General features: G+C 51.1%; 57 protein-coding genes (2 of these 57 running past the window's edge). 20 read left to right on the forward strand and 37 right to left on the reverse strand.

Annotation, left to right across the window (positions count from 1 at the left end; translation table 11 throughout):
- Positions 1–243, forward strand: the end of a protein-coding gene (locus GZZ87_RS04540; protein WP_162026218.1) for a DNA polymerase. The gene continues 996 nt to the left of window position 1, outside the view; 243 of the gene's 1239 nt are visible here — the last part of the coding sequence; its start codon lies beyond the left edge, outside the window; the stop codon is at positions 241–243.
- Between the two features lie 65 nt (positions 244–308).
- Positions 309–1460 carry an AAA family ATPase gene (locus GZZ87_RS04545; protein WP_162026217.1) on the forward strand — a complete coding sequence of 384 codons (1152 nt, stop codon included), beginning with the start codon at positions 309–311 and terminating at the stop codon, positions 1458–1460.
- A 1-nt stretch (position 1461) separates the two neighbouring features.
- Here GZZ87_RS04545 and GZZ87_RS04550 read toward each other — a convergent pair whose 3' ends face one another.
- Positions 1462–1881, reverse strand: coding sequence for a hypothetical protein (locus GZZ87_RS04550; RefSeq protein WP_162026216.1), 420 nt, complete (start codon positions 1879–1881; stop codon positions 1462–1464).
- 16 nt (positions 1882–1897) lie between these two features.
- The gene (locus GZZ87_RS04555; protein WP_162026215.1) at positions 1898–4477 is read right to left on the reverse strand and encodes a DNA translocase FtsK; all 2580 of its coding nucleotides are present in this window, start codon (positions 4475–4477) and stop codon (positions 1898–1900) included.
- A 362-nt stretch (positions 4478–4839) separates the two neighbouring features.
- Here GZZ87_RS04555 and GZZ87_RS04560 point away from each other — a divergent pair, with 362 nt between their 5' ends.
- From GZZ87_RS04560 to purN, 3 genes are read left to right on the forward strand one after another with little or no spacing between them, the layout of a single operon-like run.
- Entirely contained in the window at positions 4840–5415 is a 576-nt protein-coding gene (locus tag GZZ87_RS04560) for a nucleotide exchange factor GrpE (RefSeq protein WP_162026214.1), read from the forward strand.
- Positions 5416–5432: 17 nt separating this feature from the next.
- Complete coding sequence (gene dnaJ / locus GZZ87_RS04565) at positions 5433–6581, forward strand: molecular chaperone DnaJ (RefSeq protein WP_162026213.1); 1149 nt, start codon at positions 5433–5435, stop codon at positions 6579–6581.
- 42 nt (positions 6582–6623) lie between these two features.
- Positions 6624–7217 carry a phosphoribosylglycinamide formyltransferase gene (gene purN / locus GZZ87_RS04570; RefSeq protein ID WP_162026212.1) on the forward strand — a complete coding sequence of 198 codons (594 nt, stop codon included), beginning with the start codon at positions 6624–6626 and terminating at the stop codon, positions 7215–7217.
- Positions 7218–7226: 9 nt separating this feature from the next.
- On the opposite strand, the gene GZZ87_RS04575 is transcribed toward purN, so the two are convergent.
- From GZZ87_RS04575 to GZZ87_RS04585, 3 genes are all read right to left on the reverse strand, one after another.
- Positions 7227–7646, reverse strand: coding sequence for a hypothetical protein (locus GZZ87_RS04575; protein WP_162026211.1), 420 nt, complete (start codon positions 7644–7646; stop codon positions 7227–7229).
- A 160-nt stretch (positions 7647–7806) separates the two neighbouring features.
- Positions 7807–8256 carry a hypothetical protein gene (locus GZZ87_RS04580; RefSeq protein ID WP_162026210.1) on the reverse strand — a complete coding sequence of 150 codons (450 nt, stop codon included), beginning with the start codon at positions 8254–8256 and terminating at the stop codon, positions 7807–7809.
- Between the two features lie 89 nt (positions 8257–8345).
- Positions 8346–9347 (reverse strand): NAD(P)-dependent alcohol dehydrogenase, encoded by a 1002-nt coding sequence (locus GZZ87_RS04585; RefSeq protein ID WP_162026209.1) that lies wholly within the window; start codon positions 9345–9347, stop codon positions 8346–8348.
- A 116-nt stretch (positions 9348–9463) separates the two neighbouring features.
- Here GZZ87_RS04585 and GZZ87_RS04590 point away from each other — a divergent pair, with 116 nt between their 5' ends.
- Positions 9464–10360 (forward strand): 50S ribosomal protein L11 methyltransferase, encoded by an 897-nt coding sequence (locus GZZ87_RS04590; protein ID WP_162026208.1) that lies wholly within the window; start codon positions 9464–9466, stop codon positions 10358–10360.
- Between the two features lie 109 nt (positions 10361–10469).
- The gene (locus tag GZZ87_RS04595; RefSeq protein ID WP_162026207.1) at positions 10470–11300 is read left to right on the forward strand and encodes a helix-turn-helix domain-containing protein; all 831 of its coding nucleotides are present in this window, start codon (positions 10470–10472) and stop codon (positions 11298–11300) included.
- Between the two features lie 249 nt (positions 11301–11549).
- Here the strand turns inward: GZZ87_RS04595 and GZZ87_RS04600 are convergent, their stop codons facing one another.
- The 7 genes from GZZ87_RS04600 to GZZ87_RS04630 form a co-directional block, all read right to left on the reverse strand.
- Positions 11550–12200 (reverse strand): hypothetical protein, encoded by a 651-nt coding sequence (locus GZZ87_RS04600; RefSeq protein ID WP_162026206.1) that lies wholly within the window; start codon positions 12198–12200, stop codon positions 11550–11552.
- A gap of 63 nt (positions 12201–12263) precedes the next feature.
- The gene (floA, locus tag GZZ87_RS04605) at positions 12264–13295 is read right to left on the reverse strand and encodes a flotillin-like protein FloA (protein WP_162026205.1); all 1032 of its coding nucleotides are present in this window, start codon (positions 13293–13295) and stop codon (positions 12264–12266) included.
- Positions 13292–13756, reverse strand: a complete 465-nt coding sequence (locus GZZ87_RS04610) for an NfeD family protein (RefSeq protein ID WP_162026204.1) — start codon at positions 13754–13756, stop codon at positions 13292–13294. Before GZZ87_RS04610 ends, floA begins: the two co-directional genes overlap by 4 nt.
- On the reverse strand, positions 13753–15186 hold the full coding sequence (locus GZZ87_RS04615) for an NfeD family protein (RefSeq protein WP_162026203.1): 1434 nt from the start codon (positions 15184–15186) through the stop codon (positions 13753–13755). Before GZZ87_RS04615 ends, GZZ87_RS04610 begins: the two co-directional genes overlap by 4 nt.
- A gap of 91 nt (positions 15187–15277) precedes the next feature.
- Positions 15278–16825 carry a hypothetical protein gene (locus GZZ87_RS04620; RefSeq protein ID WP_162026202.1) on the reverse strand — a complete coding sequence of 516 codons (1548 nt, stop codon included), beginning with the start codon at positions 16823–16825 and terminating at the stop codon, positions 15278–15280.
- 7 nt (positions 16826–16832) lie between these two features.
- Positions 16833–17393, reverse strand: a complete 561-nt coding sequence (locus GZZ87_RS04625) for a prepilin-type N-terminal cleavage/methylation domain-containing protein (protein WP_162026201.1) — start codon at positions 17391–17393, stop codon at positions 16833–16835.
- Positions 17383–17820 (reverse strand): prepilin-type N-terminal cleavage/methylation domain-containing protein, encoded by a 438-nt coding sequence (locus tag GZZ87_RS04630; RefSeq protein ID WP_162026200.1) that lies wholly within the window; start codon positions 17818–17820, stop codon positions 17383–17385. Before GZZ87_RS04630 ends, GZZ87_RS04625 begins: the two co-directional genes overlap by 11 nt.
- A gap of 652 nt (positions 17821–18472) precedes the next feature.
- On the opposite strand from GZZ87_RS04630, the gene GZZ87_RS04635 reads away from it, so the two are divergent.
- The 4 genes from GZZ87_RS04635 (at position 18473) to GZZ87_RS04650 (ending at position 23336) form a co-directional block, all read left to right on the forward strand.
- Positions 18473–19078 carry a hypothetical protein gene (locus GZZ87_RS04635; RefSeq protein ID WP_162026199.1) on the forward strand — a complete coding sequence of 202 codons (606 nt, stop codon included), beginning with the start codon at positions 18473–18475 and terminating at the stop codon, positions 19076–19078.
- Between the two features lie 66 nt (positions 19079–19144).
- Positions 19145–20065 carry an aldose epimerase gene (locus tag GZZ87_RS04640; RefSeq protein WP_162026198.1) on the forward strand — a complete coding sequence of 307 codons (921 nt, stop codon included), beginning with the start codon at positions 19145–19147 and terminating at the stop codon, positions 20063–20065.
- Between the two features lie 445 nt (positions 20066–20510).
- On the forward strand, positions 20511–21860 hold the full coding sequence (trkA, locus tag GZZ87_RS04645) for a Trk system potassium transporter TrkA (protein ID WP_162026197.1): 1350 nt from the start codon (positions 20511–20513) through the stop codon (positions 21858–21860).
- A 3-nt stretch (positions 21861–21863) separates the two neighbouring features.
- Complete coding sequence (locus GZZ87_RS04650; protein ID WP_162026196.1) at positions 21864–23336, forward strand: TrkH family potassium uptake protein; 1473 nt, start codon at positions 21864–21866, stop codon at positions 23334–23336.
- A 222-nt stretch (positions 23337–23558) separates the two neighbouring features.
- On the opposite strand, the gene GZZ87_RS04655 is transcribed toward GZZ87_RS04650, so the two are convergent.
- The gene (locus GZZ87_RS04655; protein ID WP_162026195.1) at positions 23559–23795 is read right to left on the reverse strand and encodes a ferredoxin; all 237 of its coding nucleotides are present in this window, start codon (positions 23793–23795) and stop codon (positions 23559–23561) included.
- 186 nt (positions 23796–23981) lie between these two features.
- On the opposite strand from GZZ87_RS04655, the gene GZZ87_RS04660 reads away from it, so the two are divergent.
- Together GZZ87_RS04660 and GZZ87_RS04665 are read left to right on the forward strand one after the other, a co-directional pair.
- Positions 23982–24893, forward strand: a complete 912-nt coding sequence (locus tag GZZ87_RS04660; protein WP_162026194.1) for a rhomboid family intramembrane serine protease — start codon at positions 23982–23984, stop codon at positions 24891–24893.
- Between the two features lie 149 nt (positions 24894–25042).
- On the forward strand, positions 25043–27448 hold the full coding sequence (locus GZZ87_RS04665; protein ID WP_162026193.1) for a carboxy terminal-processing peptidase: 2406 nt from the start codon (positions 25043–25045) through the stop codon (positions 27446–27448).
- Between the two features lie 75 nt (positions 27449–27523).
- Here GZZ87_RS04665 and GZZ87_RS04670 read toward each other — a convergent pair whose 3' ends face one another.
- The 5 genes from GZZ87_RS04670 to GZZ87_RS04690 all read right to left on the reverse strand — a co-directional run bounded on the left by GZZ87_RS04670 (position 27524) and on the right by GZZ87_RS04690 (position 31641).
- Positions 27524–27940 carry a hypothetical protein gene (locus tag GZZ87_RS04670; RefSeq protein WP_162026192.1) on the reverse strand — a complete coding sequence of 139 codons (417 nt, stop codon included), beginning with the start codon at positions 27938–27940 and terminating at the stop codon, positions 27524–27526.
- A gap of 72 nt (positions 27941–28012) precedes the next feature.
- Positions 28013–28723 (reverse strand): endonuclease/exonuclease/phosphatase family protein, encoded by a 711-nt coding sequence (locus GZZ87_RS04675; RefSeq protein WP_162026191.1) that lies wholly within the window; start codon positions 28721–28723, stop codon positions 28013–28015.
- Positions 28724–28747: 24 nt separating this feature from the next.
- Entirely contained in the window at positions 28748–30901 is a 2154-nt protein-coding gene (locus GZZ87_RS04680) for a VTT domain-containing protein (protein ID WP_162026190.1), read from the reverse strand.
- A gap of 129 nt (positions 30902–31030) precedes the next feature.
- Positions 31031–31471: a type II toxin-antitoxin system VapC family toxin gene (locus tag GZZ87_RS04685; protein WP_162026189.1), complete on the reverse strand. Its 441-nt coding sequence runs from the start codon at positions 31469–31471 to the stop codon at positions 31031–31033.
- Positions 31468–31641 (reverse strand): hypothetical protein, encoded by a 174-nt coding sequence (locus tag GZZ87_RS04690; RefSeq protein WP_244648135.1) that lies wholly within the window; start codon positions 31639–31641, stop codon positions 31468–31470. The genes GZZ87_RS04685 and GZZ87_RS04690 overlap by 4 nt, the downstream gene beginning before the upstream one ends.
- A 619-nt stretch (positions 31642–32260) precedes the next feature.
- On the opposite strand from GZZ87_RS04690, the gene GZZ87_RS19885 reads away from it, so the two are divergent.
- Entirely contained in the window at positions 32261–32386 is a 126-nt protein-coding gene (locus tag GZZ87_RS19885) for a hypothetical protein (RefSeq protein ID WP_280178273.1), read from the forward strand.
- Between the two features lie 493 nt (positions 32387–32879).
- Here the strand turns inward: GZZ87_RS19885 and atpC are convergent, their stop codons facing one another.
- The 8 genes from atpC to atpB form a co-directional block, all read right to left on the reverse strand.
- The gene (gene atpC, locus GZZ87_RS04695; protein ID WP_162026187.1) at positions 32880–33290 is read right to left on the reverse strand and encodes an ATP synthase F1 subunit epsilon; all 411 of its coding nucleotides are present in this window, start codon (positions 33288–33290) and stop codon (positions 32880–32882) included.
- 95 nt (positions 33291–33385) lie between these two features.
- Positions 33386–34807: a F0F1 ATP synthase subunit beta gene (gene atpD / locus GZZ87_RS04700; protein WP_162026186.1), complete on the reverse strand. Its 1422-nt coding sequence runs from the start codon at positions 34805–34807 to the stop codon at positions 33386–33388.
- A 44-nt stretch (positions 34808–34851) separates the two neighbouring features.
- A complete protein-coding gene (gene atpG / locus GZZ87_RS04705; protein WP_162026185.1) occupies positions 34852–35748 on the reverse strand; it encodes an ATP synthase F1 subunit gamma in 897 nt (298 codons plus the stop codon).
- 40 nt (positions 35749–35788) lie between these two features.
- Entirely contained in the window at positions 35789–37333 is a 1545-nt protein-coding gene (gene atpA / locus GZZ87_RS04710) for a F0F1 ATP synthase subunit alpha (protein WP_162026184.1), read from the reverse strand.
- A gap of 49 nt (positions 37334–37382) precedes the next feature.
- Positions 37383–37778: a F0F1 ATP synthase subunit delta gene (locus GZZ87_RS04715; protein ID WP_162026183.1), complete on the reverse strand. Its 396-nt coding sequence runs from the start codon at positions 37776–37778 to the stop codon at positions 37383–37385.
- Between the two features lie 25 nt (positions 37779–37803).
- Complete coding sequence (atpF, locus tag GZZ87_RS04720; protein WP_162026182.1) at positions 37804–38514, reverse strand: F0F1 ATP synthase subunit B; 711 nt, start codon at positions 38512–38514, stop codon at positions 37804–37806.
- Positions 38515–38593: 79 nt separating this feature from the next.
- Complete coding sequence (locus tag GZZ87_RS04725; protein WP_162026181.1) at positions 38594–38800, reverse strand: ATP synthase F0 subunit C; 207 nt, start codon at positions 38798–38800, stop codon at positions 38594–38596.
- An 88-nt stretch (positions 38801–38888) separates the two neighbouring features.
- Positions 38889–39734 carry a F0F1 ATP synthase subunit A gene (gene atpB / locus GZZ87_RS04730; RefSeq protein ID WP_244648136.1) on the reverse strand — a complete coding sequence of 282 codons (846 nt, stop codon included), beginning with the start codon at positions 39732–39734 and terminating at the stop codon, positions 38889–38891.
- 210 nt (positions 39735–39944) lie between these two features.
- Here atpB and GZZ87_RS04735 point away from each other — a divergent pair, with 210 nt between their 5' ends.
- Positions 39945–40172, forward strand: coding sequence for a hypothetical protein (locus GZZ87_RS04735; RefSeq protein ID WP_162026180.1), 228 nt, complete (start codon positions 39945–39947; stop codon positions 40170–40172).
- A 632-nt stretch (positions 40173–40804) separates the two neighbouring features.
- On the opposite strand, the gene GZZ87_RS04740 is transcribed toward GZZ87_RS04735, so the two are convergent.
- From GZZ87_RS04740 to recA, 7 genes are all read right to left on the reverse strand, one after another.
- Complete coding sequence (locus tag GZZ87_RS04740) at positions 40805–41401, reverse strand: methyltransferase domain-containing protein (protein WP_162026179.1); 597 nt, start codon at positions 41399–41401, stop codon at positions 40805–40807.
- 120 nt (positions 41402–41521) lie between these two features.
- Entirely contained in the window at positions 41522–42805 is a 1284-nt protein-coding gene (locus GZZ87_RS04745; RefSeq protein WP_162051275.1) for an ATP-binding protein, read from the reverse strand.
- Positions 42805–43506, reverse strand: a complete 702-nt coding sequence (locus GZZ87_RS04750) for a response regulator transcription factor (RefSeq protein WP_162026177.1) — start codon at positions 43504–43506, stop codon at positions 42805–42807. Before GZZ87_RS04750 ends, GZZ87_RS04745 begins: the two co-directional genes overlap by 1 nt.
- A gap of 209 nt (positions 43507–43715) precedes the next feature.
- On the reverse strand, positions 43716–45608 hold the full coding sequence (gene mnmG / locus GZZ87_RS04755; protein ID WP_162026321.1) for a tRNA uridine-5-carboxymethylaminomethyl(34) synthesis enzyme MnmG: 1893 nt from the start codon (positions 45606–45608) through the stop codon (positions 43716–43718).
- Positions 45605–46966 (reverse strand): tRNA uridine-5-carboxymethylaminomethyl(34) synthesis GTPase MnmE, encoded by a 1362-nt coding sequence (mnmE, locus tag GZZ87_RS04760; RefSeq protein ID WP_162026176.1) that lies wholly within the window; start codon positions 46964–46966, stop codon positions 45605–45607. Before mnmE ends, mnmG begins: the two co-directional genes overlap by 4 nt.
- 368 nt (positions 46967–47334) lie before the next feature.
- On the reverse strand, positions 47335–48030 hold the full coding sequence (locus tag GZZ87_RS04765; protein ID WP_162026175.1) for a DUF2490 domain-containing protein: 696 nt from the start codon (positions 48028–48030) through the stop codon (positions 47335–47337).
- Positions 48031–48302: 272 nt separating this feature from the next.
- The gene (recA, locus tag GZZ87_RS04770; protein WP_162026174.1) at positions 48303–49373 is read right to left on the reverse strand and encodes a recombinase RecA; all 1071 of its coding nucleotides are present in this window, start codon (positions 49371–49373) and stop codon (positions 48303–48305) included.
- 60 nt (positions 49374–49433) lie between these two features.
- Here recA and GZZ87_RS04775 point away from each other — a divergent pair, with 60 nt between their 5' ends.
- From GZZ87_RS04775 to GZZ87_RS04790, 4 genes are all read left to right on the forward strand, one after another.
- Entirely contained in the window at positions 49434–49973 is a 540-nt protein-coding gene (locus GZZ87_RS04775) for an MGMT family protein (protein WP_162026173.1), read from the forward strand.
- Between the two features lie 3 nt (positions 49974–49976).
- On the forward strand, positions 49977–50390 hold the full coding sequence (locus tag GZZ87_RS04780; protein ID WP_162026172.1) for a hypothetical protein: 414 nt from the start codon (positions 49977–49979) through the stop codon (positions 50388–50390).
- 1 nt (position 50391) lies between these two features.
- Positions 50392–51045, forward strand: a complete 654-nt coding sequence (locus GZZ87_RS04785; protein WP_162026171.1) for an HAD hydrolase-like protein — start codon at positions 50392–50394, stop codon at positions 51043–51045.
- A gap of 209 nt (positions 51046–51254) precedes the next feature.
- Positions 51255–52898, forward strand: a complete 1644-nt coding sequence (locus GZZ87_RS04790; RefSeq protein ID WP_162026170.1) for an SDR family NAD(P)-dependent oxidoreductase — start codon at positions 51255–51257, stop codon at positions 52896–52898.
- A gap of 371 nt (positions 52899–53269) precedes the next feature.
- Here GZZ87_RS04790 and GZZ87_RS04795 read toward each other — a convergent pair whose 3' ends face one another.
- A complete protein-coding gene (locus GZZ87_RS04795; protein WP_162026169.1) occupies positions 53270–53677 on the reverse strand; it encodes a gamma-glutamylcyclotransferase family protein in 408 nt (135 codons plus the stop codon).
- 32 nt (positions 53678–53709) lie between these two features.
- Positions 53710–54273, reverse strand: a complete 564-nt coding sequence (locus GZZ87_RS04800) for a TetR/AcrR family transcriptional regulator (protein WP_162026168.1) — start codon at positions 54271–54273, stop codon at positions 53710–53712.
- A gap of 145 nt (positions 54274–54418) precedes the next feature.
- Between GZZ87_RS04800 and miaB the strand changes: the two genes are divergently transcribed.
- Positions 54419–55813 carry a tRNA (N6-isopentenyl adenosine(37)-C2)-methylthiotransferase MiaB gene (gene miaB, locus GZZ87_RS04805; RefSeq protein WP_162026167.1) on the forward strand — a complete coding sequence of 465 codons (1395 nt, stop codon included), beginning with the start codon at positions 54419–54421 and terminating at the stop codon, positions 55811–55813.
- Here miaB and hspQ read toward each other — a convergent pair.
- The gene (hspQ, locus tag GZZ87_RS04810) at positions 55810–56172 is read right to left on the reverse strand and encodes a heat shock protein HspQ (protein ID WP_162026166.1); all 363 of its coding nucleotides are present in this window, start codon (positions 56170–56172) and stop codon (positions 55810–55812) included. The genes miaB and hspQ overlap by 4 nt on opposite strands.
- A gap of 30 nt (positions 56173–56202) precedes the next feature.
- A protein-coding gene (gene ispH, locus GZZ87_RS04815; RefSeq protein WP_244652051.1) for a 4-hydroxy-3-methylbut-2-enyl diphosphate reductase crosses the window boundary here: on the reverse strand, positions 56203–57671 show its 3' portion. Its footprint extends 19 nt past the window's final position; 1469 of the gene's 1488 nt are visible here — the last part of the coding sequence; its start codon lies beyond the right edge, outside the window — the gene reads right to left on this strand; the stop codon is at positions 56203–56205.

The raw sequence follows: 57671 nt of genomic DNA on the forward strand, positions 1-57671 counted from the left end.
ACCAAGGTAGGCATCACATTGACACACCTCGTGCACGCCAACAGCCACACCCCCTCGCTCTTTCGAGAGGACAACCACCCACGCCGCATGCAACTCCAGCACGCGATGGACAAAATCACCAAGGAACACGGCGGCCGCAGTCTCTACTACGCCGACGCTCACCAGGCTCAGCGCTCCAGCGAAGCGGCGCCCATGCGTATTTCCTTCACTCACATCCCCGACTTGGAGCTCGAAAATGAGTAGTGTTTATAGAATCAAAAACGCAAACAGACTTTACAAATAAGCGCTTATTTGTAAAGTCTACTTGCATGATCAGCCGTCCCTTTTGGATTCAACGTATAGAAGATGCCTGGAAGCGCGCCCCCGTCGTCTGGTTAACAGGCGTGCGGCGCGTGGGTAAAACCACGTTATCAAAGCACTGGAAAGATGCAGCGTTCTTCAATTGCGACCTTCCCCGCAACCGCGACCTGCTCAATGACGCTGAATCGGTTTTTAAACAAATCAAGCAAGGCGTCATCATCCTCGATGAAATCCATCAAACAGAAAACCCCAGCGAAATCCTAAAAATTGCAGCCGACGAATTCCCACACTTACGTATTCTAGCCACTGGTTCATCGACCCTAGCAGCCACCAAGAAATTCAAAGATAGCCTAACAGGTCGAAAGCGTGTGGTGCACCTCCCACCAGTGCTCGCGACAGAATTAGACGCCTTTGACATTCACTCTCTCGAACAACGCCTACTACTGGGCGGACTGCCTAACCGACTCATCGACCAAAGCGCTGATCCTGAATTCTACAGCGAATGGCTCGACTCCTATTTCGCTCGCGACATACAAGAGTTATTTCAAGTCGGGAAACGCAAAGAGTTCCTGACACTCTGTGAGCTATTACTGCGACAAAGCGGCGAGCTCTGCTCCATCACCAACATGGCGAAACACTCTGGCGTCTCTAGGCCAACGATTATGAGTTATCTAGAGATATTGGAAACGACGCACTTCATCCATCAGCTGCGCCCCTTTCATGACGGAGGGCGTCGAGAGATCTTAGCTCAGCCCAAAATATACGCCTTCGATACCGGCTTCATTTGCCACTTCCGAGGCTGGGAAACACTTCGCCCCGAAGATTGTGGAAGCTTACTTGAACACCTGACACTCGACCTGCTCAAAGCTCACAATGCCGGGCAACCGATCCATTTTTGGCGAGACAGGCAACAACGTGAAATTGATTTTGTGCTCCCTCAGGTAAATGGAGCGATCACAGCAATCGAATGCAAATGGTCACGCCAACGCAACAGCACACGCAATCTGGATGCCTTTCGAGAACACTACCCCAAAGGCGACAACATCATAGTGACCGCAGATCCCAGTATACCCTACGAATCCAAATTAGGAGCTCACACCGTTCGCACCTGCTCAATGACCGACCTGCCCGAATTGCTCGAAAAAGTCGGAGCCACTTGATTTACGCCCGCCCGTAGAGCGCCTTCACCGAAGGGCGTGAGAGCACGATAATGGTAAACACACCGAGAATCGTGCCAAACGGGAACGCCACACAGGCCAAGCAGGCAAATACAAAGGAGAACATGTAGTTTTTGCGCTGCTTCAGGAATCGCCCCGAAACGATCACCGAGATCGAAAGCGCCTGCCCCAAGGCAAAGAACAACAAGCCTATTCCGATAAACAACCAGCCGAACCACTGAGGTGGCGGCCCGCCATTCGGCTGATTCGCCATCTCCTGTGAGAACTCCCCCACGCCAAAGACAAATATCGCCCCCATCGCCACATGCATCAGCGGGAGACAAGCGAACAGCGCCATCAAGCCGCCGAGCACATAATGCGCAATTGCGAGACTATCGAGATGAGAGTCGTCTGGGTTAATCATCCCTGCGAAATCGCGCCTACATCACATCCAGATCGACGAGGATCTCGCGAGGGCTGGAGCCGTTTTCGGGGCCGACGATACCGCGGTCTTCGAGCACTTCCATGAGGCGAGCCGCACGGTTGTAGCCGATACGCAAGCGACGTTGCAGCATCGAAGTAGAGGCGCGCTTGGTGCTGCGAAGCACGTCAATCGCATCAGGCAGAAGCTCATCAGCCTCTTCGCCACCCGCATCCAGTCCGCCACCTTCGTCGCCACCAGCATCGATTTGCTGCTGCACTTCTTGCGCAATCTCTGGCGGATCGTTGTTTTCCTTGAGGAATTCGACAATGGCCTCGATCTCTTCATCAGAGACGAACGCACCCTGCGCACGCACAAGACTGGACGTGCCCGGAGGGATGAAGAGCATGTCGCCTCGACCGATCAGCGCTTCAGCACCACCGCCATCGAGAATCGTGCGACTATCAATCTTGGAAGCCACCTTGAAAGAAATACGGCTCGGCAAGTTAGCCTTAATCACACCTGTCACGACATTCACCGACGGACGCTGTGTTGCGAGCACCAAGTGAATACCAGCCGCACGCGCGAGCTGTGCGATACGAGCGATACAGGTCTCGATATCCGCAGGCGCCACCATCATCAGATCGGCGAGCTCATCGATCACGCAAACGATATATGGCAACTTCTTCTTGGGAATTTCAAAGGCATCGTCGTCACGCGGCACATCCATCTTACTAATGGCAGCACGCTCTTCCGGAGTCATATCGGCATCCATCGCCTCGGCCTTGGCTTGCTCTTCCTTGTCCTTCAGAATCTTCGCGTTGAAGCCTGCAATATTACGGACATTGGTCTTCGCAAAAATTTGGTAGCGATGCTCCATCTCAGCGATCAACCATTTCAATGCGCCCGGCACCTTCTTGGCCTCGGTCACGACGGGGATCAACATGTGTGGCAGCGCGTTATACATCTGCATTTCCACGACCTTCGGGTCGACCATGATAAAGCGCAGATCCTCTGGACCTGAGTGGTAGAGCAGGGACGCAATAATCGCGTTGATACAGACGGTCTTACCAGAACCAGTGGAACCGGCAATCAAGACGTGCGGCATCTTGGTCAAATCCATCACCATCGGCTTACCCGTCACATCCTTACCCAGCACCACTGGAATCTCGGCATCCGCCTCCGCCCACGCTCTGGACTCGACGATATCACGCATGCAAACCGCCTCAGACACCTTATTCGGCACCTCGATACCGACCGTGCCCTTGCCTGGAACTGGCGCGAGAATACGCACCGACATGGCCTGTAGGCCGAGCGCAATATTCTTATCAAGGTTCACGATCTTTTCAACACGCACACCTGGCGCGGGTTTGACTTCGTAGCGGGTGATCACGGGGCCTGTGTGAATTTCACCGGGGATGACTTTAACACCGAACTCATCGAGCGTGCGCACGAGCGCTTCCATGGTGCCAGCGTGATCTTCCTGATGCAACGCACCTGCCGCCTGCGGCTCTGAAAGTAACTTCAACGGAGGAAACACATAATCACCACGGCGCTCTGGAATCGAAGCCACGGCTTTTTCAGTCTTCTCCTCGGAGACAACCTTAATCATCGAAGGATCAAATTTCGGCTTCGGCGGCTCGACCTCCTGCACTGGCTCGATCGGCGGCTGCGGCTCTTCCATCAGCGGCTTCGGCTGCTTCAACGTCGGTTTCTTTCCTGCCTTCAGACCAGTCGGAGAACTCACCGAAGCAGGTAACAGAGATCCTGGCCGATCATCGTCCTCCTCATCGTCAGGCTCCGCTTCATCCTTCGCCGGTGCCTTGCTCTTATTCGCCGCTTTCTCAGCAGCACGCTCAGCCTTGGCTGCGGCACGGTCGGCCTTGACTTGTGCCTTTGCCGCGGCCGCCTCTTCCTTCTCAAGGCGCTTGGCCTCTGCACGCTCAGCTTTAAGAGTCTTGCGCTCTTCCTTAGAAGCAGCCTGACCTTCGAGGAAGGCTGCGTAGGCATTTTGAATATAATCGAAGAAGCGCCCAAGATTATCAGTGAATACAATCACCGAGCCAATAACGAAGCCCATCAATAGTATGAGGAATGAACCAAAGGGGCCGATGAACGGCTGTAGCACTACCGTCGCAAAAAACTCTCCAAACACGCCACCCACTCCTTGCGAGAGTTGATGCTCAAAAATACCGCCCTGCATCTGAGCCGTGCCGATCGCCTCCATCATTGACGCCAAACCGGACGCACAAATCAACGAAGCTAGCGTCGCCAGCGCACTGACCAGTCGGCGACGCGGACGCTGCTGGAGAATAAAACGAACCCCAGCCCAAAGCAGGTAAAGCGGCACTAACCAAGTCGCCACTCCAATAAAATGAAACGCCCAGAAGCTCATTTCCGCACCAAACACCCCGACGAGGTTCATCTCCGGCTCCGTGGTATGCTGGCGCGACTGCGCGATCTCGAAATCCCAAATCGCTACGAAACTACATACGGCGATAAAAAACGACAATAGTCCCCACACTGGACGAGAGCCGGCTTTACGCGGCTGTGAGACGACTTTCTTCCTCGCTACTTTCTTCTTTGGGTTTCTTGCCATGTAGAATGCTTTAAAAATACGTGTTAAAACTCAGAAACAGAATCCACCTGAGTATCACAATCCAAGGAAACTCCAGCATAGAAGAGAAAAATGCAACTCCTAGAATGCACACCTTTTTAGATCTAGCGCATTTGAACAGTCAAAGCTTCCAATCAGAGCGAAACTGCAGACTGCCAAAGCGCAAAATCTTTGAAAAACAGCAGCCCACTCCCTTAATGAGGCGTGCCACACTTGATTTCGACGCCGTTTTTTAGTCTAAAACTGCGTCCTTGAACTCTGCGAAGTAATCAACACACTTCCGCGCTCAATCTTGGAACAGACCCGCTACTTGCGAATCTACTAGATCTCAAATTTTCCGAAACATGACAGACAAAAACACAGATACACCCGAAGAAATCGACGAAAACACTGAAGCCGCAGCGGCCGAAGTCGTCGAAGAAACTGCAACCGAAGCTGAAACTCCAGTCGTCGAGGCGACGCCTCTAGAAAAAGCCGAGACAGAAGCAGCGGAAATGAAAGCACGCTGGTTACGCTCAGTCGCGGACATGGAGAACTACCGCAAGCGCATTGGCCGCGAGAAGCAGGACATCATCCGCAGCGCAGCCGCCAATGTCGTCGAATCGCTCTTGCCCGTGCTCGATAATATGAAGCTTGGCCTGCAAGCCGCAGAAAATCATCCTGAAGCAAAAGATGTCACCATCGGCTTCAAAATGGTCGACGATCAGCTCAAGCGCTCACTCAGCGAGCAAGGCCTCGAAGAGCTCATCCCTGATGGCGAAACCTTCGACCCGAATCTTCACGAGTGCATCTCGCACCAACCATCCGCTGACGTCGAAGAAGACAAAGTCATCCAGACCGTCCGCGCAGGTTACCGCCTCAACGAACGACTCATTCGCGCAGCGAGTGTGATCGTCTCCAGTGGCCCCGAAAAAGCATAACCCTTTCTTAGACCACTATGTCGCAAGCAGATTTATACGAAACCCTCGGCGTCTCACGTGATGCGACAGCCGACGAACTCAAGAAGGCCTACCGCAAACTCGCAGTGAAGTATCATCCGGACAAAAACCCGGGCGATGCCGCAGCAGAAGCGAAATTCAAGGAGATCTCTTCGGCCTACGACAATCTCAAAGACCCTGATAAGCGTGCTGCCTATGATCGCTACGGACACGCTGCCTTCCAAGGTGGCATGGGCGGCGGCGGTGGCGGCGGCGGCCACGATCCATTCGACATGTTCCGCGAAGCCTTCGGTGGCCGCGGCGGTGGCGGTGGTGGCGGCATCTTCGAAGAATTCTTCGGCGGTGGCGGCGGTGGACAGTCAGCTGGGGGCGCAGCACACGGCTCCGATCTGCGCTATGATCTAGAGATCACTTTAGAAGAAGCGGTTAAAGGCTGCGAAAAAGAAATCCGCTATCGACGCCCAGTTGAGTGTAAGAAATGCCACGGCGAAGGCGCAGAGCCCGGCTCCAAGAAAGTCACTTGCTCGACGTGCGGTGGCGCTGGCCAAGTCTCTTCGAATCGCGGCTTTATTAGTTTCCGTCAAGTCTGCCCAAGCTGCCAAGGCGCGGGGCAAACCATCGAAAAGCCCTGCACCAGCTGTCGCGGTGAAGGCCGTGAGATGGAAACCAGCACCGTCAAGGTGCGTATTCCAGGTGGCGTCTCCACTGGCTCGAAGCTCCGCTCTGCAGGTAAGGGCGAAGCCGGCCAAATGGGCGGCCAAGCAGGCGACCTCTACATTATCGTCCACGTCAAGGAGCACGAACTCTTCGAGCGCCACGACCACGACCTCTTCTGCGAAGTGCCGATTAAGTTCACACTCGCCTCACTCGGTGGCTCAATCAACGTGCCGACGCTCTTTGGCAAGGGCTCACTCAAGATCCCATCCGGCACACAGACAGGCACCACCTTCCGCCTCCGCGGGCAGGGCGTCCCACATCTTCGCGGCAACGGCAAGGGCGACCTGCTGATTCGTGTTCAAGTCGAAGTGCCAACCAAACTCTCCAGCGAACAAAAGAAGAAGCTCGAAGAATTTGCTGAAGCCTGTGGCGACCCTGCAAATCCAATGAGCGAATCCTTCGTCGAAAAAGCGAAGAAGTTCTTCCGCTAGAGTTATACTCTTAATTCCCAATTCCTAATTCTTAATTCGCTTGTGGCTTATCCTATCGTAATTCTCGGCTCTGGCCGCGGCTCCAACGCTGAAGCACTCTTAAAGGCAGAAGCCAGCAAGAAGCTCGGCGCGGCTAAAATCGCTGCGATCATTAGTGATCACGAAGATGTCGGCATCTTAGAACTAGGGCAAAAGTATCACGTGCCCGCGATCTACATCGATCCGAAGCGCAAAGGTGCCCGCCTGAGCGAGGAGGCTCAAGAGACCTACATCGAGCGCATTCAGTCGTTTTCACCGAAGCTAGTGGTGCTGGCGGGATTCATGCGGATTATTGAGCGACGCTTCATCGAAGCCTTTGATGGCAATGTCATCAACCTGCACCCTAGCCTCTTGCCCAGCTTCCCGGGCATGAACGGCATTGGCCAGGCATGGGATCATGGCGTAAAAATCACTGGCTGCACCGTGCACTGGGTCACACCAGCGCTCGATGCCGGCCCGATCATCGACCAGAAAGAGATCCGAGTTGAAGAAAAGGATACGCTCGATATGCTTGAGAAGAAGGTGCACATCGTGGAGCATCAACTCCTGCCCGACGTCGTCGCCCGCCTGAGCAAAGGTAAGATCAAGCGACCGTAGATGAGTTGTTTATTCTATTGATGCTTTTTGATCCTCCAAATCGCCTCGGTAAACCGAAGAAGGCTGCTTTAGAGTAAACCCTGCTATAGAACGCATTTCTAGCGCTTTTTTAAAATCATCTAAAGAAAGACCGATCAACACTGCGTCGGTCTCGAGATCAATGATGAAGTAACCAGGGCTAGCACCTAGATCTAGAGCCTCTCTAGGCCGAAGCACCTCTCCTACTATGAATCGACTATTGCTGTTCAACCCGACCACGTTGGGGCCCACCACGATGGACGGCGTCTGGCCGCGATGGTTGATCGTTACTTGATGGCTATTCGCGACCGAGATAAAGTAATCCTCATTAATCGAGAAGCTGCCACCGCCGACACCACAGGCGGAAAGAATAAAAGCGGGAAGAAATATAAGTGCTACAGGGATTCTCATTATATTAACTTTCTATTAGTTTTACATTTCCGCACTAGAGATGCTCACGGTCCAAGACCCGTCAATGCATAGACGATGCCTCTCTGTGAACAGTTACTCACCACTGAGCCTGTTAGAGAATTGATTCCTACTCATTAGAGACAGTCAGTGCTTTTGATGACTAGATAATATCACCGAGATCTTGCATGACCACAACGTCACCAGCCTCTATTTCAAGTTGAGAATTCAAAGCCTCATGGGCAACGAACATATGGATCTCCGTTTTCTTGAACACTTTTATGATAGTAGATGATTTCTTAAAGAATGAACCGAGGCTCTTCTCATTTTGAATTAAATAATTGTTCAAAAAATCAGATAAAACGGTGTCATCCTTTAATTTCTCAGAATTTAAACTGAATAGGCCAGGAGCAAACTTTGCCTTCAGCCGATCCGAATTAATTAAACGAGAAGAATCAATAAAGAAACGCTCTTCAGTCACTCCAGCAGTGACTTGAACACGGGATATGACAGCTTCCCTCAAATCAAACCTTATGCTTGATATGTCCAAAGGTTCGGCCGAAGTGAATGTTGATAGCAGAAAAAGAAGAAAATAAATTTTGTTGAGATTCATAATTTTATATTTCGGCTCATCGAGACAATCGCAGCGGTCGAAATGCCCCCAGTCTAAGCCCACTGAATACCATGGTCAGAATTCCCCAATCACCGACTCAGCACAATGCGGTAGCGTGCCTGACCGCTTTCCAGGCGTTCGATTGCCTCATTCACTTGATCGAAGCGGAAGTGCTCCGTCACAGGCTCAATCTGGTGCAATGCTGCGAACTCCAGCATCTTGGCAATCGTTGCGGGGCTGCCCACTGGCGAACCGGAGACATTGAGCTGCCCCATGATCAAGGACATCGCTCCGAGATCAAGGGGCTCCAAGGTGGCGCCCAGCATGTGCAGGCGCCCCTTCGGCTTCAAAGTGCCCAAGTAGCGATTCCAGTCCAACTTCACATTTACCGTCGAGAGAATCAGGTCAAAGCTGCCCGCCGCCGCGGCCAACTCATCGGCATCGCGAGAGTTCAAAGTATGATGCGCGCCCATTTGTAAGGCCTCCTCACGCTTGGAATCACTGGACGTAAAGGCAGTCACCTCGCAGCCCCATGCGTTGAGAAAGCCCAAGGCCATGTGCCCGAGCCCACCAATGCCGATGACAGCGACCTTAGAGGTCGGCTTAATATCAAACTGAATCAACGGGTTAAATACCGTGATGCCACCACAAAACAGCGGCCCCGCCTTCGCTGGATCGAGCCCATCGGGCAGCGCCACCACGCTGACCGCACTCGCACGCACTTGCTCGGCAAAGCCACCATGCCGCCCAACAATGGTGCCAGTCGCCGTTGGACACAGATTATGATCGCCCTCCAAGCAAGAACCACAGGTGCAGCAATAGTCCGCATGCCAACCTAGGCCCACGCGCTGCCCCACCTTCAAATGCGTCACTCCACTTCCGACCTCGCCGATGGTGCCCACCACTTCATGCCCAGGGACGAAGGGATACTGCGTCATACCCCACTCATTGTTGAGCATGCTCAAATCACTATGACAAATGCCGCAGTGCTCTACCTTGATCTCGACCTCGCTCGCTGCGAGCGGACCGGGATCATATTCAAAAGGTTCAAGTTTTCCTCCTGGAGCGGTTGCGGCGTAAGCTTTAATCATAGGTTCACGAGCCTACAATCGAATCTAGCTTTGTCAAAAAACCACAGTCATTCATCCAAAAGCTTGCGATTTAACAGCGGAACCCTCATCAGCAGTTCTTTTCAATACGCATTCCTATGAGCACACAATTCGAACTCCGCGCCCTCATTCCCGACGAAATGGCTGACATCCTCGACGGCTATTTCTACGAAACTGAATCTTCTCACTGGGGCGTCATGCAGAAAGAGATCGACGATCCCTATGAAGTGTTCGGCATCTTTCCCGATGCTGGAACTGCACACGCTGCCCTCGCAGAACTACGTGCTGAGTTCCCTACACTGCCTGAGACATTTAACGAAACCGTGATCGAAGATGCGGATTGGCAGAATGCCTACAAAGAATTCGTCAAGCCATGGAGCGACCGCCAACTCCACTGGATTCCGCTTTGGGAGCGTGACAACATCAAGACGCCTGCCGATGCGGCCGTCGTCTATCTAGACGCAGGTATGGCCTTTGGCACGGGTGCGCACGAGACGACTCGCCTCTGCGCACGTCGCCTCCAAGACTACCGCGATGCCAATGCGGATAAGCTCGACAGCCTCGAAGTGATCGACGCAGGTTGCGGCTCTGGCGTGCTTGCCCTCTCCGCATCGACGCTCGGCTTTAAGAAGATCCTCGGCTTCGACTTCGACCCTGAAGCGATTGTGGTCTGCCACAGCAACGCCGAAGAGAATGCGCACATTACCAAGCTCGAGTTTGAAGTCGCTGACTTGGAAAAAGGTCTCAACGACCGCCAAGCCGACCTCTTACTCGCCAACATTCAGACCGACGTATTGATCCCGCACTGCAATCCCGTCGTTCACGGCGTCAAGTCTGGCGGCACGCTCGCACTCAGCGGCATCCTCGTGAAAGAGCTCGACCTCGTGCGCTCGCACTACGAAGCCAAATTCGCCGAGCTCCGCCCCGAAGACACGATCACTGTCGATTCACGCCAAGACGGCGAATGGGGTGACTTACAATTCATCCTTTCCTAGGGTGAACACAGGGGTTTTGAAAGATCACGCTGGCAATGTCGTCCGTGTGACTAAATACGCATGATTCCATGCTTGCGGTATAAAACAAGAGCCTTTCAAATGCCGACTAATGCAAAGTATCGGCGAACGATTTGAAGAAGCACGTAAGCGCAAGGGAATTTCTCTGCGTGAGGCAGCCGAGGCGACAAAAATCCGTAGTGATTTTCTCGGAAACATCGAGCAGAACAAATTCGATTTTGAGCTCCCAGAGATCTACAAACGTGGATTCCTGAAGAACTATGCACGTTATCTCAGGCTCGACCCCGAAAGTATCATCACCGATTACAATGCACATGTGTTGAGTAAAACGCGTGGTAATAAAAAGGGCGCTGAACTATTCGGCAGCTTGGAAGTCAAAGGCTCCAAGGAAGAACCGGTTCACTCCAAGGAAGAGCCTTCGTATGGTCGTATTTCACAAGCAACGCCAGTCAGCGAAGCCGAGGGTGAAGACGACACGAACGTAGAGGACGATAGTGACAAGATCTTCTACATCAAAGCGGGGCTCGTTGCGGTGGGCACACTGGCACTTGTCGTTGTCATCTTCAGTCTGATTAAAGCGATTCTAGGTGGCGATTCTGAGGTCGAAAGTCCTGAGCTTCGCGAGCCTCCTGCAATCACAGAGAGCGTGGAATCCACTTCGCCTGATGGAGCGTCTCCTGCAGAAGGCGAAGAAAGCATCACCCTGATTGCCAGTGGTAATGTGTATGTCCTCGTCAAGCAACGTAGCGACAATCAAGAACTCTTCCGCAAGACACTCAGCGGTGGCGAGACTGTCACCATATCAAAGGAAGGCCCAGTAGACATCCTGTTTACTGCAGGTGAAAACCTTGTGATCGTGAATCCAGCCGGTGAAAAACTTCGCCCAGAAGGCGAAGGCACTGCGAAGATCTCGATCCCGTAGTTGAGGTCAATTGGTCGGGGCTTTGCTTGCGAAGCCCGCGCTCTCGGAATGCAGTCAATCTGGCTTCAATCATTCGCCACGCGTGCAGCTAAAGCATACCGAAGCCCCAAAAGGCTTGAGCACTATCCGAACCAATCGCCACGCTCGAATGAGAGCGGCACTAGGAGATCCACGCCCCGTATCCCCATACAAACACATCAAACGACGCGGGCTTCGCAAGCAAAGCCCCTACGCCTGATAAAACGGAACCTAGTTCGCCACACCACTGCCGGACTCACGCACGCCAACGGGCTTGCCTAAGACTTCGCCATAGATAAACGCAGTGCGCGCTGCATCGGGATTGCGCAATACGGAACGCACGGAACCAGAACGTAGGCCTCCACTAACAGTCGATTTACGAGAACTTGTTGTTTCGGAAGATCGGTTCGATGCACTGGCTTGACGCTTCAATGCCTCAGCGCGGCGCTTCGTGAGCTCGATCTGTTGTAAGCGTGCCTGCATTTGTTGCTCGTAAACATTGTCCGACTCATCCCAAGAGAAGCGACCATCCGTCTCATCCTCATGCGGAGTCACTTCCACATGCGGCGCACGTTGATGCGTCTCCTTTTGGCGTTCAGCCACCTGCTTGTGCTGCTCACGATGCTGCGCAACTGGTTGAGCGGGAGCCGGTGGAGTCGCTCCGCCCGCGGCTTGTCGACGCTCCATGATTTTGCGACGAATCGCCTCTTGGATCTCGCGCTGACGCTCGGCAGCTTCATCGTCCTCGCCGCGCTGCCGTGGCAAAGTCGGCGGCCGCTGCTCGTCCTCGTCCTTGCTTTTAAAGATCTGATTCCCAAAGAGGTAGATCGCCCCAAAGACCAGGCCACCTACGACTTTTAAAATCTCTTCTAAATTATCCATTACGGTTTAGGTTTTAAGTAAAATGAGGCGGCCAGCGTTGACCGCCTCACTCATACAAAAACGCTATTTCTTTTCGTCTCCTTTGGAGATCGAATCGCGCATGTCTGTGTCTGCCTTGATGTTATTCATCTTGTAGTAGTCCATGACACCGAGATTTCCTGAGCGGAACGCTTCAGCCAATGCGAGTGGCACTTCGGCCTCTGCTTCGACGACCTTCGCCTGCATCTCTTCGACCTTCGCCTTCATTTCTTGCTCAAGGGCGACCGCTGCAGCACGGCGCATTTCGGCCTTCGCTTGAGCGACGTTCTTATCCGCCTCAGCTTGCGACTCTTGCAACTTCGCGCCGATATTCTCACCAACGTCCACGTCGGCAATATCAATTGAAAGAATCTCGAACGCAGTGCCGACATCGAGACCACGCTCCAGAACGACCTTGGAAATACTATCGGGCGATTCGAGCACGGTCTTATACGAATCGGCCGAACCGATGGTTGTGACAATACCTTCACCCACACGGGCGATAATCGTCTCTTCGAGGGCGCTGCCCACATAGTTATCGAGATTCGAACGCACCGTCACACGGGCACGCGCCTTCACTTGAATGCCGTCTTTGGCGACACCGTCGATCGTCGAACGTCCACCACCGGAGGCAGGGCATTCGATGACCTTGGGGTTAATCGAAGTGCGCACCGCTTCGAGCACCGACTTGCCGGTGCCCTTGGTTGCGAGGTCGATTGCACAGGCACGTTGCCAGTTGAGATTGATGTTGGCCTTATCCGCCGCGATGATCGCCTGCACGGTCTGAATCACATTACCTTCCGCAAGGTAGTGCGCTTCGAGATCGTTCGCACTGATCTCGATCCCGGCTTTAACCGCGGTAATACGTGCGTTCACCACTAAGGACGCTGGCACACCGCGTAGACGCATCGCAATCAAAGTCGCAAACCCTACGGCCGCACCCGAAAGCCGAGCCCGCAACCATGTCATGAAGAAGGTCGCGATAATCAGCACCATAACCAGGACGATCAGTGCCAAGATCGCAGCAGCGCCGAGTTGCCAGCCAGCTAAGGCGAGAGGGAGGAGTAATGTATTCATAGTTTTTTAATGATTAATTTGAAACTGTCTTGAGCCACGACCGCAATTGCCTCGTCGCGCTCGATGTAGCCATCTTGGGAGGAAGCTTCGTAGCTCTTCCCGCCAATCGCAACCTTTCCAGACGGATTTAGGCGAGTTAAAGTAATGCCCTCTTTCCCTATGATCGAATCTTCTGCCACCGCCGCGCGCGTGTGCCCTTCGATTGCAGATTTTAGAAAGAACTTCTGCCCGAGCGAGGTCTTCGCCAGCAACTTGAATTCCACAAACACGAGCACGCCAATCGCGACCAGTGAGCCAAAAAACACTGCCATCGCTCCTAGTGCTCCGTATGCTTCGAAACCGAACCATGTCGCGACCAACACACACAGTGCAGCCAACACTCCGAGCACGCCACCGGGGAGAATGATCTCAAAGAAGACCAACACCAGCGCTGCAGCGATTAAACCAAGTATCATACTCATGCCGACACCTCCTCTACGATTAAATCAAAGTCATTGCTCGACACCACGCGCACCGTCGCGCCGCGCTCAATCATGCCGACCGCACAATGCGCCTCATAGCGCTGCCCCTTAATCTCAACACGCCCGCCAGGATGCAATGGCGTGAGTGCCACGCCCTCGCTGCCAACGTTGGGTAGCTTCGATTCGCGCACTTCACGAATGGTCTGACTATCGCCACCCGCCGCAGTTTCCAGCACCAGTTGCCGCTCGAACCACGAACCCTTAAAGAATCGGCCCACCAGCAGAATACCACCAAAGGCAATAGAAATACCATAAATCAACTGCACCAAGGGCTCGGCAAACATCTCAGGGGTCAGCCCCACGCCTTCACCATCCTCACTCGCTGGCCAATAATCGACCATCGTCCAAAGCAGCGAACCGAGCATCAGGCCGATACCTGAGAGCGCAAACACCACCGTCCCCGGAAATAAGAACAGCTCCACCAGCACCAGCAGCACGCCGAGCAGAAAGAAAAAGATCGCCTCATTGCCCGCAAGCCCTGCCACATAATGACTGGCAAAGAAAATCCCTAGCAAGACGAGACCACCGATGCCAAACACCCCGAAACCTGGCGTTTTAAATTCGAGAAAGAGCAGTAACACGCCCAAGCCCATCAGCAGTGGCGCGATGGTATTCATCCACTTCGCGATTTCCTCGGAGTAGCTGATCTCAAAGTCGCGGATCTCGTAATTCCCCGCGCCAAGCCGGGCATCGAGCAGATCCTCAATCGAATCGTAGATCCCCTCACCTAGCAGTTTGTGGGGCGGATCGCCGTATTCTTTGACCGCTTCTGTCGCGGTGAGCGTTAATAACTCGCCCGCCGGCTTGATCACTTCTTCGCCAATTTTCAGCTCAAAGTCTGCGTCAAGCATCGCACGCACCACATCGGAGCGATACGGATACTCCGCAGTCATCACGCGAATATTCGCCCGCAGATAACTCTCAATCTTCTGCTTCGCGGTCTCAGCCACATCCTCGCCCGTGCCTTGAATCACAGCCGAGGCACCCATTTTACCGCGCGGTGAGAAGTAGATCTCTTGAGTCGCGGCTGCAATGAACGAACCCGCCGAGATCGCGTCATGGTTGACATACGTCGCCGTGATGCCGTCGAAACGATCCAGCATCTCCATCATATCCAGCGTGATATCGACCCGACCACCAGGGGTATCCATATCGAGGATCACCATGCCGACATCGTTGGCGATGGCCTCCTTCAGCCCGCGGCGTAGGATATACAAATTTGGTGTGCTAATCGCACCTGTGATCGGAATCACATAGACATCAACCACCTCTGCGGCCTTCGAAACAGCATCCGTTGGCTCTACTTTTTGAGCAAACAAGCCAGTCGAACAAGCAAAGAGTAACAGGAGTAAAATCCGACGAATCGTCATATCTCTGCATATATCTGAAAATAACGCGTAGAAGGCAAGACCCCTTGGCAATTTTCAAACGATCGGATCTGACACGTCCGACTCGTATACGCTAATTAAGGGCACTATCTGAAGCAACGACTTCCTTCCAGCTTTTCACTGCAAATATCGCATCGGTTGCAACACTATCAAACGGACTCTCAAACTCATCCTCAGTCGCCACACCCAACGTCGTATCATAAAAGAAATTCACTCCATTTGGACAAGAAAAACTACCAGCAACAATGGCGCCCAGATAATCAAAGATCCCATTCCCTTGACCGCCAGTGGACACCGACGAATAGGGCGCATTAATCACCATTGCGATTCGATCATCATTATTAAATTGCACATTTGGGCCACTCGGATTCTCAGCAGATAAGTCAACATACGGAGTCACTTGAAACTGGATCGGCTTATCGTTGTAAGTGCTACCAGTAAAGTGGTTATTACCATCTGAAATAAGGTGTAAGGTCGCGCCTTCCTCAAAGTAAATATCTCCATGAATATTAAAACCATTCTTAACATACAGGACCACATCCCCCTTGACCGTCAACTGAGACCCATTTTGAAGGTTAATGCTCGGGGTAGATAATACGACCTGCTCACCAGTCGCGCCGATGACACGATCATCGCCATCGGCAGTAAAGAGCACATCTGCGTCTGAGCCGTTTTGCCAATAATTCTGATCCACACCATAATCAGGGTCATTCGAATTCCAAAAAGAAGCAGAAGTGATCTCGGTCTGCCCTGCAGGAGCCCAATATTCGCTAGTATCAGGATAGACTGGATCATTAATTTCCCCATTATAATTCTGCTGAATACCTTCAGAATTCAACGAGTCGGCCGAATCCTCTGGCGAAAGACTTAACCATAAATTCTGATCCAATTGATTCGAATTCGTTTTACCACTATCATAGCCAATCTCTCCGCCTCCAGAATTCAAAATACCATTAATAATCGCGTTGTTCACCTGAATCGCAGAACTACCCGTAGCAATCGTTACAATTGATGCTGCGTAACCAGTATCTTGCCCATAGACTGGATCTGTCGTCTGATCGGAGCTATAGCTAGCATACAGGGGTCTTTTATCTCCATTTCCATGGAGAATCTTAATTGAGAACCTAGCAGCGACTGCATTCGCAAAAATAGGCGTCGAATACTCCACATCTACAATCCCGCCTTCTCCAGGCATATCGGATTGCGCCTCAACAACGACCGCCCGCTGAACAAGCCCTCCTGCAAATGGGATCGTTGCTAATGAGTGAATCTCATACAAATCTGAATTACTCGATTCTCGTGTAACTGCGACATCGACGGTGGCGATATAACTGCCAACTTCATAGCTGTAGCCGCCTTCAGGTGCCTGCCAAGATAAGCCAGCAACACCGTTTTCCTGCAATTCATTAATCCCAATTTCAATCCCAGACTCTGCTAAGTGCAATGCAACATCTCTGAGGCTAGCTCGCTTCGCGATCTTAGCAGTGTGGCCTGAATATTGAATCACACTTCCGAGTAATACGCTAAATACTGTGGCAAAAATGATGGCAGTTAACAAGATAGAGCCGCAAGTATTGCGTCCATGAGTCGAACGTAAGAATGTGGATTCAATGGTTTTCATATATATATTATTCGACGTTCGTGTAAGATTTATTTCGGAACATCACCATAGTAATATCGATGTCCTTAGAGATGTCGCTAAAATGGCCATCAACTGAGCGTTCGAGCGTGATCTTAACCGCATTGGTGCCTGCAGCCGTAACGGCAACAGTTCCCATCTGAGTATAGTATTCAAAAGTAACAGCACTGAGCCCGTCATCTTGAGCCGACAAAAGAACCTCAGCCACATTCGCTCCTGTTAGCTCGTTCCGCTTTAATTCAAGGGAATCCCCACTACCACTAACGGTATATATTATTGTATCCGTGTTCCCCGCGATGTCGGTTGTCACAAACATAAAATCAGTCGCGGTTTGAGTCAAAACCTCAGAGACGCCCCTTAACTCACTCTCAAGAATCTGTTGAATTTTTAGATTATCGCTAGTCGCCGACGTTTCATCCATCGAAACTTTCATCGTTTTGCCCATTGTGAGCACCGTCCCCAACAAACCAGTCAAAACCATCAAGCTGATCGCGGACGCAACCATGAGTTCGACTAAAGTGAAGCCTGATTTTTGTTTATTAATTCGCATCACTATGGCTTTTATCGGACAGTCCGTTCTCCGTAAAAAATGCTCGGCCTACCACTTCTTGCCGCCGACCATCCTGAGTCCAAGTCACCATCACCCTAGCATCCAACATGCCCTCAAGCTCGTCCTCACCCTCGGCCACTTCGAGCACCGTCAGATACTGAATCCCAAGATGCTCATCGGATACATTCGCGCGAGGGTTCGTCACCAAGTCCTCTACATCGCTAAACTCAACCGTTCGTAAACCCTCAAGCTCGGCCAAGACTAACATACTGGCTCTCGTTTGCGAATCAGTTCTAAAGTTCAGCTTACGATTCGCAACTAAAGCCGCGGGAATTGCCAGTAGCACAATCGAAAATACAGCAACACCGATCATCACCTCAATGAGGCTGAATCCAGAGTTTCGATTATATTTACGTGCTAGATACATCTTATTAAAATCCCTCAACACCATTATTTTTCGAGCGAGACATGAAGGACATACACCCTACTCATTGCGTAAGGCATACACCCTACTCCAAGGTTCCTACATTAAGAGTTATGTCAATACTAACACACTTCAGTGGTTTCGCAGATCCCAATATATTGGGACAGGTGCGTGCAAAAAAGTCAGCACAACCGCTTCTTCACAAAACGCTCCAAGCGACTGATCTATATAACTTATTGAAAATTAAAGGATTACAGCTTTGTTGCGTTCTGAAATGAGCGTGCAAACAGACTTCGCTGAAAGGTTGAATAGCCGCTGGTTGCCTGCTTCCATTCAGGTTTTTCGACGACAAAAAGCGATGACAACCAGCATTCATAGACTCGTTTAACCCACGCAGTGCTAGATGGCTACGCGTTTGCGGCAGTTCGTTCAGACGTTGCCGAAGTATCGATTCGGAATCAAAAATCCACGATTCCAAAGGACTGAGCAAAAGCCGTATCCCCCTTATACTGATTCACATTGGTGAAGTCCGAACGCCCGTCGCTCACATCCATCGATGTGAGTCAAACAAAGCGAGCCTGCGCGATTCTTAGCCTTGATCTCTCGAAGATAGAAAGATGCAGTGGCTTCCGTGTTTACATTCAAATCACTCCAGATGAAAATCGTCTCCCCATTGTTGGCCCTTCTTTTATTGGTGTCTTGCCAAAACAGCTCAGTCACTGAGCTCCAAAGCGGCATCGACAGGCAATGGATCGGAGGCGGTGAGTATCGCGTTTTGGTCATGTCGAATGCTGCAAGTCCCAAGATCCGCACAATGCTGGAAGATCACATGGTTGAATCACTCCAATTAGAAGGGGTGAATGCCTCCGTATCTTATACAACACTACCGTCAGTTACGTCGATGAACGTAGAAACCATGAACAGCTACCTCGCAGGCAATGCGCCCGCAGCCATTCTGTTTATGCGGATCGGTAACGTGCAGAAGACAGAAACAAGCAAGAAGCGTTCGAGTTCCGCATTAACTGACGAGCTACTAGGAGCATCCGCACCCGGGTTATGGGAAACCAACATTAGCACCATCGTTACCAACTATTTATTTGTAAGCGGCGAACGTGAACCAGTATGGATGAATGCAATCCAAGTCGACGCAGACGTGGATCACATCAGCTCCGCCGTGGATAAATACATCACTCAAGAATTTGAGAAGATGATGGAAGCGGGCATCGTAAAGCATTTGAAGCACCCATCGATTCACCCATAAACAGAATCACACTCCAGGGCACTTTCCTATTTCCAAGTGCGGAATTAGTCTTACACAACAATCCCCATGGAAACGATTGATTATAACGGAGTCACACTGCATCGCTGGAATTGCGGCCCTTCGACCTTTCTTGCTCGTATCGAAGAAGGCGCGCGCTTGATGAATTGGAACGTGCAAATGTCGGATGGCAGCGTGCGCGACGTCATTCACTGGCCAGAAAATGCCGACTTCGGTAACTTTGCCAAGGTGCGCGGCGGCAATCCCATTCTCTTCCCGTTCGCTGCTCGCAGCTTCCATGCAGGCGAACTCGGCTACTGGCCAGACCAGCACGGCACAGTGCGTCCGATGCCCATGCATGGATTCACCCGCAATGGTGCATTCGCAATCGTCTCCATCAACGAGCAAGGCTTTACAGCAGAGCTGAAACCAACGGAGGCCGACACAGAAGCTTACCCCTACACTTACCGCTTTACCGTGCGCTACGAGTTTAGCGACTTATCGCTGAAAGTCACACTAGCGCTAGAGAATCTGGACACGCAGCCGATGCTCTGGTCAGCAGGGCACCACTTCTACTTCACGCTGCCTTGGCGTGAGGGATCGACGCGCTCGGACTACCGCTTCAAGATCCCAGCCAAAGAATGCTACACCCAGGCCGACGACGGCTCACTCGTGCCAGTCAAACGGTTTAACAAAGAAAGCTCGTTCGGCAAATCCGAGAACAGCGACCGCATCTTTACCAAATTGAACGGTGAACTCATTACATTTGGCCCCAACGACGGCAGCGAAGACATCAAGATGCGCATTTTGCAGAACACAGAGACCGCTTCGCCCGAAAACGCGGTGGTGATCTGGACTGAATTCAAAGACAGCCCGTTCTACTGCGTCGAGCCTTGGATGGGGCCGCCAAATAGCGCCGAGCACGGCAAAGGCCTACACACAGTCGAGCCAGGCAAGCGGTCCAGCTTTACGGTAGAAATTTCGGTGTAAAAGCTGCATCCGGTAGCTGCGCGCTTCAGGCCAATGCCATTGCATATTTCGATACCTGTATGTTTTCGGACGAAATTAAAACCTAGAGCGCTGAGATTCAGCCACAAAAAGGCACGAAGAAGCACGAAAACTAAATAGCAGAAAATTTTGTGCATTCTTGTGCCTTTTCGTGGCCATAAAATACGCATGGCTAGAACGTAATCCTATTTAAATTTTGCTAATCTGGTAATATGCAATGCATTGCGCTTCAGACGCAGTTTTGCGAAGGCTCGGCGAGCGGCCTAAAACACCGCACTACGACTCTCCAAGGCCGTCCCCTAGTAATTTAATAGGTGCCCAATTCCACGGCAAATGATGAGGTTTTCTCCTCAAATTAAACTCTGGAAATACTAGGAGACACCGTCACACTGCGCCAGAAGTTTAAAGTCATTTAGACATATTCGTTATGAAAATCATCATCGTTGGCGCCGGCGAAGTCGGCCACAATCTTTGCACCACACTCTCTGCCTCTGGGCACGATGTGACCTTGATCGAACGCTCACCGCTACGCTGTGAGAAGCTCGATGAGGAGCAGAATGCACGTATCATTCAAGGTAACGGTAGTTCTGCGCGTCAACTGGTCGAAGTCGATGTGGCGGAGTGCGATGCCTTCCTCGCGATGACGAGTGACGACCGCACCAATGTGATCTCCTGCTCACTAGCCAAAGGGCTCGGCGCAAAGAACACCATCGCCCGCATCCACGACGAGACCTACAGTGACAATTCGGTAATCAACTACCAACTGCACTTCGGCATCGACCTGCTGGTCAATCCGGAAGCCATTTGCGCGGTTGAGCTGGCCAAGGAAATTCGCGGCGCTGGTCGTGTCGCGGTGGAAAACTTTGCCCGCGGCCAAATCGAAGTGCAGCAGCAACGCGTCGCAGCAGGCTCTCGCTTGATCGGGAAGCAGCTCAAAGACCTCAAATTCGACCCTCGAGTGCGCATTGGCTACATTCAACGCAACGGCATCAGCGAAATCGCCAGTGCCGATAGCATCATGGAAGAAGGCGATCTCGTCACCCACTTCGGCCATCCTGAAGCATTGTTCGCCATACGCCAAAAATTTGATCCAAAGCACAAAGTGGATCTCTCACGGGTCGTGCTCTTCGGAGCCAGCGAAACTGCGATTAATTTGATCCAATTACTCACGAATCCACGTTTCAAAATTCGCGTGATCGAGAAAAACCCCGAAATTTGCCGCCAGTTGGCAGAGCGTTTCCCACACATCACGGTTATTAACGGCGATGCCACCTCGCTGCGCTTGCTCGAAGAAGAGCAAATCGGCAGCGCCGACTATTTCGTGGGTTGCACAAAGGATGACGAGGAAAACATCCTCACCTGTATTCAAGCCTCCAAACTCGGCGCGAAGCACGTGCAACTGGTGATCAACAAGGGCGACTACGACGAACTGCTCGGCATGCTAAAGACGACCCTCGCCATCGAGGTGGTCGTCTCTCCGCGTCGTGCCACTGCCGACTTCATGCTCCGCACGCTCTCGACCGAAACAGTCGCCATGCTCGCCGAATTGCCCGCAGCAGGAGGCCGAATCCTCGAAGTGCGCATCAGTCACTCCAGCCCATGTGTCGGCCGCAGCGTCAAAGACCTGCAATTCCCGCGGGGTAGCCTACTGGTTGCGCTACAGCATAAATTCAAAGCGAAAGTGCCTGCCGCAGACGATATTATCCTCGCCGGTGACCGCGTCGTGGTGATCGTCACCAACGATCAGGAAAAAGCGCTCCTTGAACGCCTCGTCTAAACAGTGAATACCGCAATCATCTACAAGCTCTTAGGCATGGTGCTTCTGGCACTCGCTGGAGCATTTGGTCTCTGCGTTCTCGCGGGGTTCGCCTGCGGCGAAACTTATTTGGACCAGTCGATACAAGCCTTCGCCCTCTCAATCGGCATCGCGCTCTTACTCTCCGCACTCTTCCTGCTGCTCGGACGCAAAGGAAATGCGAAACTCTTTCGCCGAGAAGCGCTCTGCACCATCGGGCTGTCATGGCTACTCGCCACCATCGTCGGTTCGATTCCCTACATCTTGATTGTTGAGGACTGCAGCATCGCGGACGCAATTTTTGAAAGCTCTTCCGGCCTCACCACGACCGGAGCGACGGCCTTTCCTGAGTTTTACGAATTCCCGAAAAGCCTGTTGTTCTGGCGTTCGCTCAGTCAATGGGTCGGCGGCTTAGGGGTGGTCGTGTTCTTCGTTGCGATCCTGTCCTCCCTCGGCGCAGGTGCGAAGATTCTATTCAGTAACGAATCCTCCGGCACCTCCTCCGACTTTGACCATGGACGTATTCAGAGCGGTGCATTCTATTTGATGCTCTACTACCTAGGGCTCTCCTTTTCCTGTATGCTCGCCTATGCGATCGGCGGGATGAACTGGTTTCAAGCGATCAACCATGCCATGACTACCGTAGCGACGGGAGGGTTCAGCACCGAACCAATCAGTATGGAGCAATTCCAAAGCCCGGTATTGGAGTGGATCTCGATCGTATTCATGACACTCTCCGGCGCGACCTTCGTATTCGTCATCCGTATTTTACGAGGTCGCAGCAAGGGCCAGCACAAGAACAATGAGGTCTACTGGTATCTCGGCATCATAGTCGGCAGCACTGCGCTGCTGACCCTTTACCTTACCGAACTGACTGGCCAACTCCCCGACCACGACAGTATCCGTGCAGCCGCCTTTCAAACGGTCTCAATCATGACGACCACTGGATACTCGACAGTGAATTTTGATACTTGGCTACCATCGGCTAAAATGGTGCTCTTAATCTTGATGGTCATCGGCGGTTGCTCCGGATCCACAGGTGGAGGCGTCAAAGTCGTGCGTATCGTCATCGCCACCCGCACCGCGCTGCGCAGCATTGTGCAATCCTTCCGCCCCAACATCACGAAGCCCATGCGCATGGGTGGTAAAGTCATCAGCGAAAGCGCCATCCAAAGTGTCATCGTCTTCCTCATGCTAGTGGCTATAATCGAAATCGCCTCGATGGTTTTCGTATCTGCCATCGAGCCCTCACTCACTTTTATGGAAGTCTTTTCCTGTGTGCAGACCACCTTGTTCAATGTCGGCCCAGGATTCAAATCCATCGGACCAGCTGAAAACTTCAACTTCCTGCATAGCACCACCAAGATCTTCCTCTCTTTGCTGATGATTCTCGGTCGCCTCGAGTTCTACGCGGTTTTGGTGCTATTCTCACCGACAGTGTGGAAACGGTATTCTTAAAACCCACTGCGCGCGCATATTTAATTTGATCCAACCGCTCCCGCCTTCGCTCTTGGGGCGACGCAGAACATGTCGTATAGAGCAAGCAACTGAGAGGGCCAGGCTTTGCCGACTTTTCAGCTCTGCAAAATATTTCATGGACCTCAGCACCTCTGGAACCATGGACACAAAAAAGCCCGCAAACACCTGCGGGCTTTTGAAATTTAATTCGGGGAACGCAGTTTAGCCTTCGCCGTCATCACCAATCGCTTCGACAGGGCAGCCTTCAAGGGCTTCCATGCACAGCTCGATGCCTTCTTCAGACTCCGGTTGCTTGTGCACGAAGGAGTAACCTCCGTCTTCGTTACGGGTAAAGAAATCCGGAGCAGTTTCGCGGCATAAGTCACAATCGATGCATTGCTCATCGACATAGAACTTGCCCTTCACATTTTCCGGCCATTTTTCGTCTATTTCTGCCATATTTGGAAAATCGAGAATTTCGTATGCGAGTCAAGCGGGAAGCCCCGTCGATCCTGATTTGCATCAAACCAGAACTTCGATTGCAATCCCTCCAAAAGCACTATTCCCTATCTGCTTTGCACTCACGGGAACAGGCTCCCTTCGCTGCGGTCTTGTTGAGTGCTAAACTACCACATTTAACTTTCTATGCTCTACGACCGCCCGTATATGCGCCAAACGCCTGAGCCTGCCGCCAAGCAGACCAGCGCAGTAACGACTCTCCTATTTGTGACGATTGGCATCTTTGTGCTCCAACAAGTGCTCAACGTCAGCTTCCCAGGCCCTGGTGGACGTCCCAACCCCTTTCTAGGGGACTGGTTTGCCTTTAGCGCCGATAATTTCAAAGCACTCAAAGTCTGGACCGTTGTCACCTATGCCTTTTTGCACAGCACCGAGACGATCATGCACATCGTCGGCAATATGCTCGGCCTCTACTTTATCGGTCGGATGTTAGAGCCACTTCTGGGCAAGCAGCAATTCCTACTACTGTATTTCAGCGGCGCAGTGGTTGGCGCGCTCACTTATTTGGCTTTTCACTTCAACGGCCATAACACAGTCGTCGGCGCTTCCGCAGCGGTCTTCGCGTTGATGTCCTTTTTCTGCATGCGCCACCCCGACCAACCGATCACCCTGCTCCTCTTCTTTATTCTGCCAGTCACCGTCAAACCGAAATGGCTCTTTTGGGGACTACTGGGCTATTCGACTTATTCGCTGCTGTTCGTCGAACTACCCGGAAATGCGCACGTCGCGCACTCCGCACACCTTGGCGGCTTCCTCGTCGGCGTGCTCTATTTCCGCTACGTTTATAACAAACAGTCACCCTTTGGCGCAGCGACTAGCAAACCCGTCATCGAAGTGCCAGAGTGGTTTAAGCGCCGTAATAAAACCGCCGCACAGACCAGCTACAGCGTCAACCGCCCGACCACCAGCACTAGCAGCGCTGACCTCCAAAAAGAGGTCGACCGTATTTTAGATAAAATCAACGCCTCCGGCTTCGGCTCGCTCGAGGCGAGCGAAAAAGCGACCCTCGACCGCGCAAAAGACATACTCGGCAAATAATTGCCCAACCTTCATACTTTGTTCCTTCACCTGCCCAAAGGGCACCCGGCTTCAGTCACCCCTTCGGGGCAAACCGCAGACGGTTCACCATCTTCGCGCGACTCGCGCTTCGTCCCACTTTCATACTTTCTCACCTGTCAATGACTTCTATGCTCAAAACCATCACTCGCCTCGGCGGTATTACCCTCGCCGCTATCACGCTCCACGGCCCAGTTTACGGACAGCTTGAGCAGACCAAAGAAATGGCGTCTCAAACACGCTGGGTAGTGAATACTATTAATTCGCGCCACTATCTTCGCGGCACAATGGAGGCGCTCGACGGCAAAGAGATGGTCGAGGCCTTCGCCGAATCATTTGACTACGGTCGCATGTATTTTCTACAAAGCGAAGTCGATGACTTCACCTTCCGCTTTGGCGATGCGATGGAAGACTTCCTCCAAAAAGGAAATCTCTACGCCGCCTTCGAAATCTACACCGCCTTTCAAGATGACGTCAGCGCCCGAACTGATTGGGTCTACGAGCGTCTAACCCAAGACTTTGACTTTAACACCGAAGAGAGCTTTGCTCCCGACCGCCGCGAAGCCGAATGGCCAACCAGTGCTGCCGAAAGCGCTGATCTTTGGGAGCGTCGCTTAAAATACGAACTGCTCAACGAACTCCTCTCACTCGCGGGTGAAGAGAAGGAAGAAGAAGTCGAATACGGCGAAACTCAGAACCCGGACCTCGTTAAGGATAATGACGACGAAGCCTATGACCCAACCAAGGTGCAACGCCTCCTCAATGATCCCGAGTTCATGGCTGAAACACTCGATGCCGCACGCGAAAAGATCCGCCGCCGCTACGAGCGCAACCTCACCTACATCGTCGACCGTGAAGCCGCCGAAGTTCAAGAGTCCTTCATCAACTCGATGACGCAACTCTTCGACCCACATTCCAGCTTCCTCTCTGCAGACACTCTCGAAAGCTTTAACTCTGCCGTGCAAAACTCCTTCGTTGGCATCGGTGCCCTCCTTCAAGACGACGACGGTATTTGCACCATCAAGCAGATACTGCCCGGCGGTCCTGCCGAAGAGTCCGGCCTACTCCACGACGAAGATAAGATCCTCGCAGTCGCTCAAGGTGAGGATGGCGAATTTGAAGACGTCGTCGACATGCAGCTCCGCTACGTCGTCCGCAAAATTAAAGGCGAAAAAGACACCATCGTGCGCCTGCTCATCCGCCCTGGCTCTGCAGGCGACCCATCGATTCGCAAAGAAGTCTCGATCACTCGTGGCGAAGTCAAACTGACGGCCAACCTCGCCTCCGCGAAATTGATCCATGTTCCCGATGCGGATGGTGATCTCATCCCTGTCGGCGTCATCGAGCTGCCTTCGTTCTACGGCAACATCGGTGCAGGCGGCACATTGACCACCACTTCTGACGATGTCACTGAGCTGCTCCAGAAGCTCAAAGCGGCAGGTGCCCAAGGCATCATCCTCGACCTTCGTATGAATGGTGGCGGCCTACTCAGCGAGGCAGTGCGCGTCGCAGGGCTCTTCATTCCCGTTGGCCCCGTCGTGCAAGTGCGCAATCCAGACGGCCGCACCGATGTCCTCTCTGACCGTGATCTCGACATACAGTGGGAAGGCCCGCTGATCGTCCTGACCTCCCGCTTCAGTGCTTCAGCCTCCGAGATCGTTGCCGGTGCACTGCAAGATCACAAGCGCGCCCTGATCGTCGGGAACACATCCACTCACGGTAAAGGCACCGTGCAGGAAGTTTACCACATGAACACCCGCCCAGCCTTCTCTTGGTTCCAAAGCGCAGCCACACCACAGACACGTCCCGTCGCTTCCAAGATCACGATCAAGCAGTTCTACCTCCCTGGCGGCAGCTCGACGCAGCTCAAAGGCGTGCCATCCGATATTGCACTGCCCTCTGTCAACGAGTTCCTACCGATCGGTGAATCCGATCTGCCACACGCCTTGCCTTGGGATTCGATCCCAGAAGTCGAGTGGTTCAACGACTGGAAGAAGCTTAACATTGCCAGCCCAGAAGACCCTGCACTCAAAGCCGCGCTCGCAGATCAAAGCCAGGCGCGCCAAGCATCACTGGAAGAGTTCGCATTCCTCAACGAACAGATCGAATGGCGCCGTCAGCGCTACGACGAGAAGTCGATTTCGCTGAACCTCGAACAACGCATCGCCCGTAAGATCAAAGATCAGACTTATATCGAAGCAATGGACGACTCTTACGAAGCGCTCCGTGAGACCAATTACGCCGAAGAAGCAATCATCCTCAAGATCGCCGAAGAGCAAGAAGCAGAATCCAAGCAGAACTTACTGGATGCTGAAGCTGCAGAAGTCGCCCTCGCAGCGGAAGATCCAGCCGGATCGCGACAGACAGAGCTCGGCATCGAAAGTGAAAGCACAGAGGAAGATGAAGAAGACAAGCCAGCCTTCGACATCTACCTACGTGAAAGCGCCCGTATCATGGCCGACTGGATTCAGATCGAAGCAGCTGATAAACCAGCAGCCATGACAATCAACGTCATGGATCCAGCCGAGGCGCTCTAAGCAGCACGACACTTCATCTTCATGCCACCGGGCAGTTCCTTCGGGAGCTGCCTGTTTTTTTGGGGAAGGCGACAACTACTTCAGCTTCTTTAAAAACGCCTCACGCTTCGCCTGCTCCACCCAATCGTGGCGAACGATCGCAAACACAGAGCCATCTTTCATGTAAATAATGGACGCGTCCTCTTTGGATCGGATGCGAAAGGCCACCACAATGAGCAGGACGAACAGAGTCGGTAACAATCCCCAAAAGACCAAACTCACATCATCCCCTTGAGTCGCCAGCACCATGAGACCAGCGACCACGGCCGCCATCACCAAATATGGTGCCTTGCCTTCGGTTTTCTTGCCATGCCGCCCGATATGCGGATCCAGATTTGAAAGTGCCGTGCTGCGGCTGCCGCTATCACGCCCGAGATCCCACTCATGCTCAATCCGACCGCCCTCAAGTTTGAGGTGATCCCAACGCTTCCCCTTTTTTTGCTCTAATTTCATGTGATGTATGCTGCTATAGATTTCGCGAGCGGAAGCCTTGCGGGTCGAAACCTTACTGACGACTACAAACCGCTATCGAGCGATATCGCGAGCCCCAGCTTCCCAAACAACATCGCATATCAGCGGTTTATGGTCAGATGCAACACGCGCCAGCGATGTGTAGACTGTATGAAAGGATACACGTTCCGCACGTCCCCGTAAGGCAATACGATCGAGTGCAAATAAGCTCCTCTTCGCCGGAAAGGTTTTAATTGCCGATATATGATCAAACTGACGAACAAAGTGTCGAAAATAGCCTCGATACGGAAACCACTCGTTGAGATCTCCAAGGAGTATCACACGTGTCTCTGACTCTGCACTGGGTAAATGATCTAACACGGCCTGCACCTGCCGCTTGCGCTCATTTCCAATAATATCCAAATGCGTGGCAAGTATACGATAGCGGGATTGGTCGATCATACTGTCCGCGATGATCAAACCACGGGGTTCCCCTCCTTGCGTGGGCAATTCAATGCGCTCCAGCTGATCCGGCGGTTCGCGCAGAAGCAGCACATTTCCATAATCTGCGGAAGGCTTGCGCATTGTTTTCCCATAGATCACCGCCGAGTATGCGAGCGTTTGCAATTGCTGCAGAAAGTTGCGGTCAAGTGCGTCATCACTGTGCACCTCTTGCAAGCAGACAACATCGGCATCGACTGCTTGGATGACCTCTAGAATTCGCTGCGGAGATTCGACGCCGTCGCTGCCGATACAGCCATGAATATTGTAACTAAGAATACGCATCGTAGTCAGTTTTACTAGTAGAGCTTACTTAAACCACTTCTTGGCTGCAATACTGAGCCCAATTAGGGCTGCAATTCCCAGAACGAGGTAGAGCCAAGTCTGCCAACTCGGGTCGGTGTAAGCGCCCTTTGCTTGATGCGTCACAAAGACCACCCCTGCCATGCCAGGTAGCATGCCGAGGCAGGATCCCGCCACGAAGGTGCGCAGCTTCATCTTGGAGATACCAGCCACGAGATTGATCACAACAAAGGGCGCAATGGGCACCACCCGTAATAGCGCCACCGAGAAAATACCACGGTTTTGAATCTGCTTACTCAGTTTCTGCAACCGATCGGCAAACAACTTCTCAAGCACAGGTTGCCCCGCTCGAGCACCGATATAGAACGCTGCAATAGCACTGAGTATGGATCCGATGAAACCACACCCGAGCGCCGCCCATGGCCCGATCACTAGGGTCGCGGACACCAACAGCAGGTTGATCGATATCGCCGCAAGCCCAGCAAGGAAGAAAATGATAAACAGCAACGGCAACGTCCAAGCACTCTGATTTAGAGTTTCAAAGAAAGTCTCAACAGAATCTTTATCGATCACACTGCCCCACGCTTCTTTCAACCCTAGCCCAACGAGGAAGACTGCGACAACTGCACAGCCAATCATGATGCGACGCTTCAGTGTCGAGTGGTCGCTATCCGTGTCGGAGGCAGTCATCGCTTTGTTGACCCAATAGCCGGGATCAATCGGATCGTCCGGATCCAACAGTTGAGTATCAGCCAATTTGCGAGTGAACGGCCCTGAGCAACCAATGCTCAGCTTTCGCAACTGGTGCATGCTGCCTTCATTGAGGGCCTCGATCGTTTGATTGATCGAACCTTTGTTTTCGAGCACGCGATCCACTTCATCAGCGTCTGTAGCCAAATGCATCGCGAGCAGGCGGCGCAACAGTTCGGGAGCCGCATTAGAGGCCTGGCCTAAGCCGAGCGCCATCATAATCTCGGAATCCACTTTCATGGATCGGTTACTCAAATTGGCCGAGCCAATCATTACCACTCGGTCGTCACAGATCAATGCCTTCGCATGCACATAGATTTGGCTTTCATTGCCATCTGCATCCCGCACATGCGGATAATACGCACCAAATCGTTTATGCGTATCCGCTGCGACCAGCTTCTCCAAGAGTCGGCAGCGTAAGAGCCCGAGCGTCCCCTCTTCTAGCCAACCGCCGGTATCTTGCGTTAATAGGATCGTCACCTCAGGGCCATCGTCTTGTTTAAGCCTTTTAATCAGCGCATCTGTAATGGCATGCGAGGAGAGATACTGATTCTCTATATAAATATAACGCTCCGCCGATGCGATCATATCGAGATGTAATTGCTCGATTTGAGTGACCTCGGGATAGTCTTTATACCCTGAGTATGTCAAAGCGAAGACCGTATTCGCTTGATCGAAATCAGGCTCTAGTGATTCCGGCCACACCTTGCTCGACTGTTCCACTTTAGGCCATGGTGCAGCTTGCTGTGTCGCCCGTTGCCAACGCTCACGGCAGAGGTCATCGAGTTTATTAGCTGCCGGACCAGAGATAGCTGCATGAATGTCATGGTAAGGTTGATACGACTCACCCTTGGCTGTTACCCGACGTGTGTCCTCAGGCAGGTGTGCGGCCGTATCCCAACGCCACGCACTGATGTCCATTCCCCCGCAGAAGGCAAAGTCCCCGTCGATCACGACCACTTTCTGGTGGTGTGATGCGCCAATGTTAATCGCAGCATCTGTCTCCAATTTTATACGCGGGTGCGGCTCCTGACGAAAGCGAGTGAATGGGATCCAATCGCGCTCCACCAAATAGACCATCGAGTAGTCCCAAAGTAAAATATAGACCTCCAGCTCAGGCTTTTGCTCTACCACCTCGTAAATAAAATCGACAAGCGACGTTGGCAGAGAGTCATCGTGAGACGCGTCACGAATCAATTCCACATCTCCCATCAAGTCCCATGCAAGTATGCAGACAGTGCGCTCGGCTTGCATAATGGCTTCGCGGAAGGCTTTATAATAGCTCGCACCATCGACGATAAAGGCACCTTTATCAGTCTGCGCCTTTTGCCAGTAATTCTGGTCAGGTTTCAGCTCGACAAAGTCTTTGCCTAAACAATTTGTGTGAGGGTCTTTAGCGGATTCGCTCATGAGTATTCATTGCTGAGAGTGTCAGGAAAGAATCGTTCAGACACATATAGCATGATGCGTGCCTTCGCAACGCCACTGCTATAAACCTATATTCAGGAGTTCGACGGAGGTCTGCCTACTAACTTCTAACTACTCTTTTAAAGTTAAAGGATGCTTCCAACGTAGGCCTTTGAATCGAGCAAAGTCGCTGTCAGTGGATATCCATTCGCAATCATATTCAATCGCGAGTGCGCCATGCCACGCATCGGCCACCAATTTCCCACGTGCCGGCAACTCCACACAAAGCTTCTGAAAAATCTCCCAATTCCGCGCCCCCGGGCGCAAGACGCAGGCCTGCGGACGTTTGCGTAGATTATCACAAAACGCCAAAGCCGTCTCAATTGGAGTCGGGTCTTTGAAGATCTTTCGATTTGTCACGATCCGAACGAAGCCAGTCAGCACGGCCTCGGAGAGCCCATATGCCTCATCACCAATCGCCATTTGAGTTATAAAATCAGCATAGGCCGCGTGCTCTTCAATCGAATCAGGCCGATGGGCATAAATCAGAACGTTGACATCACAGAGCTTCATTTCCCGTAACGAGCCTCATCCTCTGCAGCTAACAATGCACTCGGTTGATCCAGATTCACGCCAGCCTGCGAGCCCTCGCTACCATACGTCACCAACTCAAAGGGTGGCTGCTCTTCGGCCTGCTCTGCCCGCAATGCCGCACGACCCGCTTCTGCCAGAAATGCACTCATACTCTGCCCCCGATTCCGTGAACACTCCCGGAATCGCTCGGCCAATTCGTCATCGAGTAATATACTAGTCCTCATAGGTAATATAATATTACTCAAATCGAAAATTCGTCAAGCCGGGGTAAAGGATAGCCTGCAAGCAAGAATACTACAGCGATCAATGGGGCACATGATAGCCGAGCACTCTTCCAGTCATTGACGGACTGCTCGCGGCAAGTGCACTCAGTCACGGACTGACTATTGCAACTCGAAACATCGCAGAGTTCGGGCGTGAAAATGGTCAATCTGTTTGAGAGCTGAGTCCTACTGTCGCAGGCGAAACAACCGCCCTTGAGGCCTGGTCGCGTCGTTGGTGCCCCTCGTTCGATTTGAAGCGAGACAGTGCTGTCGCGGTCTTCGCCAATTCGACAAGCTCATGGTCTTAGACGGAACAAAGCCCCTACGCATTCTCCACGGTGCGACCGTGGAGACCTATAACGTTCCACGATAAATGTTCCACGACGACACCTTTTGGGATAAGTTCAAGCTGATCCCTTTAAATAAAAGGAAATCAACCGTTCCACGATAAATGTTCCACAGCCGATTCGTAGGGGCTTTGCTTGCGAAGACCGCGCGTGTGCAAATGACAACAACCGCTCTTACGGCTTGGTCGTGTCGTTGGAGGCGCTCGGTCGATTTGAAGCTAGGTAGTGCGGTCGCGGCCTTCGCAGAGCAAAGCCTCTACGCATACAACAAGCTGATGTATTAGACACCTCAGTCGTAGGATTGATCGTTCCTCGATAAATGTTCTACAGCCGATTCGTAGGGGCTTTGCTCGCGAAGACCGCGCGTGTGCAAATGACGACAACCGCTCTTGAGGCTTGGTCGTGTCAGTGGTGTCGCTCGTTCGATTTGAAGCCAAGCAGTGCGGTCGCGGTCTTCGCAGAGCAAAGCCCCTACACTTAAAGCAAGCTGATGTATTAGACACCTCAGTCGTAGGATCGATCGTTCTTGGATAAATGTTCCACAGCCGATTCGTAGGGGCTTTGCTCCGTCTAAGACCATGAGCTTGTCGAATTGGCGAAGACCGCGCGTGTGCAAATGACGACAACCGCTCTTACGGCTTGGTCGTGTCAGTGGTGTCGCTCGTTCGATTTGAAGCCAAGCAGTGCGGTCGCGGTCTTCGCAGAGCAAAGCCCCTACAAACAAAAAAACGCGCCTCCTTGCGGAGACGCGTTTTTGAAAACTATGTGTCGGTTCGCTTAGCGACGACGGCCTTTGGAGAGCTTCTGAGCAATCAAGAACTGAATATTCGATTCAAGCTTCTCGACCTCGTCTGGATCGTGACCTTCGGTCGCTGCGACACGAAGTGCTTCTTCGGCACGTGCTTGAGCGGACTCAACGTCGGCTAGGTCGATGTCTTTTACGTCGACGGCCGCTTCAGTGAGAACAGAGATGGTATTACCGATCACCTTGGCGAAGCCATGGTCTACAGCGATGAACTCAGCCCCAGAACCTTTGATTACCTTCAATTCGCCAGCGACGATTTTGGTAACCATTGGAATGTGACCAGTCAAGATACCTGCCTCGCCCGACTCAGTCGGCAATACGACCTGATCGGCTTCGGTTGTAAGGACAACTGCGTCAGGCGTGATGATTTCGAGTTTAAGCATGTTTTTAGAATTTAGATTTAAGAAATTAGATTTAAGAAATGGAAATAATCTCTAATTTCTACTTTCTTATCTCTTATTTTAGGCAGCTTCGCTGCCTACCCCTTCTTGTTGGCTTCAATCGCCATGTCGATGCCGCCCTTCATGTAAAGGTCGTTCTCTGCAAGGTCATCACACTCACCGTTAAGGATCATTTGGAAGCCCTTAATGGTGTCTGCAGTGGAAACGTATTCACCAGGTGTGCCAGTGAAGACTTCCGCAACGTGGAATGGCTGAGAAAGGAACTTTTGAACCTTACGTGCACGGTAAACAGTCTGCTTATCTTCAGGAGAAAGCTCGTCCAGACCAAGAATCGCGATGATGTCTTGTAGGTCCTTGTAGCGCTGAAGCACGTCCTGCACACCACGAGCACACTTGTAGTGCTCTTCGCCAACGATCGCTGGGTCAAGTGCGTTGGAGATCGAAGCAAGAGGATCCACCGCAGGGTAGATACCAAGCTCAGCGATCGAACGCTCAAGAACGATGGTGGAGTCCAAGTGAGCGAAGGTGTTAGCCGGCGCAGGGTCAGTCAAGTCATCCGCAGGGACGTAGACCGCTTGGAAGGATGTAATCGAACCCTTCTTAGTGGAGGTAATACGCTCCTGAAGGTTACCCATTTCCTGAGAAAGTGTTGGTTGGTAACCCACCGCAGATGGTGAACGACCTAGAAGTGCGGACACCTCGGCACCCGCTTGGGAGAAACGGAAAATGTTATCAACGAAGAGCAACACGTCCTGGTTCTTCTCGTCGCGGAAGTATTCGGCCATAGTCAGACCGGACAACGCAACACGCATACGTGCACCAGGAGGCTCGTTCATTTGACCATAGACCAGTGCCACTTTGGATTGGCTGAGGTCTTCTTGGTTGATGACGCCTGCGTCAGACATTTCGTGGTAAAGGTCATTACCCTCACGAGAACGCTCACCCACACCAGCGAATACGGAGTAACCACCGTGCGCCTTAGCGATGTTGTTGATCAGCTCCATGATGACAACGGTCTTACCAACACCCGCACCACCGAAAGCGCCAACTTTACCACCCTTAGTGAATGGGCAGATCAGGTCGATGACCTTGATACCGGTCTCGAGGATCTCGGCATCGGTTGCTTGGTCAACCAAGGCGGGCGGTAGGCGGTGGATCGAGCGACGCTCGTCTGTGCCAACTGGACCACGCTCGTCAACAGTGTCACCTGTGACGTTGAAGATGCGGCCTAGAACAGCCTCACCGACAGGAACCGAGATCGAAGAACCGGTGCCAACAACATCCATGCCGCGGACAAGACCGTCAGTGGATGTCATCGCAACAGCGCGAACGCGACCGTCACCGAGGTGCTGCTGCACTTCGAGTGTGAGGTGCTTATCAACGCCTCCGATGCTGTAATCGATTGTGATAGCGTCGAAAATTTCGGGGACGCTGTCTTGCGGGAAGGCAGCGTCGACGACGGCGCCGATGACTTGGACGATTTTACCGTTTTTGCTCATGGTTAAAAAGTGTGTTGGTTTGAAGTATAAAGGTTAATAAGGAACTATTGAGCCGATGCGGAAGCGGCGATTTCAAGGATTTCTTGAGTAATCGCAGCCTGACGGGCCTTGTTGTAATCAAGAGTAAGATCGTCGACGAGAGTCGTCGCGTTATCTGTAGCAGCCTTCATGGCCACCATACGTGCACTGTATTCCGCTGCGCGGCTTTCCAGCACCATCTGGTGAATGATGACTTTGACGTAGAGCTCAGGCAATGCCTCAAGCACGGCTTCGGCAGAAGGCTCGAATACCATTTCACGAGTGTCACTCCGTGCATCAAGCGATGTGAGGTCAGCAAAGCGCTCCTTCAAGCTATCAAGCACTTCCTGCAAATCAACGATTGGCAGGAGTGAGCGAATCATTGGCTCTTGAACCATGACGTTCACAAAGCGCGGGTAAGCGACTTCGATCGTGTCCACTTCACCCTTCTTGTAGGCATCAATCAGCAGCTTCAGCATGGGGCGTAGTTCAGAGAACTCAGCCTTATCGGAAATGGTGAAATCAGCTACGAGGTCGCGCTTCGAGCGAGAAACGAACTGAGTCGCTTTACGGCCCACAGCGACGAACTTCGCCGCTCCTTTGATCTCTTCTGTGATCTTACGGAACAGATTAGAGTTTAGAGCGCCACAAAGGCCCTTGTCAGTGGAAAGCACTAAGATACCACGTGTCTTGACCTCGCGCTTCTCGAAGAAGGGATGCGAGATGGTAACACCAGTCAGGTTGAGTTTTTCACCGACTGTATCAAGCAGATCAGCAAGCAGCAGTGCGTAGGGACGACCGGCGATTGCGGCGTCCTGAGCTCGTTTCATCTTGGAGGACGAAACCAGCTGCATCGCACGCGTGATCTGCCGGGTATTTTTAACCGACTTGATGCGGCGGCGGATGTCGCGAAGATTAGCCATGGTTTAAATTACGAATTAAGAATTACAAATTAGGAATGTCCTAAGCAGAGAAACCAGCGAGCCACTCTTCAACAGCGGACTTGATGCCAGCTTCAGATGCTTCACTAATTGCTTTTTCAGAACGGATGGTGTCCATGACCTTCTTACCACGAGTTTCGAAGAACTCACGGAGGCTAGTAGTCGCTTCAACAATCTTAGCCACCTCGATCTTATCGAAGAAACCGTTTTGAACCGCCCAAATCAGTGACGACTGAACTTCGACTGGGATCGGGTTGAATGCAGTCTGCTTGAAGAGCTCAACCACACGTGCACCACGCTCAAGCTGAGACTTGGTCTTCGCATCGAGGTCGGAACCGAACTGAGCGAACGCAGCCAACTCACGGAACTGTGCGAGTTGAAGCTTCACCTTACCAGCCACCTTCTTGATCGCCTTGATCTGCGCAGCAGAACCCACACGAGAAACGGAGAGACCAACCGATACCGCTGGGCGGATACCTTGATTGAACAAGTCAGTTTCGAGGAAGACCTGACCGTCTGTAATCGAAATCACATTGGTAGGAATGTAAGCGGACACGTCACCTGCTTGAGTTTCAATGATTGGCAGCGCTGTAAGCGAACCACCACCATTGTCCTCGTTCACACGTGCCGAACGCTCGAGCAAGCGAGAGTGAAGGTAGAAAACATCACCCGGATACGCTTCACGACCAGATGGGCGCTTCAGGACCAAGGAAATTTGACGATACGCAACCGCTTGCTTGGAAAGATCATCATATACGATGAGCGCATCCATGCCATTGTTCATGAAATATTCACCCATCGACGCACCGGAGAACGGCGCGATGTATTGATTGGCAGGATTGTCTCCAGCAGAAGCGGAAACGATAATTGTGTATTCCATCGCGCCCGCTTTTTCGAGCACGTTGATTGTGCGGGCGATGTTAGAGTTCTTTTGACCGACGGCTACGTAGATGGAGTAAACCGGGCGGAAGTCTTCTGGGAAGCTGCCGTCTTCGTTGCGGTGCTGGTTGTTGGTCTTCGCTTGATTGATGATCGTATCAATCGCGATGGTTGTCTTACCAGTCGAACGGTCACCAATGATGAGCTCACGTTGGCCACGGCCAATGGGGATCATCGAGTCAATGGACATGATACCCGTCTGCATTGGCTGATCCACCGACTTACGTGGGATGATGCCTGGTGCTTGTTGGTCAACAGGGTAGATCTCTGTCGCATCGACTGGGCCTTTGCCATCGATTGGGTTACCAATTGCATCCACGACACGACCTAGGAGGCCTTTGCCGACAGGAACGGAAAGTAGTTTACCAGTTGTGGTGGCTTCGTCGCCTTCCTTCAACTTGGAGTAGTCACCCAAGATAACACAACCGACTTCGTCTTCTTCCAGATTCAAGGCGATCCCGAAGACGCCCTGACCGAAATCGATCATTTCGTTATACATAAGACCGGACAAGCCCTCGAGCTTGGCGACACCATCAGCGATGGATACGATTTTACCGGTATTGGATTTGACGGCACCAGCTTCGAAGCTGGCGATTTCTTTTTCGATTTGTTCAACGATTGAGCTCATGAGAAACTAATGGTGAGAAAGTAGTAAGGTGAGAAAGTGCGAATGTCGGTTAGGTGACATTCTCGGCGAGGCGTTGAAGACGACCAGCAACGGACGCATCATACACATCGTCGCCGACGCGCACACGCACACCAGCAATAAGGGAAGTATCTTTTTGAATGGTCGCAGTAATCGTGCGGCCATAAATTTTTGTATATTTTGCTTCGATCGCCTTGAGCGTATCGGCACTCAGAGCATCCGGCGTCGAAACGACGGCGGTCTGCAGCGCGACTTCGCGGCGAACAAAGGTAAGGTAGTTCTTGAGAACCGTAAGATGTTGGCGATGCTTAGCTTGCTTCAAACCAGCAAGCACTTCACCGATTTTTGCTTCTGTTACGACACCATTGTCCTTCGATAGCTCAACGAGCTTCTTGGCAAACTGGATGATCTTTTTATCGCGTTTCATCTGGATAGAAAAGTATGAGGCTTAATTAGCTGTTAGCCAGTTCAGTGGCAGCAGACTCTGAGAAAGTATTCTTCTCAGTATCAGAAAGGTCGCGAGACAGCACCTTAGCGGAGGTAGCAACAACGAGGCGTGCCACTTCTTGACGCACATCAGAGAGCATCTTTTGGCGCTCAAGCTCAGTCGCTTCACTTGCTTTACGAATGATCGCTTCAGCTTGAGCAGCGGCTTCTTGTGTCTTTTGCTCGATCATCTCCTTCGACTGTTCACGGGACTCAGTCAGGATCTTTTGAGCATCCACAGCGGCTGCTTTAATCTTCTCAGCGCGCTCGCGCTCAGCAGCTGCAAGCTGTGTCTTCATTTCTTCAGCATACTGAAGGCCGTCAGCAATCTTCTGTTGGCGCTCGTCGAGCGTCGCAGCGATTGGCTTAACAGCAAATTTATAGAGGATGAAAGCGACCAAGATGAAGTTGATCATCTGAGCGATCAACGTTGGCCAATCCACACCGAATTTTTCGGTGATCATCGTCAACTTGCTCTCATCGGCATGCGCAACGTCTTCTGCATGCTCGAGCACGTCTTCAGCGTGTTCTACGATTTCGTGTGCAGTTGGATGTGCTGGCAGACTGGTGACTGCGTGGACGGCAGCGTCGTGCGAAGCAGCGTGTGCATCTTCAGCGGCTACGAGACCGAGCGGTAAAGAGAGTGCTAGTAGCAGTGTGGTGAAAATGGCCTTCATAGAGAGGAAAAGAGTGGAAAAGAGAGAGTCAGAAAGAGCCGACGGCCCGAAGGCCGCCGGCAAAAACTTGGAAACCAGATTAGCCAAGGAAGATCGCGAAGAACACGATCGCTTCAGCGAAAGCCATAGCGATGATGGACTGAACCAGCACCTTAGGAGCAGATTCTGGGTTACGACCGACAGACTCACATGCCTTGAGACCGATCAGGCCAATTGCGATAGGCACAGCGATGGCTGCAGCTACGATGTTAAGATTACCAGTGATTTCTGCTAGGATTGAGAACATATTATTTAGTTGTTGATTGATTTAGTTATTATCCAGTGCCGCCCACATTTAATCTCACATGGTCCCGACACAGAAAGTGTAAAAGTGTTTAGTGTGCGTGGTCTTCTTCGTGGTTGGTCATCAGGCCAACATAAATCGCGACCAGTAGTGTGAAGATGAGTGCTTGAACCACACCGACCAAGACTTCGTAAAGATAGAAAGGAACTGGGATCAAGTAAGGGGCGATGCCTGTCATGCTTGTCAGCAAGTTTTCGCCACCGAACACATTACCAAAGAGACGAAAGGACAAAGAGACCGGACGGAACATGATCGAAACGACTTCAATGAGTCCCACACCGATGAAAATTGGAAACAACATCAGATACACTGCAATCGGAGTTTCCTTTTTGTCGGCCTTGTTACCAAACAACTCCCATGCGAAGAACTTCAGACCAGCCACACGGAGACTAATGACCAACCATCCGATCATCGCAACCAAGGCCATACCAAGCGTCGCATTCAAATCAGAATTCGCGGGACGCATCCAATAAGAAAAATGACCAGCGTCATCCACATGACCGAAAACACCGACACCTGGAATCAATCCACTCCAGTTATGAATGACGATGAACAAAAACAAACCAATCAATAGCGGGAATGTCATCGGAAATGCCTTCTTCCCAACAATCGGTTCAAGCAAACCGCGTAAACCATCGATCAATGACTCCACGACAGCCTGACCTTTGGCAGGGATCATCTTGGGCTTGCCGACAAATAAGCGAACCGCCAAAATAAACAGGATGGAAATCACCCAAGTGGTCAGGATCGTATTCGTTACTGGAAGACCAAAGATCTCCGTCAACTCGTAGGGAGACGGGCTCACACCATCACCCGCAGCTTGCAGTGATGTTACTGTTCCAGAAAGGATGAGAAAAGTTGGTAGTAATTTGTTCACAAGGAACTAAAATGATAAGTAGTTTTTTTTGTGGCGTGAAACCACCAGAAAGGCGAACTTGATGTAATGCCATTCCCCTTGCGTCAACACCAGAATTAACTTTTTCCCAATTCAACATTAGCGTTGCTTATAACTATTGATATACTTAAGGTCACCTTCTAGACTTGGCCATCTTCTTAAGCCAACTAATTCTATAACCCATTGCCCATCATGAGTAGCCCAACTAATCTAACCGACAGCCTCACACGCCTTCGCGAACGCAAAGTGAATCCCGCTACGGTTAATAGGAAACTAGCAGGCCGCACATCTTCACAGCGCAGTCAATCTAGCGGTGAACGCCAGTTCGCCACCGACACCTTTATGGTATTTGCCTACACTCTGCTTGGCGTCGCTACGATCTGCCAACTCATACTCATTGTCTGGCTGGACATCATCTAATACTATCCTTTGACATTTTCTGGTAGTCTGTAGCCATCGAAGGGAAGACCACTGTGAATACTTTTCAGCTGTATTTGTTAACCGCCCGCTACGCTAGAGATCGCAGAGCACGCTGAGAGCTGACGCAGAGCATTTCACGCAGCCCTTTCCATCTCCTCGGCGCACTCAGCGATCTCTGCGGTTGAACCTTTTTACCAGTTTTAGTTGCATGTTGGTATTACAAGTCGCCCATCGGCCGAACACTAGGCAAGCAGATCCACGCCTTTTCATCCTAGATTCAGAAGTTAGGAGTCAAACGGAGGTCTGCCGCAGATGGCGTAGCAAGTTAGTCCTTGGTAATAAAACGCATACGAGAGTATTTGACGCCGCCTACCGAGCGCAGCGACACTTATTATGCCCTTAGGTGCAACCGAAGGGCGAAGCCATTTGGCGAATCGGAGATTCTTCATAAAACACTGATATTCAGCTTCTGACTACTGTCCTCTGACTTGTAACTACTCTTTTAAGGTTCATAGGCAGAGATGCGCTCCAAAAAGGGGCGCTTTTGCGTAGGCCTTGATTCCCCGAAGCGCTCATCTAAATCTCACAGCTAGTGCTCCGTAAAGATCTGCGCTCGACGCATCTAGAATAGACTACACGCGTCGCGCCACGACTGAGTAATAGCCGTCCATCAACTCCTGAAAATAAGTCTCCATTTCGTGAGGCCATTCAGCAGTGGTATCAATCTCCCACTCAGGGTGCGCCTCTAAATGCTCCACCGTCCACTCATAGTAAGGCAGATCATCGGAGCGGAAACAAAAGCGACCACCCACATCCGTGCGACGCGCGACTTCATCCAGAAACGCAGTCTGCACCATGCGGCGGCGGTGATGCTTCGCCTTCGGCCATGGATCGGGAAATAGCAGCACCGTCATATCAAAACGTATGCGCTCCGGCAGCACCTCCAGGAACTCGCCCAACTCTGCCTTAAAGAAGTGCATATTCTTGAGCCCACGCTTATCACGCTTTTCGATGCCCTTACGGACACGCCATGAGATCAGATCGATCCCGACACACATCTGCTCCAAGTTCTCTTCAGCATAGCTTGTAAGCCAATGACCATGGCCACATCCCGCTTCAAATAGAATACTATCGACCCCCTCAAAGGCAGCATCGCACTCAACCTTCAGGTCGGCTTTACGTTGCTGCTGTCTTTCAAGTTCGCGGGCATGTGCTGGTGAAATTTCCATAATCTCACTTTATGCACTGACGAGCTTCCCTAGGTCAAGGCAGTTGCACACAACAACGAGCATTCTCGCTCAGTAACAGCGAAGCAAACCACCACAGCCCTTAAGCTTTCAATTCAACCACTACGAGAGCGTTTGCACATATGGTAGACTAAACTGAATCGACGTCCCCTGCCCGACCGCGCTCACCACAGAGACACGACCACCATGCTGATGCACGATATGCTTCATAATACTCAACCCCAAGCCAGTCCCACCACTTACACGCGACCGTCCCTTATCCACCCTATAGAAGCGCTCAAAAATATGCGGCGCGTCTTTCTCCGGAATGCCAGGCCCATCATCTTCAACGCTACACAGAACCATGTTCTCTGCTTCGTCATACCGTGCGCGTAGAACCAAACGGGTAAACTGAGGCGCATAGCGAAACGCGTTTTCGATCAAATTATCAAACACCTGCTGAATACGAAAGCGCTCAAAGGCAAACTCCCCCACTCGATCGTCAAAATCCAGCTCCATCATTTGCTCATCCACCTTAAGGCGCGAGCGATAGTTGTCTGATATCTCCTCCATCAGCGACTGTAACGACTGCACGCAACGCTCAACCGGCTCTGGCTTAGACTCTAAGCGCGACAACACCAACAAGTCCTCCACCAACACATGCAACCGCTGCGCATTGTTCACAATTTTGTCTAGAAACCGCGCCCGAGTCTCAACCGGCAACGTCGCATTATCCTCAACAAGCGTCTCCGCAAAGCCCTTAATAATCGTTAATGGCGTGCGCAGCTCGTGCGATACATTTGCCACAAAATCACGCCGAACCACCTCTAGACGCTTCAAGCGTGTGATATCGTGCAACACCAACAGAGTCGACTCAGCGTTCTCCGAAGCCACACCACGCACTTCAGCACACGATGCCTCAAACCACAACTCACCACCCTCTCGCTCAACACTGACCTGCTCCATCTTCAAATTGCGATCCGCTCGATATGTATTCAAAAAATCCAACAAACTCGGCGAGCGCAGCGCCACTTCAAGACGAACTCCCTTGAGCATACGCCCCCGCTGAAACAAGAGCTGCGCCGAATCATTCACAAACTCAATCACGTGTTCATCATTAAAAATAATCACAGCCTCCTGGATCGATCCTAACATCGCATCGAGTTGATTCATATGCCCCGACTCCACATCCGTAAACTTACGGTAACGATCAATCAGCCCATTAGTCTCACCAATTAAGCCGTCAAAGCCCAAGCGCTTAAGCGTCGATGATGGTTCATTGACCAACAAGCAACGATTCAAGTGCACCGCGTCTTTCAACTCGCGAACAACACGTCGCGTTCGAAACACCGTCACAAAAAGTGCGGACAACGCCGCACAAAGTAATAAACTCAGAACTATAACCATTAGATATCGACAGCACGGTAGCCAACTCCGCGAACAGTCTCAATCAAATGCGCATACGGCTCCAATTTTTCTCGAACACGGCGCACATGCGTATCCACAGTCCGCGTCTCAATGTCCGTATCATAATTCCAGACATTCACTAATAAATGCTCACGTGACTGCACACGCCCCTTTCGCTCCATCAATAATTTCAACAAACGAAATTCCGTAGCAGTCAAAACGACCTCAGCCCCATCCACCGCCACACTGTGCAAATCCTCATCAACCACTACACCACCAATTTCGATCCGCCGTGGCGCTGCAACAGTCATAGCCTTGGTGTTTCGCTCCAGAATACGCCCCACACGAAGCATTAACTCCTTGGAGCTGAACGGCTTAGAGATGTAGTCATCTGCGCCAATCTCCAAACCTTGAACGCGATCCTCCACCTCACCACGAGCCGTCAAAAAGATAATCGGCACATCCTTCATCAATGGATCGGCACGTGCAATGCGGCAGAGCTGCAAGCCACTCAGCTCTGGCATCATGATATCAAAAATCATCAAGTCTGGTTGAAAGTCCCGGGCGTAGCTGACAAATAGCAGTGGATCATTCAGCACGCCACAACGATACCCTTCTTGCTCTAGCCGATACTTTAACAGTTCGGTGACGTCCGGCTCGTCATCGACGACTAATATACGGTGGGCTTTAACAGTATTCATACGAAAGAGTGATTTACGAATGTTGTAACATAACGTGTGGTTTATCGAGAAGAAATATCACTCCTCTTTACAACAGATCTTTCGCAAAAACGGCCATAAGTCCCTATTCGTCAATGCTTAATCATGTAACTGACCGAATCCAATTAGATTTAACACCAGCGATACACAACCGTCACATAACTGATACAAATCAACAGAAACCTCACAACTTATTTAACCTTTTTCTTCTTCGAAAGGCGCGCTTCCAGATGCACCATTAAGATACTAATATCTGCTGGGTTCACACCACTGATACGATTCGCCTGCCCTAAGGTTCGCGGCATAATGGTTGCCAATTTATCAGCACTCTCACCACGCAACCCCTTAACCAGCGAGTAGTCAAAACCATCAGGAATGCGGATATGGTCAATGTGACGCATCTTTTCGATCTGCTTCACCTCACGCTCCAAATAGCCCTTAAACACGACTCGATAGTGCACCTCATCGCGCACCTCACGAGGCTCTGCCTTAAGGTCATCCGGAAAATCATCCTGCGAACGACTTCGGCGCAAATGCTCGGCATACGTGCTACCAGCAGTGCGCTCTTTCTCAAGACGAGTAATCCAACTCTCAATTTTTTTCGCCTTGTCCGCAATTCGATCAAGACGTGGCGTATCGACCAACTTCAGGCGTGATGCGTGATCAAATAGGCGCAATTCCGCACTTGGGTGATTAAACAACAAGCGATGCTCCGCACGGCTCGAAAACATCCGATACGGCTCATTCGTCCCCTTCGTCACAAGGTCATCAATCAAAACACCAATATAACACTCATGCCGTTGAAGCACCAACGGCTCCTGCCCGCGGAGTTTCTGCACCGCATTGACTCCAGCAACGAGCCCCTGCCCTGCCGCTTCTTCGTATCCAGAAGTTCCGTTGATCTGGCCAGCGAAAAACAAGTTCTCCACCTTCTTCGATTCCAACGTCGGAAACAGCTGCGTCGGCGGCGCAAAATCATACTCCACCGCATAGGCAGGGCGAAGCATGTGAACATTCTCCAAACCTTCCACGCTGCGCAACATCTCCAACTGCACATCGAATGGTAAACTTGTCGAGAGGCCATTGATATACCACTCGTTGGTATTTCGACCTTCCGGCTCAAGAAACAACATGTGCCGGTCTTTATCCGCGAAACGCACAAACTTATCCTCGATGCTCGGACAGTAGCGTGGGCCAGTGCCCTCGATCTCTCCGGAATACATCGCGGAGCGATGAAGATTATCTTTTACGACTTTCTCCGTATTTGCTCCAGTATACGTCATCCAACAAGAAACCTGATCCGCGCCAGGCAACCAACCCAACTTTTGTTGCCCCGGATGTTCCACGTGGAACAAATCATGGTTTCCACGCGTATCGTAGAACCCAAACAAAGTGGGCACATCATCGCCTTTCTGTTCCTCAAGATTCGCAAAATTGATACTACTGCCGAGAATACGTGCGGGTGTTCCGGTTTTAAGGCGCTCAAGTTCAATACCCGCCTCAAGGAAAGAACCGGAAAGACCCTTGGCTGAGAAATCCCCCATGCGCCCGCCTTCGTTCTTATTCTGCCCAACATGCATGAGCCCACGCAAAAAAGTGCCAGTGGTCACAATCACGGCCTTCGCATAGAAATCGACATCGAGGTTTGTCTTCACACCGACCACACGACCATACTTATAGATCAAACCCTGCACCATTGCCTGGAATATATCTAAGTTATCCTGCAACTCTAGCACGTGCTTCATTCGGTATTGATAGGCCTTCTTATCCACCTGTGCACGTGGCGCCTGCACCGCGGGCCCCTTGGAGGCATTCAATAAGCGAAACTGGATCGCAGTGGTATCCGTATTGATTGCCATCTCGCCACCGAGTGCGTCGATCTCGCGCACCATGTGCCCCTTGGCTTGACCACCAATCGCAGGGTTACAGCTCATCTGAGCGATCGTATCGAGATTACCTGTCAGCACGAGGACATCCGCACCGAGACGCGCAGCTGCCAACGCAGCCTCACACCCAGCATGGCCCGCACCACAAACAATCACATCGTAGGGCTGATTCGGCCCGAATTTTAATCCACCACTCATTTTCCAATACAAAACTGTTTAAAGAGACTATCCAACATTCGCTCGTTATCGACCTTACCAACAACCTTACCAATTGACTCCACTGCATCGCGCAGGTCGGAAGCAATCAACTCTGACAAATCCTCATCCTTCATCTTCTGCGCTGCGAGCTCTAGTGCATCGCGCGCCTCACCCAGTGCGCTCGCATGGCGTGCATTCACTACCACACCATCGGCATTTTTGGGTTGCTGCACGCCGGACTCAATTGAGTCGATCCAGAGCTGACGAAATGCCTGCACACCTTCGTTCGCCTGAAGGGAAATCCGTGCATGCTTAAAATCAGGCATGAATGCTTCATGCGTCAAAGCAGCTGGAAGATCGATTTTATTCTCAATGACGATTGTATTTTCAACCGTCATACGAGCCAATAAAGATTCAGGGAGAGCAGGGGAGGGCGACGCCGCATCCAACACCAGCAGGAAAAAGTCAGCGGTTTCAGCCTGCTCAATCGTATGATTAATTCCAATCTGCTCAATCGCATCGCCAGCTTCATGCAAGCCAGCGGTATCCAGAATCTCAATACGCCATGGACCGACCATTAAAAAGGCCGAGATATAGTCACGCGTCGTGCCTGGTATATCGCTCACAATCGACCGATCCGAGCCAGTCAGCGCATTAATCAAGCTACTTTTACCGACATTGGGCTCGCCGATGATCAGCGTCTTGATCCCCTCATGCAGCAGAGAGCTATAATGCTGTGTATCAATAAGATCCGACACCTCCAAGATCAATTTACGTAGATCCGAAGCAGGGCCTGCTTGATCTTCGCTCGGCAAGTCTTCTTCGGGAAAATCAATGTAGGCTTCGAGGTGTGCCATCACACTGAGCAAGCGATCAGTCAGCTCACTCATCTTCCGCCCAACAGAGCCATGCAACTGACGTTGTGCCACCTCAATACTCCGATCGGAACGGGCACGAATTAGATCTGAAACCGCCTCAGCTTGGCTCAAATCCATCTTCCCATTTAAGAAGGCAGTGCGGGTAAATTCACCCGGTTCAGCCGGTCGGCAACCTCGCGCAAACAGATCCTCCATGATTTTCTGGACGATCAGAGGATTCCCATGCGGAGCGATTTCGAGCATTGCTTCGCCCGTAAACGACTTGCCCAATTCGAAATACGTAAAAACACAGTCATCAATGATCCCCCCGTTCGCATCGATGTAATTTCCAAAATGCGCATAACGTGGACGCAATGGTTTATCGCGACCAAGAATTTCACCCGAAAGTTCAGGACAGGCAGGACCACTCAAACGAATCACAGCGATCGCGGATTCGCCGGCTGGAGTCGAAAGAGCAACTATTGTATCAGTAGCGGGCATAGTGACGCTAAATTCGTCACATCCGGCGCGGCGTCAAGAGCACATCTAAAGCCCTTGAGACTAGAATATTCACCAGACGAAACGAAGTAGGGTGCAGATATTCAAAAATCAGGCGCTCTAGGGACGCTTTAGAACACCCAAAATAGACCGCTAGACCCTATAAACACTAGGATTAAGTCGCTAAAAGCAAAAGACAGATTTCGACCTGCCTAGCACACTACTATCAGTCACACTCAGAAATAAGTAAGCCCCTAATAATTAGGGGCTTACGGTCAAAAATAGGACTTTGTAGGCGCGATAAAAGTAAATACGCTCTTTTGTGCCAATATAGCACTCCTCAAATCATCGATTCGAGTGCGTCCTTCACCTTAAAACTTGTAGCTGATCGTCTGACCAAAAACATACGCAGTATCCCAACTGCGATTCTCTCCAAATCGTTTCGATTGCAGCATCCCATATAATTGAAGCTTCGCCTGCTTACCTAATGCGAAAGTTAACTTCAATGGCTTGAAACGATTTTCATTCAAACGATCGGTGTCATAATTATAAAAGACTTCAGTATCGATGCCCACACCGACCAATGGACCGTAATCGTGCAGTGCATAACTGAGATCAAAAAGGTGACGGCTCACCCAGTAATTATCATGCGACTCCACTGCACGATACACCGCAGTGTGGCGCATCGCAAAACGCGTGTTCTCGGAGAGATTCCAGTGGGGGCTAATGTGCAACCAGAAGATATGGAGTCGGGTATAATCATCGCCCGCTTCAGCACGCGCATCTTCCATCAAATACGTAGTGCCGACATCCCAATTCTTATTAATCTTATATTCCGCTGTCGGAGCGATGAGCCATACCCCCATAAATTTACTGTCATCAAAGAGACGAGTCTGAGCAGCTGCTTTGAAGCGCCAATTATCATCCTCGTAAAAGTTAATACCCAATGTCTGCCAACTGCGATTGTCATTATCAAACTCAGCAAGCAGACGAGCAGGGCGCAGCGCGGCAAACGCAACCAGTGACAGCACAACAAGCGTGTGGAAAAAGTTTCTATAAGCAAACATGCGAGCATGTGAAACGACACCCAGCCCTGGCAGACAACTAAACTTATGCTAATTAAACCAGTATAAGTTCAGCTTAACTTTATTGTAAGATGACAAATAATGCCCTACGCTTATGGTGTTACTTTCCAGTGTAACAAATCCGCGAAGCGGTTACGATCTTTACGCAGTGTCTTAGGGTGATATGGCCGAAATGGCGTCGCCAGTCCGCTACAAATCCTTACACAAAAAAACCGCCACACCCCACACAGGGCATGGCGGTATTGTAAAAAAACTTAGCTTTCGTCCGCTTCGCTAGATCCTGTAAGTGATTCACCACCGCGAACATGCACTTTATCCATAATCAACTGAGTGAGCTCATTTGCCAACTCTGGGTTATCCTTAATGTGCTGTTTGGCAGCTTCACGACCTTGGCCAATCATCTCACCCTTATAGGAGATCCAAGAGCCCTTCTTGTCCAAAAGCTTGTGCTCCACACCCAAATCCACAAGCGAACCAGAGTGGGAAATACCTTCATTATACATGATATCGAACTCAGTCTCCGTGAATGGGGGAGCAACTTTGTTCTTCACCATCTTGATACGTGTGCGATTGCCGACGACTTTACCAGCAGACTCCTTGATCTGTCCGATACGACGAATATCCATGCGAACGGAGGAGAAGAACTTCAGAGCGCGACCACCTGGCTGCGTTTCTGGACTACCAAACATCACCCCAATCTTTTCGCGAATCTGATTGGTAAAGAGCACCACACACTGTGATTTACTGATACATGCAGTCAAACGGCGCATTGCCTGGCTCATCATACGAGCCTGCAAACCAACTGTGGTGTCACCCATCTGACCATCGAGCTCATTCTTCGATACCAGAGCTGCAACGGAGTCGATCACGATAATATCCACTGCACCGGAACGAATGAGTGTTTCAGTGATATTGAGCGCATCTTCACCACTTTCAGGTTGTGAGACCATTAGGTTTTCAAGATCCACACCGACTACCTTTGCATAGCGTGGGTCGAGTGCATGCTCCACGTCGATGAAGACAGCGTTGCCGCCTTTTTTCTGTGCCTCAGCAATAATGCTCAAACAGAAAGTCGTCTTACCTGAGCTTTCAGGGCCGTAGATTTCGCAGATACGACCGCGAGGGAGGCCACCGATTCCAAGCGCAAGATCGATCGCGATCGAACCCGTCGAAATGACATCGATTTCCATCTTTGTCGCTTCACCGAGGCGCATGATCGCACCATTACCAAATTGCTTGTTTATACCAGAAATCGCTAAATCCAGGTTCTTGCGATCTGCTTCGGGGTTACGTTCGACTTTTTTAATTTGTGCTTTAGCGGCCATATCAGTAATGAGTTTAAGGTTACGTGTTGATTGCAAATCAGATTGGAGGCTCGAAAGACCATGGCAAGTTTAAATGATAATTTGTTCACTACATTAGTGAACTACACTACAAACCGAGAATTTGGTTGTTATCTTCAAACCTGCTGGGGCGCACTCAAAGTCAACATCACACCAAAGGGCGTCGAATCAATCGCTTTTGAAGATGGCGCACGGCCAGAAGTTACCGATGATAGTGTTTTTCGAGCACCTTTCATGGATTGGCTTTCTGCCTATCTGAACACGTCCACAGATGGGCAGTGGCGTGCTTTATGCCCACAAGGGACTGACTTTCAACAAACAGTATGGCGTGCACTACTAGACATACCAATCGGAGAGCAAATGACCTATAAGCAGATCGCAACTATCATCGACCAGCCTAACGCTAGTCGAGCTGTCGGCAGCGCGATCGCAGCCAATCCCATCGCACTACTGATCCCATGCCACCGTGTCGTGCCACAATCTGGTGGACCGGGTAACTATCGCTGGGGACCAGACCGTAAATTTGCACTTCTAGAAGCCGAACGGCTCGCAAATGCGAGCGTGTATCAACTATTTCAATAAAATATGCCAACAGACGAACCAAACTCACAAGTGCCCGAAGGTGTGCGCTACGCCCGCTGGGCTGGCAACGCGCTCGGCTCTGTCTTAATCCTTATCGGTGTTGTCGCGCTCATGGAAGGCATCAGCGACGGCTTTAATATCTTCAAATCCTGCTACTTTATCTTCTTCGGTCTCGTGCTGAATATCCCATATCGTTCGATCTCTGATGCTAGATGGAAATGGGCTTATGGCGTGCTCATCGCCTGCAGCGCTGCCTTCGTCTTCGTGATGGTGATATCCGTAATGTATAATTACATGGAAGCCGCAGAGCGTGGTGAACGCTTGGGCGTGCCAGGACTTGAGGGGACTTTAATCTTTGTCGCTCTGCTACAGGTGCCAGCCGTTCTGTTTCAGCGTAAGCCTAACTTACTCGACTAGTATGAGTGCACGCTACAAACACGCAATTTGGGATTGGAATGGCACTTTGCTCAATGATACCTGGCTCTGTGTCGAAGTGCTCAATGGCCTACTCGCACGGCGGGGTAGGGCGCCGATCTCTGAAGAGGACTATCGCGAGAACTTCGGTTTTCCAGTCGTTCATTTCTACGACTATCTCGGCTTCGAGACCGATACGGATAGCTTTGATCAAGTCAGCCGTGAATTTATCGGTGACTATGAAGCACGCTGGTTTGAGGAATGCCAGCTACACCCTGAGACCTCGAACGTGCTGTCTGACCTCGCAGAGCTTGGTATGACCCACTCAGTGCTATCGGCTGCGAAACAGGAGGCACTGAACGCTGGAATTCAACACTTCGGCATTCGTGAACATTTTATGGGGCTAGTCGGGACGGATAATATCTATGCTGAAGGAAAAGTCGCACAAGGTCGGCGTTGGATTGAACAATTGCACTGGCAACCAGAGGAAGTCGTGCTGATTGGCGATACCTTGCACGATTTCGAAGTGGCTGAAGCCATAGGCACTCACTGCATACTAATGGGGCACGGTCACCATACCACGGAACGACTTTTAAAAACAGGTGCCCCTGTCGTTCAGTCACTTCGCGAGTTAGTTCAGCTCCTTCAGGTCACTTAAAGGCAACTCTCAGTTGCAAAAATAGAGCAACTTGAAAGTTAATGAATAGTGCACGCAAAATTGTTCACTACCTGTAAAAATACAATTGCCTCTAATCTTTAGAGGTAACTCTATTCCACCTGTTCTAACTACCGAACACACACTCCGTCGCGTCTAAGACGAACCCCACTCAGGGCGTTCTCCGTGATAAGAGCCACTTTCTACATTTTATGGACATTGCAATTGTCACTGGAGCAGAAACTCCTCTCGGCCTTCGCCTGATCGAAGACCTTATCCGCCAAGGGTGCCGCGTGCACGGCATCGGCAACAACTTCTCAAACGTCACCTTCGCAGATAAGCACTTTGTTGCGCATGCGATCGACTTGAGCGACCTCGAAGCGGTCGCCCGCACCGCAGAAGCCATCCTCGAAGAAGAAAAGGCAATCCACATCCTGATTCATGCCATCGATGTGACACCCGGTGCTGCCTTTGAGCAACTGCCGATCGGAAACCTCGAAGCCATCCTTAAAGTCGGACTGCTCGGGCCTGTTATGCTCACGCGTATGGCACTCCCCAACCTGCTGCGCTTCCGTGGACAGCTCATCAACATCATTCCAGCCAACAAGAGCGGCCATCTCGCCAGTGCGGTCAACGCTTTGATCGAAGGCGGACTACGTGAGATGAATACCGCTCTATTTGACCAAGCGCGCGACGCCGGCTTGCGCGTTACGAACCTCATCCTTCGACAAAATACAGTCGAGGATGATGGGAGCTTCGCCGACAAGCACCTGCAAACTCGTATCGACGCGGATCATGTCGCTCGCACCGTCGAACGCCTGCTCGATCCCAACGAGCCGAATGTCCCCAACGAAATCACACTGTATCCACGTCTCAGTGGCGCTGCCGAAGAAATTCTTCCGGCAACTGCTGTGCCAATCGACCCATATAACACAGTCGTGCTTCCTCCCAAGGAATACAGCCCACCAGAACAAGAAGCAATTGTTACCAGAGAGCCGGACCATATCGAGCGCACCATTCCTTACACTGATGAGGAAATGGAAGAGAAGATCGCCTCTGCCATTGAAGACTACGAGTCGCAACCTGAACGTTACGAAGAACCGAAAAAGAACAAAAAGAATAAGCGCAAAGAGCGGGAGCCTAAGCGGGCTCGCACCGAGCCAAGCCCAGAAGCTACGGGCTCAAATGCGGCAGACTCTGAGCAAGGCTCTGAACAAGACGCCGAACACTCGAAATCACGTCGTGGACGTCGTCGTGGTGGACGCAATCGTAACCGGAATCGTGATCAACAAGACGACAAGTCCTCGCAACGCACCGAAAATTCCAAGGAATCACGTTCTGATAGCAAAGAAACACCAAGTGGTGACAATAAGCCACAACCGGATTTGCCAAAGGACAACAAACGAGAGAAATCGCCACGTCTCGGTCGTAATCGCAGCCGTAAGCCAGTCGTTCGCCCTGAAGAAAAATATGCTGCTTACGAGCAACCAATTATTCCAACACGCGAACCTAGCAAACCACTGTCTGAACAACCTCGCGAGCCTGCATTCCAACCTCGCGAGGTCACAATCGAAGCATCAAAGCCTAAAGATGCGCAACCAGCAGCCAAATCGAAGAAGACGGTTGCAACCGAATCACAACCGTTCGAATTAACTTCTGAAGCACCTAAGGTGAAGAAAAAGGCAGCAAAGAAGGCTGCTAAAAAAGCGACCAAGAAGGTTGCCACCAAGAAAGTGCCCGCCACGAAAGCGGCTAAAAAGGTTGCGACTAAAAAAGCCGTGAAGAAAACCGCTACCAAAAAAGCGGCCAAGAAAGCTGCTAAAAAGGCCGTAAAGAAGCCCAAAGCGGCTAAATAGAGCAGGGGAGCTCAGTTAGCATTTAGCGTCAGTCCATTGACTTACATGCATTGGCGAATTGTCATGTGCGCAATTTGATTATACTGGCGCACATGGCAAATTGGGCTTGGTGCAATCAACCTAGATTCAGAAGTTAGGAGGCAGACGGAGGTCTGCGGCACGACTGAGCTCCGTCTAACTACTCTTTTAAGGATCAAAGACGCTTCCGTAGGGATGCTGCTTGCGGCACCCGCGAAGGCAGTTGAGGTCCTACAACTTATTGTGCTTGTGGCCTTAGGCCTTTGCGCAGTCTTCGCAAGCAAAGCCCATACGACCAAGTCGCAAAGTATCTCGAAGACACTTTTCACAAATCATAGCACGTAAGCGATGCTCTAGCCGATGGGCCAATTGCCATCCACTATCCGCGTGCCAGCAAATCGTTGAAACGTCGCCTCCGTCATTTCGTAAGCCCACACCTTCCCTAGCGGCTCACCTGCGGGATCGAAGCAATCTACTCTGAGTCTTATATATTCATTCTCTTCGACGGACCTTCTGGGCTCAAAACCTTCTAATACATCGAGCTGCTCAAAGTCACGCGTGCGTGGAAAGGTCAACACCGTGCCCTGCACCCAAGTATCTCCGCGCATGAATACACCTGGATAGCCGACATGCAGATCATAAAGCTCGCCACGTATCTTAGCAGGCATCACAGCTGAGACCTTTCCCTCACAAAACTGAGGCCAATAGTGGCCCCCTGGCTTAAGCGTGCCATACACGAAGACTGATTGATCCGAAAGCATTCCTAAAAAGAAGCCACTATTCGGATCAAAAGCTAGCGCTTAATGCCACATAAATCCTCGGCACAGGCCAGAGCATCTTCGAGCGGCCACGTTGCCTTCAGATTTTGCGCTTCGGTCATTGCCCCCGAATAAAGGAGGAAAATAGCAGTTCCGATGCGTTGCGCATCTCGCTCATCAACTAGTGTCTTAGCCACTTCTACGAAAAACTTGTGCTGAGCGCGCTTGAATTGGTCGATCGAATGCATCAGATCTTCGTCAGCGGCACTGATACTCGCCGCAGTGTTGGCAAATTGACAGGAACGAAATCCATTCGCCTCGATCCAACTACGCATCGAAAAGAAATACTTACGCAAGCGACGATCACGATCTCCCAGCTTATCCAAAAAGCTTCGCTGCATCATGGACATACCTCTCGTTAAACGATCAAGCCATGCACAGCCCAATTTCTCCTTAGAACTGTAGTTTTGGTGAAATGCTGCATTCGACAAGCCTGTCGCTGCAATGATCTCCTCGATAGTGACTGCTCCATAACCACGGAGGTGAAAAAGTTCTCCAGCTTTGGCCAAAATGAGTTCGCGTGGCGGTAAGTTCGACATGCACCTAGAAACAAGCGACTCAAAGCATGGGTCAAGGTCGCACCACTATCTAAGGTAATTTTAAACTTTTCTAACAACTCTCCACGATTTGGAGGATACTTCTAGGTTTACAATCCGCTCATCCTCAACATTCTCCGCACTCCTCATGAATCGGGTCTATATCAAAACCTACGGGTGCCAAATGAACGAACGAGATTCCGAAGCGGTTGCTGCCATGCTTCGGGCTAAAGGCTATGCGCTCGTCGATAACGAGCTAGAGGCCGATGTCGTTCTCCTCAACACTTGTAGCGTGCGTGACCAAGCCGAGCAGAAAGCTATCGGCAAAGCGGGCCACCTCGCTAAACGTAAGCGGAAAAATCCCAATTTCATCATCGGAGTGATGGGCTGCATGGCTCAAAATCGTGGCGGCGCACTGCTAGATAGCCTCCCCGACCTTGACCTCATCATCGGCACCCAAAAATTTCACCGCGTCCCAGATCATTTAACCAATATGATCGCGACACTACAGGGGCAGGGGCCGCGTCCCACTTCAATCGTTGATCTGGAAGAAGAGGCTGACTCTCAGAATACAATTAAGTCACATAGTAGTGACACACGTCAAGTGACTGCCTTTGTCAGCATCATGCAAGGCTGCAACATGAAGTGCTCCTACTGCATCGTGCCTAAAACACGTGGCGTTGAGCGCGGGCGCCCAATGGACGAGATTATTGATGAGGTCAAAAAACTAGCTGCCAATGGCACCAGAGAAGTCACATTGCTGGGTCAGATCGTCAATCAATACGGCATTCGCGAGTTTCCATTCGTCGATAAAAAAAGCCCCTTCGTGCAACTGCTTGAAAAGGTGCATGAAATCGAAGGCATTGACCGTATTCGCTTTACCAGCCCACACCCAGTCGGTTTTAAGCAAGACTTGATCGACTGCTACGGGCGCCTTCCGAAACTCGTTGAATACATCCACTTCCCAATGCAAAGCGGCAGTAATCGCATTCTCAAAGCGATGCGCCGCCCCTATACGATTGAGAAGTTTCACGACATTATTACCAAACTGCGCGCCGTGCGGCCTGACATGTATATTTCGACCGATATCATCGTCGGTTTTCCGGGTGAGACTGAGGAAGATTTCGAGCTCACACGTCAGCATTTCGAAGAAGTCGGCTTTGATATGGCGTATCTTTTCAAATACAGCGTGCGCCCTGGCACAACAGCTGAGCCACTTGGCGACCCGATCACCAAAGAGCAAAAAGAAGAGCGTAATCAGATCTTACTGGAAAGCTTACGTAAAAGTTCCTTAGCTCGAAACGAATCACTTGTAGGTAAAGTCGAAGATGTGCTGTTTGAAGGCCCAGCTAAAAAAGGTGAAAACATGTTCCAAGGGCGAACTCCCGGAAATCGCCTAGTATTGGTCAGGGCCAGCGCACGTCTAGTCGGTCAAATCGTGCCCGTCCGCTTCACACGCGTCACCGCAAGCACACTATTTGGTGAGCTTGTGCTAGAAGGCGTAGAAGAGGAAGCAATTGGATCAGTAACTACTGAAGTTTAAGCAGAGCAATCGCCAGTATTGGCCTTGTGACTCACATAAGAGCCATCCTTGAACTCTGTGAAATAGCTGCCGAGACGGGGATGATTAATTGGGTCGCCACTGAAATCGGGCTCTAAATTGGATTGGGCAACATACGTGCTGAGTCCACCGGTCTCATGCACCAACACATGATACCATGGTTGATCACGTGATGGCTGGGTCTTGTTTGCCTGATACCATTTATCACCCGCAACGCATTGCATATCGTGCGCCACAACCACTCCTCGATAGTGGTAGAGCTTGTGTTTCACGACTACACCGAGCGGAAAATCAACGCTAGTTGCGCCACCACCCTCAAAGTCAGTAATTCTGATTAACATGCCGATAAGCTAATCGAATATGGTGATTCATCAACTCTCAGCCTCAAATGCTTCGAGAATTGATTCAATCGAACGAATCGATTCTTCTGGAAAAAAGCTATTAATCTTATGGATCACCTGTTGAATCACTCCATCCGGACACGAGGCACCGCCTGTCAGTAGAATACGCTTTGGAGATGTTGTAGAGTCGAGGAAAGGACGCACGACATCACTGACTTGTGGCGTTTCAGTCAATTGGTATGGAAAGATATAATGCTCAATTGATTCAGCAGAGCGTATGTTAGCCTCCGACTGAATATAATGCGCGTTCTCACCGAAACGTTGTTCGCATACGCGATAGAGTTGAAAAGTGTTAGAGCTGTTTTTACCCCCCACAACGAGTGCAGCATCGATCGACTCTTCCACAGCTTTTTGCAGTGCATCCTGATTCACCTGAGTCGCATAGCAGAGGGTATCACCCTTGCCTTTGGACCATAAGTGCTCAGCCACTTGTGCTTCGCCATAGCGTTGAACCATGAAAGCACGCAAAAATTCAATAATACTCAGCGTCTCATTGCGTAGTAGAGTCGTCTGATTCACCACCGCTAACTTCTCAAGATCGACTCCTGGATTAAAGCCCTTAGAGTATAAGCCTTTGAAGGATTCTTCAAATAAACGTGTTTTCTCAGCACCTTCTGCCTGAATCACTTTAGTCAAAAGCTCAGCATGCGCCATATTACGAATCATTAAGGCTGGTCCATAGCTCGAACTATTCGAAAACGTCGCCTTTGTCTCTTCGTGCTCTGACTTACCATGAATGATGACCGTATACCCATCTTCAGCATAACGCCGAGCGGCCTTCCAGACCTTTTCAACCAACATACAAGTCGCATCATTTTCGCGTATACTGAGGCCACGACGCAATAAGCGCACTTTATCCTCATTCGTCGCTCCAAATGCGGGGATGATGACAATATCTTCGCCGGTTAATTGATTCCACAGTGCCTTTGGATCATTTCGATCAGCGGTTAAACTACCATCTTCGCATATCGATAAACCTTTATCACTCTGCAAGTAACGAAGTCCGCGGGCTAACAAATCTTCATTCACAAAAGGATTATGAATCAGCTCACTGAGCATAAACACGCGTTTAGTCGGATTCGAAGCCACCGTCTCGTAGGCGCGCTCAATTGCATTCTGCACACCGAGACAAAACCCAAAGTGACTTGGAATCACATAACTTACGGCTCCAAAATCCAATATCGCTGGGGCACCAGATTTTTTCTCCTTTGTGCGACGCGCGGCCTTAATTGCGCGACACAGTTCGCTTTGATACAAAGCTTCTGACTGTTGATCGACATAGACACCACTATTGCGCTCCTTCGCATTGCGGAATCGATAAATGTATTCGGTCTCACTGAAATCGAGATATGGAATACGCACCAAATGCGGTTCAATTGCTTTCAAGGCCTCAATCAATACAGGTGATGGTCGTATTTCGCCTGCCTCAATTTTTTCAT

Source organism: Lentimonas sp. CC4, from assembly GCF_902728235.1.
GTDB lineage: Bacteria > Verrucomicrobiota > Verrucomicrobiia > Opitutales > Coraliomargaritaceae > Lentimonas.

What these genes read in the sequence shown, in the direction of transcription:
- GZZ87_RS04545 (WP_162026217.1), top strand. Translation starts at nt 309, where the DNA reads ATGATCAGCCGTCCCTTTTGGATTCAACGTATAGAAGATGCCTGGAAG.
- GZZ87_RS04550 (WP_162026216.1), bottom strand. Translation starts at nt 1,881, where the DNA reads ATGATTAACCCAGACGACTCTCATCTCGATAGTCTCGCAATTGCGCAT.
- GZZ87_RS04555 (WP_162026215.1), bottom strand. Translation starts at nt 4,477, where the DNA reads ATGGCAAGAAACCCAAAGAAGAAAGTAGCGAGGAAGAAAGTCGTCTCA.
- GZZ87_RS04560 (WP_162026214.1), top strand. Translation starts at nt 4,840, where the DNA reads ATGACAGACAAAAACACAGATACACCCGAAGAAATCGACGAAAACACT.
- dnaJ (WP_162026213.1), top strand. Translation starts at nt 5,433, where the DNA reads ATGTCGCAAGCAGATTTATACGAAACCCTCGGCGTCTCACGTGATGCG.
- GZZ87_RS04575 (WP_162026211.1), bottom strand. Translation starts at nt 7,646, where the DNA reads ATGAGAATCCCTGTAGCACTTATATTTCTTCCCGCTTTTATTCTTTCC.
- GZZ87_RS04580 (WP_162026210.1), bottom strand. Translation starts at nt 8,256, where the DNA reads ATGAATCTCAACAAAATTTATTTTCTTCTTTTTCTGCTATCAACATTC.
- GZZ87_RS04585 (WP_162026209.1), bottom strand. Translation starts at nt 9,347, where the DNA reads ATGATTAAAGCTTACGCCGCAACCGCTCCAGGAGGAAAACTTGAACCT.
- GZZ87_RS04590 (WP_162026208.1), top strand. Translation starts at nt 9,464, where the DNA reads ATGAGCACACAATTCGAACTCCGCGCCCTCATTCCCGACGAAATGGCT.
- GZZ87_RS04595 (WP_162026207.1), top strand. Translation starts at nt 10,470, where the DNA reads ATGCAAAGTATCGGCGAACGATTTGAAGAAGCACGTAAGCGCAAGGGA.
- GZZ87_RS04600 (WP_162026206.1), bottom strand. Translation starts at nt 12,200, where the DNA reads ATGGATAATTTAGAAGAGATTTTAAAAGTCGTAGGTGGCCTGGTCTTT.
- floA (WP_162026205.1), bottom strand. Translation starts at nt 13,295, where the DNA reads ATGAATACATTACTCCTCCCTCTCGCCTTAGCTGGCTGGCAACTCGGC.
- GZZ87_RS04610 (WP_162026204.1), bottom strand. Translation starts at nt 13,756, where the DNA reads ATGAGTATGATACTTGGTTTAATCGCTGCAGCGCTGGTGTTGGTCTTC.
- GZZ87_RS04615 (WP_162026203.1), bottom strand. Translation starts at nt 15,186, where the DNA reads ATGACGATTCGTCGGATTTTACTCCTGTTACTCTTTGCTTGTTCGACT.
- GZZ87_RS04620 (WP_162026202.1), bottom strand. Translation starts at nt 16,825, where the DNA reads ATGAAAACCATTGAATCCACATTCTTACGTTCGACTCATGGACGCAAT.
- GZZ87_RS04625 (WP_162026201.1), bottom strand. Translation starts at nt 17,393, where the DNA reads ATGCGAATTAATAAACAAAAATCAGGCTTCACTTTAGTCGAACTCATG.
- GZZ87_RS04630 (WP_162026200.1), bottom strand. Translation starts at nt 17,820, where the DNA reads ATGTATCTAGCACGTAAATATAATCGAAACTCTGGATTCAGCCTCATT.
- GZZ87_RS04635 (WP_162026199.1), top strand. Translation starts at nt 18,473, where the DNA reads ATGAAAATCGTCTCCCCATTGTTGGCCCTTCTTTTATTGGTGTCTTGC.
- GZZ87_RS04640 (WP_162026198.1), top strand. Translation starts at nt 19,145, where the DNA reads ATGGAAACGATTGATTATAACGGAGTCACACTGCATCGCTGGAATTGC.
- trkA (WP_162026197.1), top strand. Translation starts at nt 20,511, where the DNA reads ATGAAAATCATCATCGTTGGCGCCGGCGAAGTCGGCCACAATCTTTGC.
- GZZ87_RS04655 (WP_162026195.1), bottom strand. Translation starts at nt 23,795, where the DNA reads ATGGCAGAAATAGACGAAAAATGGCCGGAAAATGTGAAGGGCAAGTTC.
- GZZ87_RS04660 (WP_162026194.1), top strand. Translation starts at nt 23,982, where the DNA reads ATGCTCTACGACCGCCCGTATATGCGCCAAACGCCTGAGCCTGCCGCC.
- GZZ87_RS04665 (WP_162026193.1), top strand. Translation starts at nt 25,043, where the DNA reads ATGCTCAAAACCATCACTCGCCTCGGCGGTATTACCCTCGCCGCTATC.
- GZZ87_RS04670 (WP_162026192.1), bottom strand. Translation starts at nt 27,940, where the DNA reads ATGAAATTAGAGCAAAAAAAGGGGAAGCGTTGGGATCACCTCAAACTT.
- GZZ87_RS04675 (WP_162026191.1), bottom strand. Translation starts at nt 28,723, where the DNA reads ATGCGTATTCTTAGTTACAATATTCATGGCTGTATCGGCAGCGACGGC.
- GZZ87_RS04680 (WP_162026190.1), bottom strand. Translation starts at nt 30,901, where the DNA reads ATGAGCGAATCCGCTAAAGACCCTCACACAAATTGTTTAGGCAAAGAC.
- GZZ87_RS04685 (WP_162026189.1), bottom strand. Translation starts at nt 31,471, where the DNA reads ATGAAGCTCTGTGATGTCAACGTTCTGATTTATGCCCATCGGCCTGAT.
- GZZ87_RS04690 (WP_244648135.1), bottom strand. Translation starts at nt 31,641, where the DNA reads ATGAGTGCATTTCTGGCAGAAGCGGGTCGTGCGGCATTGCGGGCAGAG.
- GZZ87_RS19885 (WP_280178273.1), top strand. Translation starts at nt 32,261, where the DNA reads ATGACAACAACCGCTCTTACGGCTTGGTCGTGTCGTTGGAGGCGCTCG.
- atpC (WP_162026187.1), bottom strand. Translation starts at nt 33,290, where the DNA reads ATGCTTAAACTCGAAATCATCACGCCTGACGCAGTTGTCCTTACAACC.
- atpD (WP_162026186.1), bottom strand. Translation starts at nt 34,807, where the DNA reads ATGAGCAAAAACGGTAAAATCGTCCAAGTCATCGGCGCCGTCGTCGAC.
- atpG (WP_162026185.1), bottom strand. Translation starts at nt 35,748, where the DNA reads ATGGCTAATCTTCGCGACATCCGCCGCCGCATCAAGTCGGTTAAAAAT.
- atpA (WP_162026184.1), bottom strand. Translation starts at nt 37,333, where the DNA reads ATGAGCTCAATCGTTGAACAAATCGAAAAAGAAATCGCCAGCTTCGAA.
- GZZ87_RS04715 (WP_162026183.1), bottom strand. Translation starts at nt 37,778, where the DNA reads ATGAAACGCGATAAAAAGATCATCCAGTTTGCCAAGAAGCTCGTTGAG.
- atpF (WP_162026182.1), bottom strand. Translation starts at nt 38,514, where the DNA reads ATGAAGGCCATTTTCACCACACTGCTACTAGCACTCTCTTTACCGCTC.
- GZZ87_RS04725 (WP_162026181.1), bottom strand. Translation starts at nt 38,800, where the DNA reads ATGTTCTCAATCCTAGCAGAAATCACTGGTAATCTTAACATCGTAGCT.
- GZZ87_RS04735 (WP_162026180.1), top strand. Translation starts at nt 39,945, where the DNA reads ATGAGTAGCCCAACTAATCTAACCGACAGCCTCACACGCCTTCGCGAA.
- GZZ87_RS04740 (WP_162026179.1), bottom strand. Translation starts at nt 41,401, where the DNA reads ATGGAAATTTCACCAGCACATGCCCGCGAACTTGAAAGACAGCAGCAA.
- GZZ87_RS04745 (WP_162051275.1), bottom strand. Translation starts at nt 42,805, where the DNA reads ATGGTTATAGTTCTGAGTTTATTACTTTGTGCGGCGTTGTCCGCACTT.
- GZZ87_RS04750 (WP_162026177.1), bottom strand. Translation starts at nt 43,506, where the DNA reads ATGAATACTGTTAAAGCCCACCGTATATTAGTCGTCGATGACGAGCCG.
- mnmG (WP_162026321.1), bottom strand. Translation starts at nt 45,608, where the DNA reads ATGAGTGGTGGATTAAAATTCGGGCCGAATCAGCCCTACGATGTGATT.
- mnmE (WP_162026176.1), bottom strand. Translation starts at nt 46,966, where the DNA reads ATGCCCGCTACTGATACAATAGTTGCTCTTTCGACTCCAGCCGGCGAA.
- GZZ87_RS04765 (WP_162026175.1), bottom strand. Translation starts at nt 48,030, where the DNA reads ATGTTTGCTTATAGAAACTTTTTCCACACGCTTGTTGTGCTGTCACTG.
- recA (WP_162026174.1), bottom strand. Translation starts at nt 49,373, where the DNA reads ATGGCCGCTAAAGCACAAATTAAAAAAGTCGAACGTAACCCCGAAGCA.
- GZZ87_RS04775 (WP_162026173.1), top strand. Translation starts at nt 49,434, where the DNA reads ATGGCAAGTTTAAATGATAATTTGTTCACTACATTAGTGAACTACACT.
- GZZ87_RS04780 (WP_162026172.1), top strand. Translation starts at nt 49,977, where the DNA reads ATGCCAACAGACGAACCAAACTCACAAGTGCCCGAAGGTGTGCGCTAC.
- GZZ87_RS04785 (WP_162026171.1), top strand. Translation starts at nt 50,392, where the DNA reads ATGAGTGCACGCTACAAACACGCAATTTGGGATTGGAATGGCACTTTG.
- GZZ87_RS04790 (WP_162026170.1), top strand. Translation starts at nt 51,255, where the DNA reads ATGGACATTGCAATTGTCACTGGAGCAGAAACTCCTCTCGGCCTTCGC.
- GZZ87_RS04795 (WP_162026169.1), bottom strand. Translation starts at nt 53,677, where the DNA reads ATGCTTTCGGATCAATCAGTCTTCGTGTATGGCACGCTTAAGCCAGGG.
- GZZ87_RS04800 (WP_162026168.1), bottom strand. Translation starts at nt 54,273, where the DNA reads ATGTCGAACTTACCGCCACGCGAACTCATTTTGGCCAAAGCTGGAGAA.
- miaB (WP_162026167.1), top strand. Translation starts at nt 54,419, where the DNA reads ATGAATCGGGTCTATATCAAAACCTACGGGTGCCAAATGAACGAACGA.
- hspQ (WP_162026166.1), bottom strand. Translation starts at nt 56,172, where the DNA reads ATGTTAATCAGAATTACTGACTTTGAGGGTGGTGGCGCAACTAGCGTT.